The following is a 55,774-nucleotide window of genomic DNA, read 5'->3' on the forward strand; positions in this document are numbered from 1 at the left end:
ACCGACGGCAAGGCCACGGCCTACGCGTACGACTCCTCACGCCGCCTGACCAAGGTGACCACCCCCGAGGGCACCGTCACGCTGTTCACCTACGACGCACACAACCGCGTCAGGTCGATGCAGCGGGCCACCGAGGTGACGAGCACCGGCCACATCGGGCCGACCTGGCGCTACGACTACACGGCCGCCACCCCCTCCGACGCGGGCACCACCACGGTCACCGATCCCGACGGCGACGCCACCACGTACCTGCACAACGCGGACGGCGAGGTCACCAAGGTCACCGACGCGCTGGACCACTCCCGCCACGCCAAGTACACGGGCCACCTGCTGCAGACCGCCACAGACGCGATGGGCACGGGCGCGGACGGCACCGGCGGCAACACCACCACCTACGGCTGGGACGGCCGCAACAACGCCCTCTCCCAGAAGCTCCCGCTCGGCGCCACGGCGTCGGTGACGGCGTACCAGACCGTCGCCGGCACCGACCTGCCCAACGACTTCACCACGGCGGACGGCCGCAAGGACACCTTCAAGTACGACACCAACGGCAACACGATGTCGGTCACCACCTCCGGCACGGCCGGCGGCACCCGCGAGTACACCTACAACAAGGAGACCCCGACCTGCGGCGGCTTCGAGGGCCAGCGCTGCACCGCCAAGGACGCGAACGGCAAGGTCACCTTCTTCGAGTACGACACCAAGGGCAACCTCAAGAAGGTCACCCCGCCCGCCCCGCTCGGCGAGACGACCTACACCTACGACGCGCTCGGCCGGGTGGAGACCGTCACCGACGGACGCGGCATCAAGACCGTCTACGTCTACGACAACCGCGACCGCGTGACGAAGGTGTCCTCCACCAACGCCACGGTCACCTACTCCTACGACGGCGACGGCAACGTCAAGTCCCGCACGGACGCCTCCGGCACCACCGGCTGGACCTACGACAAGCTCAACCGCGAAAGCGTCCGAACCCTGCAGAACGGCGCCCAGACGGCGTTGGCCTACACGCCGGGCGGCGAGATCGACCACTACACCGACCCCACCGGCAAGACCGACTACACCTGGGACAAGGCCGGCCGTCTGGACTACCTGACCGCCCCGGACGGCAAGAAGACCGACTTCGACTACGACAACAACGACAAGCGCACCAAGACCGTCTACCCGGGCGGCACCACGCAGTCGGTGACCATCGACGACAACGGCCGCCCCGAGGCCGTCAAGACCACCTCGGGCACGACCACCCTGATCGACCTGACCTACGACTACAAGAACACCGCGGGCAAGGACACCACCAAGATCCGCACCCGCACCGACAACCTCACCAAGTACAAGACCACCTACGACTACGACTCCCAGGACCGCCTGCGCTACGCCCTGGAAGCCGACTCCGCCGGAGCCCGCAAGGCGTCGTGGCTGTACTGCTGGGACAAGGCAGGCAACCTCACCAGCCAGGACGGCAGCATGAACGCCTGCCCCGGCGGCACCACCTACACCTACGACGACGCCAGCGAACTGACCGGCAGGAACGGCTCCACCACCGGCTGGTCCTACGACAAGCTCGGCAACGAGACGGCAGCCGCGAGCACGACCCCCCGCACGAACGAAACCTGGACGGACTACAGCCAGCTCTCTGGGATCACGGCGGGGGGCAAGAGCTACGACCTGGTCCACGCGGGCACGGACAACTCCGAGCGCACGAAGCTGGGTTCGACCTGGTTCCACCACACCGCGCTCGGCCTGGCCTCCACGACGACGAACGGTGTGGACACCGGATTCATCCGCGAACCGGCGGGCACCTTGAACTCCATGACGACTGGGGGGAAGTCCTACTACTACCTCACCGACGCCACGGGCAACGTCCTCGGCCTCACCGACGACACGGGCAAGCGCACGCACACCTACGCCTACGGCCCCACGGGCCTGCCCCGCGGCACCACGACAGAGGCAGCCCCCCAGCCCCACCGCTACACCGGCGCCTACCTCGACCCGACCGGCCTCTACAAGATGGGCCACCGCTACTACGACCCGTCCCTCGGCCGCTTCACCCAGCCCGACCCGTCGGGGCAGGAGACCAACCCGTACCTCTACGCTGCCGGAGATTGCATCAACCGCACCGACCCCACCGGCATGATCTCGTTGGGGTGTATAGGTTCAGGCCTGCAACTCCTCGGCGGTGCAGTGGCACTTGGCGCGGGAATCGCGTCTGCCATCGGTTCAGGAGGCTTGTCCACGCCTGCGTCCGTGGCAGCGATCGGAGGCGGGATAGGCCTCATCGGTAACGGACTCAGCACTGTGGATGCATGCCAATGACCAAGAAATCAATTCTCACCATTCTCATATGGGCCGGCATCGTACTGGGAGTGATCGGAATCATCCTGACCGTCATCGATTGACCTCCGGCGACAGAAACCAGCCCGTCCTTCTGCTTCGCGCAAGGGGACGGGCACCTCTCGCAAGGATGCGTAAAAGAGCAGCTAGCCATGGGGCGGCGCTGCTGCCGCCACCATCGCGGGCGGAACGCAGGCGTGGCGCTCGTCGGCGGTTGTGCTGCTCTCACCTGCCTTGTGGAAGTGGTTGCCACTGCGGCTGGACTTTCCGACCGGCCGATCTGGCAGTCCGCCGCTCCGTTCGCTGCGGTCGGCCTTGTTGCGGGAAGACTCGCCGTAGCACGGAGAAAGTCAGCCTCCGGAAGCGGCGAGGATACGCGTTGGCATCAGCGGCCAGTGACGGGTTGTACCCCGCTGCGATCGCTGCTGGGGCCCTGTGTGCTGTTGAATGCCCTGGGAGAGACGCATGAGCAGCCAGACGAAGTACTCGGCACCCGCGTTGCTGCTGATCATCTCTGCGGCGGCCCTCGTGGTCTTCTCTCACAATGCCATCGACCAGCCCATTGTTGGGTGGACTGCACTCAGCACCGGCTGTGCTCTGATCATCCGCCTCATAAGCCTGCGGCGCTCAGCAAGGCGTCGGAGGTGAGTCTGCGGCTTCCGGCCCACCAGGGCGGAAGCCGCACGGGGGGGGCGAGCGGACCCGCCTATGCTTCCGCCATGCAGCAGCCTCGATCCATGGCGATGACCGACGGTGACCTGGTTGCGGCGTTCCCACATCAGCTTGCCGATGACGTTCGCGCGGTCCTGGCGGTCATGCCGGAAGCCCGGCTCGCACCTGCGTCGCCGTTCTCGGTGTACGTGGGCGATGAAGCCGTCGCCCTTCCGTATCGGATCTATCAGGATGAGCTGCCTGTCGACGTGGTGTGCTCGCTGACGGTGGCACAGCAGGCGATCCTGCACTGCCTGTACTCACGGCATTGCGACGGGATGGTCCGCCAGCGTCACCTGGAGCACATCGCCACTTTCGACGAGCCGTGGGTGGTGCCGTTCGTGGTGCAGTTGGCCGGCGAGTACGTTGTGGAGATCTCGGAGTCCATCCGACACCGCCTTTCCGACCTGCTCTCCAAGCGGTCCACCCAGCGGCTGGCGTACGGGGACTTCATCGCACGGAATCCGGGGTTCTTCGCGCGGACCGAGCACCGGGTGGTGAGTTACTGGGCTTGCTATCACCGGGGGAAGTTCCCCGATTTCGGCACATACCCGGGTGGGCATCTGCTGGAGCTGCTGCGGGCCGCCGCGATCGACCGCACGGGAAGGCCATGACCCCGGCACACGCCCGCCGGACCAACGGCGCGGACCGGTCCGTGAGATGAACACCGTCGCCGTCACCCGGCGAGTGCGAGGCTGGGCAGTCGGGCGACGCCGAGCACCGCATGGTGGACGCAGCCGCCTTCAGCCGACAGTCGCGAGAGATCTTCCATGTCTTCATGCGGGCGAGGACATGCTCGATACGGGCCCGGACCTGCTCGTGGCACCGTCGACGACGAGCACCGTATCCCTGCGGAACCGCTTGCGGGCTTGCACCGGGCCGTAGCCGGTCGGCTGGGGCTCGGGTCCGCTCGAAGCACCCCTCGCGGTCAGCGCGGCCCCGTCGGGCGGGCGCCTCGCAGGAACTGTGTCACCGCGGTGTCCACGAGTTGTTCGAGCCGTCCGGGCTCGATCATGCCGCTGTTGAGCATGGACGTGATCCCCAGGACGGTGGCGTAGATGATGAGTCCGATGTCCTCCGGATCGCCCTCCTCCAACTCGCCGCGCGCCTGGCCCTCTTCGATCAAGTCGCCGATCTGGCCGAACGCGGCTGCGGCGGCCTCGGCGACCGCGGTCGCCCCCGGGCGGTGCTTGCTGGAGTTCATCAGCCCGGCCAGCGCGGCGTTCTCGGTCGCGAACCGGACGTAGGCCGACGCGAACGCGTGCAGGCGAGCGGACAGGTCGTCCTCGCCATCGATCGCGTCCACGGCGGCCCGCAGCTCCGCGCCCAGGCGGACGAACCCCGACTCGGCGAGGGCGTCGAGCAGCGCGCGGCGGTCCGCGAAGTGCCGGCGGAACGCCGCGTGACTCACGCCGATGTCCCGCGCCAGGTCCCGCACCGAGAGCTGATCGACCCCGTGCGCCCTCAGGCTGCGCTCCGCCGCGTCGAGGAACTCCATGCGGAGATTCCCGTGGTGGTAGGGCCGCTGCTCGGTGGTGTCAGGCATGGGATCAGCCTACTCAGCACAATGTTTCCATTGACAACAATGTTTCCAGTGGATACTCTCGCGGCGTGCCCAGAAGCGCCCCCGCCCCGCGAAAGGCCCGCCCCTGTGCTCCGTCCATGGAATGACCCGCAGAAAGATGCGCGGAATGACCCACCGAAGAACCCTCGGAAGGTGAACGAACTCGTCGTCGTCTCCGGCGCCTCCACGGGCATCGGAGCCGCGACGGCCCAGGCCCTCGCCGCAAGGGGCTACCACGTCCTCGCCGGAGTACGCACCGAAAGCGAGGCGGACGCCGTCCGGGCCGACGGCATCGAACCGGTCACCTTGGACATCACGGCCCCGGAACACATCGAGGCCCTGGCGCGGCGGATCGCCGACGACCCGGAACGGCGCCTGCTGCGAGTCCTGGTCAACAATGCGGGGATCGAGATCAACGCCCCCGTCGAGGTGCTCCCCCTCGCCCTGTGGCGCGAGCAGTTCGAGGTGAACCTCTTCGGGCACATCTCCGTCATCCAGAAGCTCCTGCCCCTCCTGCGGCGGAGCCGGGGCAGGATCGTCAACATCAGTTCCGTGGGCGGGGTGGCCGCGCTGCCCGTCTTCGGGGCGTACGCGGGAACCAAGTTCGCCCTCGAAGCGGCCAGCGACTCCCTGCGCCGCGAGGTCTCGGCGCACGGTGTGCAGGTCGTCGTCGTCCAGCCCGGCGGTGTCCGGACCGAGATGGCCGCCCGCAGCGGTGACATCTCCCTCGAACTCGCCGCTGGGATGAGCGCCGAGCACCAGCGTCTCTACGGCGGCCTGATCAACGCGACGGTGGCGTCCAACACGGCCTTCCTGAAGCGCGCCGTACCGGCGGCGAAGGCGGGGGCCAGGATCGCCAGGGTGGCGACCACGCCCCGCCCGCGCGCCCGCTACACCCTCGGCACGGACGCCGCCTTCGTCATCCCCCTCGCCCGCCACCTGCCGTCCCGGCTGATGGACGGCATCCTCGCGATGAGCCACCGGTCCCGGAACCCGAAACCCGCGCCCGCACCCGAGTCCGCAGGAAGTCCTTCATGACCGCGCTCGCCGACCGCATCGAACTGATCGAGCTGATGGGCCGCTACGCCGACATCGCCGACCTCAAGGACTTCACCCGCCTCCCCTCCCTCGTCCACACGGACTCAGTCACTCTCGACTTCTCCTCGGTCATCGGCCTGCAGCCCATGACCGTGCCGCTCGACGAGTACGTCCAGGTACTGGGCCAAGCCTTCGCCCCCTTCTCCGCCACGCACCACACCATCACCGGCCACGTCATCGAGATCGACGGCGACCGCGCGACCCTCCATGCGCACGTCCGCGCCGAACACTGGGTGCCGGCGGAGCGGGCAGGCGGCGGGCCGGACCGATGGCTGGTCGTCGGCTTCTACGACAACGAGGCCATCCGGACACCGCACGGCTGGCGCCTCAGCAGCGTCAAACTCACCGCCACGCACCAGGAGAACGTCCACCTGCCAGGGTCTGCCCCCGTCATATGGCCTTCGCCTTAGGCGAGGAAAGAACGGCCATGCTCTGCCTGGTGGGGGCAGGTCCTGGCATAGCGGCCTGCATCTACGTTGCTCGTGGGCGCCGGAAGAGTCGCTCCTGACCGCCGAATTTGTCGGCGAACCGGCGGGCACGTTGAACTCCGACACGATCGGGGTCCGCAGCAAGGCCGGCAGAAACAGCTGATGCCCATCAGCCAGGCCAAGAAGCTGACGTTGTTCGTGGTGATCGGCGCCGCATTCGGACTGGTCTGCATCATCCTGGGCGCCAGCAAACAGGTCCCTGTACTCATGGGCGCCGGAGCACTTGCCCTTCTCGGCGGGCTGGCGTTGACCCTTATGGCCATGGCCCGCCGGAGAACGAGGAGGTGAGCGCACTGTCCTGTGCCGCCTCGTTCGCCGTTGCTGCCCTGTGCGCTGTCGCGTGCGTCCTGTGCCTGCTGACGCCAGGATCGGACAGCGGCCCTTTCCCGCTCGTTGCGGTCCTCTCCGGCCTGATGGCCGTCATCTGCCTGGTGCAGGGCCTCCGCACACGCCGGTGACGGGCGACTTGAGGGACGTGACGAAGGACGTCCAGGCCGGGGCCGTGATCGTGAGGACCGGGCCGTGGGGGGCCTTGGAGTCCCGGACGGGAACGACGGCGGTGTGGGCGTCGCACACTTCGAGGCAGTCACCGCCACTCCCGTTGCTGTAGGTGCTCTTGCGCCAGCGGGCTGTGCCGGGGAAGGCCTCGGCTACCTCGACGCAGTTGCCGCCGGTCCCGTTGCTGTAGCTGCTCTTGCGCCAGACAGCGTCAGTCAAGTCAATCCCGCTGCTTGCCATTTCTGCCATCCTCAGCCGCCTGCTCGATTAGGGCAAGGGACGCCTCCGGAGGCAGCGCGGCGGCCCTGAGCAGATCGTACGACCTGCGGTACTCCTCAACGAGGGCTGGATCATCGATGGTGTCCCCGCTGTGCTGCGACTCCAAGTAGACCAGTGGCGGGGCGTCGGGGAAAGCAATAATTGTCGCCGCTCCCATCATGAGCGGATGCGGCCCACAGTTCCACGGCAGGATCTGTGGAACGATGCGGCGACGCCGTGCCATCTCGGCGATGCGCTCCCACTGGTCGGCTGACTCTTCTGGCGGGAGCATCGGCTGCCGCAGCAAGACTTCTGGCAGGATCGCCCAGTACATCGGCGTCTTGTGGTCGTCCTCGAAGAGACGAGCCCGTGCCAGTCGGGCGCTGACCTTCTCCTCCACTTCCTCGTCTTGCGCCAGCGGCATCGCCGCGCGAACCACCGCCCGGGCATAGGCTGCCGTCTGAAGCAAACCGGGAATCAGCGTCGGACACCACTCCTCAATGGACTTGGCGTGCTGCTCCGCCTCCAGCACCCGCTCGAAGTAGCTCGCATGCCCCCGCCGCTTCGCCCGCCGCACGTCCTCGCACCGCCGGCGGAAAAAGCCGTCCGTGCCCAGCACCCGGTCCACGTGCTCGGCGAGTTCCGCCGGCATCCGGCGCGTGCCCCGCTCGATCTCGCTGAGGTGGCTCGGGCCGTAGAAGCTGCCCTCGACGAGTTGCTGGAGGGTCAGGCCCGCCTCCTCCCGCTTCCAGCGCAACTCACTGCCGTAGAAGGTCGGGACGCCCGTCGAACCGTCGATGTCCTTGCGCTGACCCATCGTTCACCGTCCTTGGTGTGCCGTTACCACGCGCTACCAGCCCCTTCACCACGCAGCCGCAGTTCGGGAGCGGGAGGCGGAAGGACTGTCACGGTACGGCGACCGGCGTCACAGTGTGAGGAGTTCGTCACTCAGCGCACTGGAAGGTGTGAACCCCCCATGCACAGCCCCGCCGAAGCCGACGCCTGCGTCGAGGAGTTGCGACAGGCCCTCGCCGCGCACGGCATCACCCTGCCGTCCCTCGGAGTCGACCTTCCGTCCTTCGCCTCCCGCTGCCCCACCCGGCCGCTGATCGCGCTCGGCCACTGCAATGTCCTCAGCGCCAAGGCCCTGGCCGCCGTCCTGCGCAAGGGTGCGGCGTGATGCGGCCGGTGCTGACGCTCGAACTGCTCGCGACCCCCGCCGAGGTGTCCGCCGTGCGGCGGGCCCTGCGACCGCTCGGCATCGACGTGCAGCTCTGCGCGAGCGAGCTGGTCACGAACGTCATCCGGCACGTCGGGGAGGGTGCGCCCGTGACGGTAGGGGTGTGGGAGGAGGAGGGCGGACGCGTCCGGGTCGGGGTGACCGATCCCGATCCCCGGGCCCTGCCCGTCCTGGTCGCGGCGGCCGGGGCCGAGGCGGAGTCCGGCCGCGGGCTGGCGCTGCTCGACGCGCTGGCCCTGCGGTGGGGCGTGGAGCAGGAGGCCGGCCGCAAGACGGTGTGGTGCGAGCTGCTCGTCCCCGTTCCGGAAACGCCCGAGCGCCCCGGCCGACGCAGGGCGTCGGCCGGGGCGCTCGGTCCTTCATCGGCACGTTCGTGAGCCCGCGGAGCGGGCCGCGCCGAAGCGGGCGGGAGTGGGCCTTTCGCCGCCGGGTTCCGTCGGGGCGGACGGAGAGCGGTGACGGGCCCGGTGACCCCGCACGCCGTTGTGCGGGCCCCGCCAGTCGGTCCCGCGGCCGGCCGTGACGATGTTGCTGGTCAGGGCACTGTCGGTTCCAGCCGGCCGCGGAGTTCAGGGGGTGGGGTTCAGCCCAGGCGCTCCACCAGGGCGCGGTACTCGTCCCACAGCTCCTTCGGCGTGTGGTCGCCGAAGGTGTTGAGGTGCTCGGGGACCAGGGCGGCCTCCTCGCGCCAGACCTCCTTGTCGACCGTGAGCAGGAACTCCAGGTCGGACTCGGCCAGGTCCAGGCCGTTCGTGTCGAGGGCCTCCTTGGTCGGCAGGATGCCGATGGGGGTCTCGACGCCCTCGGCCTTGCCCTCCAGGCGCTCCACGATCCACTTCAGGACGCGGGAGTTCTCGCCGAAGCCGGGCCAGACGAACTTGCCCTCGTCGTCCTTGCGGAACCAGTTGACGTAGTAGATCTTCGGCAGCTTGGACTGGTCCTTGTCCTTGGCCACGTCGACCCAGTGGGCCATGTAGTCGCCCATGTTGTAGCCGCAGAAGGGCAGCATCGCGAACGGGTCGCGGCGCAGCTCGCCGACCTTGCCCTCGGCGGCGGCGGTCTTCTCGGATGCCACGTTGGCGCCGAGGAAGACGCCGTGGTTCCAGTCGAAGGACTCCGTCACCAGGGGGACGGCGGTGGCGCGGCGGCCGCCGAAGAGGATCGCCGAGATCGGCACGCCCTTGGGGTCCTCCCACTCGGGCGCGATGATCGGGCACTGCGAGGCCGGGACGGTGAAGCGGGCGTTGGGGTGGGCGGCCGGGGTGCCGGACTCGGGGGTCCAGTCGTTGCCCTTCCAGTCCGTGAGGTGGGCCGGGGGCTCCTCGGTCATGCCCTCCCACCAGACGTCGTTGTCGTCGGTGAGGGCGACGTTGGTGAAGACGGCGTTGCCCCACAGCGTCTTCATCGCGTTGGCGTTGGTGTGCTCGCCGGTGCCGGGCGCGACGCCGAAGAAGCCGGCCTCGGGGTTGATGGCGTACAGGCGGCCGTCCTCGCCGAAGCGCATCCAGGCGATGTCGTCGCCGATGGTCTCGACCGTCCAGCCGGGGATGGTCGGCTCCAGCATGGCGAGGTTGGTCTTGCCGCAGGCGCTCGGGAAGGCCGCGGCGACGTACTTGGCCTCGCCGCGCGGCGGGGTCAGCTTCAGCACGAGCATGTGCTCGGCGAGCCAGCCCTCGTCCCGGGCCATGACGGAGGCGATGCGCAGGGCGTAGCACTTCTTGCCGAGCAGGGCGTTGCCGCCGTAGCCCGAGCCGTAGGACCAGATCTCACGGTCCTCGGGGAAGTGGGAGATGTACTTGGTCTGATTGCAGGGCCAGGGGACGTCCTCCTGGCCGGCCTCCAGCGGGGCGCCCAGGGTGTGCACGGCCTTGACGAAGAACCCGTCGGAGCCGAGCTCGTCGAGGACGGCCTGGCCCATGCGGGTCATGGTGCGCATGGAGACGGCGACGTAGGCGGAGTCGGTGATCTCCACGCCGAGCGCGGACAGCGGCGAGCCGAGCGGGCCCATGCAGAAGGGCACGACGTACATGGTCCGGCCGCGCATGGAGCCGCGGAACAGGCCGCCCTGGCCTCCGGAGCCCTGGAAGATCTCCCGCATCTCGGCGGGGGCCTTCCAGTGGTTGGTCGGGCCCGCGTCCTCCTCCTTCTCGGAGCAGATGAAGGTCCGGTCCTCGACGCGCGCGACGTCGGTCGGGTCGGAGGCCGCGTAGTAGGAGTGGGGGCGCTTGATCGGGTCGAGTTTGCGGAAGGTGCCCTTCTGGACGAGCTCCTCGCACAGTCGCTCGTACTCGGCCTCGGATCCGTCACACCAGACCACGTTGTCCGGCTGCGTCAGTTCGGCGATCTCGTTGACCCACGAGATCAGTCCCTGATGGGTGGTGGGGACGGTGGGAGCCGCGATATCGCGCGCCACGATTGCTCCTAAATGAGGGATTTTTTGTGATGTGGAGGCCCCGTGGGGGCTGCGACCCGGATGCTTGACGGTGGATCTTGGCGCTCATCCGGTGCCGACCGCACTCATTTGATCATCCGACGGAAGCGCCCATCTGTCCAGAGGAGCGCACAGGTGAGCAACGTGAGGATCGCCACGGTTTCTCGCGGGCGCTTTGCGTGCACGTTGCGTTCACCTGACCGTCCGTTTGCGTGACCATGGTTCGGCCGGAGTGAGAGGAAGGCCACTCTTGGTCACCCAAGCAGGGCGACTGATACGTCACTTACGGTTGCGTAGCTACCATCGAGTCATGACTGCGTTCGTCCCCGACGCGCCCTCGGACTCGCCGGCCGGCGGCAGCGGTCCGCAGGCGCTTTCCCTGCCGCACCCCGTGAAGCCCAGGCTCCGCGGGTGGCTGCACCTCGGCATGTTCCCGGCCGCCCTCGTCGCGGGTCTGGTGCTGACCGCCCTCGCGGACACGTCCAGAGGACGGATCGCCTGCGGCATCTTCGCGCTGACGGCCTGCCTGCTGTTCGGCGTGAGCGCGCTCTACCACCGGGGCGACTGGAGCCCCCGCATGGACGGCGTGCTGCGCCGCCTGGACCACGCCAACATCTTCCTGATCATCGCGGGCACCTACACCCCGCTGGCCATGCTGCTCCTGCCCGGCGCCAAGGGTCAGTGGCTCTTGTGGGGCATCTGGGCCGCCGCGGCGGCCGGCATCCTCTTCCGCGTGTTCTGGGTCGGCGCCCCGCGCTGGCTGTACACGCCCTGCTACATCGCGATGGGCTGGGCTGCCGTCTTCTACCTGCCGGACTTCATGCGGGCCGGCGGCGTGGCCGTCCTCGTCCTGATCGTCGTCGGCGGTGTGCTCTACAGCGTGGGCGGTGTCATCTACGGGCTCAAGCGGCCGAACCCGTCACCGCGCTGGTTCGGCTTCCACGAGGTGTTCCACTCCTTCACCCTGGCCGCCTTCATCGCGCACTACGTGGGCATCTCCCTGGTGGCGTACCAGCACGGATAGGGCGCGTGAAGTGACAGCGGCTCGCGTCCGGGAGCTACTGTCACTTCATGGTCACTGTCACCACCCCCGCCGACCAGCCGCGGCCGGGCCTGCGGGAACGCAAGAAGATCAAGACCCGCCGGGCGATCCGCTCCGCGACCTACGCCCTGGTCGCGGAGCAGGGCTACGACGCCACCACGGTCGAGCAGATCGCCGAGCGCGCCGAGGTGTCCCCCTCGACCGTCTTCCGGTACTTCCCGACCAAGGAGGACATCGTCGTCACCGACGAATGGGGCCCGGTGATGGCGCAGGAGCTGCGGTCGCGGCCGCCCGGCGAGGCGTGGGCCGACACCCTCCGGCACGTGGTGCACACGGCCCTCGACCTGAGCCTCACCGAGGAGCCCGAGGTGACGCGGCTGCGGACCCGGCTCGGCGTCGAGGTCCCCGCCGTGCGCGCCCGCATGACGCAGAGCACGGCCGCGACCGGCCGGCTGCTGTGCGAGGTCCTCGCCGAGCGCTTCGGGCTCGACCCGGACGGGCTGGAGCTCCGGGTCTTCGCCATGTCCGTGCTGGGCGGTCTGCTGGAGGTCTCCCACTACTGGGCCGAGACCGGCCACCGCGACGACGTCCGGGACCTCGCCGACCGCGCCCTCAGCGTCCTGGAGCGGGGCCTGCCGGGCGGAAAAGCCTGAGGCCGGAGCCCTTCGCCGTGGCATCCTGACCGGGTGAACGGTCCCGAGATCCACGTCGAGTTCGCACCCGAGCTGCACGTCTTCGTCCCCCGGGCCCGCCGCGACGGCGCCGTACGGGCGGCCACCGACGGCGTCTCCAGCCTCGGCCACGTCATCGAGTCGCTGGGCGTGCCGCTCACCGAGGTGGGCGCACTGGTCGTGGGCGGCCGGGAGGTGCCGGTCTCGCACGTCCCGGTGGCCGGGGAGGCGGTGACGGTACGGACCGTCGCCCGCCCGCAGCAGGTGCCCGGGGCTCCCCTCCGCTTCCTCCTCGACGTCCACCTCGGCACACTGGCCCGCCGGCTGCGCCTGCTCGGCGTGGACACGGCGTACGAGTCCACCGACATCGGCGACCCCGCCCTCGCGGCGCGTTCGGCGGCCGAGCAGCGGGTCATGCTGAGCCGCGACCGGGGCCTGCTGCGGCGCCGGGAGCTGTGGGCCGGGGCGTTCGTCTACAGCACCCGCCCCGAGGAGCAGCTGCGGGACGTGCTGGACCGGTTCCGGCCCGAGCTGCGGCCCTGGACGCGCTGCACTGCCTGCAACGGACTGCTGCGCGAGGCGACCAAGGACGAGGTCGCCGACCAGCTCAAGCACGGCACGCACGCCACGTACGACGTGTTCGCGCAGTGCGGGGAGTGCGGGCGGGCGTACTGGAGGGGCGCGCATCACGAGCAGCTGGAGGCCATCGTGCGGGAGGCCGTCGCGCTGTGCTCCGAGCGCCGCTGAGGGCGCTCCCGGTGGGGAACTGCGGGACCGTCGTGGCCGGCCGCGCAGTTCCCCGCGCCCCTGGCGGGGCGCCTCCCTAGCGCCTGGTCGCGTCTCCCTTGCCGCAGGCGATTCCGTCCCTGTTCCTGTCCAGGCCCAGGGGGTCGTCCTTGCCGTTGACCTTGAGGCGGCCGTAGTCGTTGGTCTTGAGCCACTCGCAGCGGGCCGCCGTCGTCTTCTTCACCTCCGCCGGGAAGTCGGTCGGCACGCAGACGTTGATCGAGCCGTAGTGCCGGTCGCAGCCGGAGATCGTCGGGCTGACCTTCTGCGACGTGCGCTTCTTGCCCGGCTTCACCACCTTGCCCTCGGGCGCGTCCGCGAAGTCGTGGACGTGAGCCGAGGCGTCCGTCGCCTTGAGGGCCTGCGGGCCCTGGAGGTGCACCCACTTCGCCACCGACGGCACCCCGTTGGCGTCGACCGCGAAGAGCATGTACCAGCCGGGCGGCGCCAGGTTGGGGTTGCTCGTCACGTTCAGGTCGACGTTGCCGCCGTCGACCGACAGCGGCAGGTCCACGAACCGCTGGTTCGGGTCGGAGGAGTGCGTGACGGCGGCCGGGCGGATCAGCTCGGCCTTGGCGATGGGCCGGTCGACGGTGATCCGCTGGGTGTCGCCGTAGTTCCACTCGGTGTCGATGACCGACGTGATCTGCGGACGCGGGCCCTTGAACAGGTAGGGCGGGCTGTAGACCGACACGTCGTGGTTCCAGGAGCCGTTGCCCGGGTTGTCGCCCGTGGTCATCACCCGGCCGTCGGGCAGCAGGAACGCCGAGGAGTGGTAGCCGCGTGCCTCGGGGTCCACGGCCACCGGGTCGAAGGTCTCCGACGCGGGGTCGAAGATCGACGTCTCGTAGACCGGGTTGGCGCGGTTGTGCAGGGCGCCGCCCGTCTCCAGCACCTTGCCGTCGGGCAGGAGCACGGCGGAGACGTACATCTTGCCCTGGTCGCCGGTCTGCGGGACGGGCCCGTTGCCGAGGTCGACCGTGCCCTGCGGGATCGGCGGCCCGGCCACGTAGGAGGGGTTCGGCTGCTTGAGGTCGATGATGTCGGTCAGGCGGTTCGCCTCCGGGTTGGAGTCGATGTTGCCGCCGCCGAGGGTGAGGACCTTCTGGTCCTGCGCCGGGGGCAGCAGCACGCTGGCCGACTGGTCGCGCTCGTCCTTGCTCTGCAGGCCCGGGACCTGGGTGATGGTGTTGGCGCCGTAGTCGTAGATCGCCGAGCCGGTGCCGGGGATGTTGTTGCCGAAGACGTGGCTGCCCGAGTAGAAGAGCCGGCCGTCCTGCATGAGGATCATCGACGGGTACAGGCCCCAGTACGACCAGGTCTGGTTGACCTTCCACAGCGGCTGCCACTGCTGCTCGGCCTCGGAGAACAGCTCGGCGGCGACCGAACCGGTGGAGTCCTCGCGCAGACCGCCGAAGGAGATGACGTCACCGTTGCCGAGGATCGTGGCCGACGGGTACCAGTGGCCGTCGTTCATGTCGTTGGTCTTGGTGTAGGTCTCGGTCTCCGGGTCGAAGACGTACGAGTCCTTGTAGCCCTGGTAGCCGACCCGGCCGTCCGCCGTCGGGTAGCCCTTGTTGCCCGACATGACCAGCACGCGGCCGTCCTGGAGCTGGACGTGCCCGGCGCAGAACATGTCCTTCGGCGTGGGGACGATCTTGTAGGAGCCGTTCGCCGGGTCGTAGACGGCCGAGGTGAAGGTGCCCGCCTCGAACATCGACTCGTCGTTGCCGGAGCCCGCGATCAGCAGCACCTTGCCGTTGTGCAGGACGACGGAGTGCATGGAGCGGACCGGGTTCTGCGTGGGCAGCACGTCCCATCTGCCGTTCGCGCACTGCTCGGCCGTGCCCGTGCACTCCGGCGGCAGGACCGGGTCGGGGACCTGGTCCATGGTGTAGTCGTCGGTGGTGGCGGAGCCGGTGCCGTAGACCGAGACGCCCCAGGAGATGCGGTCGGTGCCCGCCGGGACCTCGGGGGTGCGGACCGTCGCCTCGGTCCAGTCGCCCGCCGGGTCCAGCGTCTTCAGGTCGGTCCAGTACTGCCAGCCGGCCGTGGTGTCGTGCCGGAAGAGGGTGATCGCTGCGTCGGGTGTCGTCGTCTTGTACCAGAGGCCGAGGTCGTACTGCTTGCCCGGCGTCACGACCGGCGCGCAGGCGGCGGACTCGGTGATCAGCGCCTTGCGGTCGCCGTCGACGCGGCGGGTCAGCTCGACCTTCATGGCCTTGGATCCGGAGTGCGCGTCGGCGGTGGTGGTGAAGGTGAAGTCGTTGTCGCCCCAGCCGGACTTCTCCCAGCAGTAGGGCATGTCGCCGGCTCCGGCGGTCTCGAAGCCGGGGTTCTTGATGAGGTTGGCGGCGGAGGCGGACTGGGGCGCGGTCAGCAGCAGGCCCGAGGTGAGGCCCGCCACGGACAGCAGTGCGGTCGTTCTGCGACGAAGGTTCACACGGCTCTCCTTGCGGTGCGGCCGCCGCGCACGGACTCCTCACGGGCCCGGCGCGGCAGGTAGACCAGCGCTTCGGTCGCCACGAAGCGCAGGACGAAGGTCGTCACCAGCGCGAGCGCGGTGGCGGACAGCACGCCCAGGTGCAGCTGGTGCACGAACAGGGCGATCAGCGGGATGCGCAAGCCCAGGTCGGCGTTGGCGAGCAGCGCGAACCGCCCGGCCCGGTCCCACCAGCGCCGGTGCCGGCGCCGCTCGCGGAACAGCAGGTGCTCGATGAGCACGAAGTTCCAGGCGACGCCCAGCTGGTTGGCGAGGATCTCCGCCGGCACGTAGTGCATGCCGGCGGCGGTCAGCGCCCACAGGCCGAGCAGGTTCGGCAGGAAGCCGGTCAGCCCGATCAGGCCGAAGCCGACCATCCGCGCGACCGGCGAGGCGGCCCGCAGCCCGGCCAGGTGGCGCAGGAAGCGCAGCCCCTCCTGCGCGGTGGACTTGGACTCCCCCGCGAAGCGGTCCTGGAAGACGAACGGCACCTCGGTGACCGTGCGCGGGCGGCTGCGGACGGCCAGTTCGAGGAGGATCTTGTAGCCGAGCGGCTGGAGGGCCTCGGCGGTGACCGCGCTGCGCCGGATCGCGAAGAAGCCGCTCATCGGGTCGCTGATGCCGTGCAGCCGGCGCGGGAAGAGCGCCTTGGCCAGCCAGGTCGCCCCGCGCGAGACGGCCACCCGGTAGCTGCCGGCGAGCCCGGCCCGGCTGCCGCCCTTGATGTACCGGGAGGCGACGACCAGCCCGGCGCCCGCGCGTTCGCCGGTCGCGACCAGGTCGGGCACCAGGGACGGCGGGTGCTGGCAGTCGCCGTCCATGACGACGATCCAGTCGGAGGTGGCCGCCTTCAGCCCCTCGACGACCGCTCCGCCGAGGCCGCCGACCGGCTCCTCGCGGTGCAGCACGGTCACCGGGAAGGGGCAGTCCTGCGCCGCCGCCTCGATGACCTGGGGCGTGTCGTCGGTGGAGTCGTCGACGAAGAGGACCTCGCAGGGCAGCCGGGCCGGCACGGCCTCGGTGATCTGGCGCAGCAACTGCCGTACGTTCGCCGACTCGTTGAACGTCGGGACGACGATGGTGACGGCGCCCGGTTCGGGGATCTCGGCGGTCTCGACCACCTCGCCGGGGACGGTGTACTCCTGGCTCATCGCACGCCTCCGGCGGTGGTCTGGATCTGGCGGATCTCGATGCGGTCGGGCCCGGTGCCGAAGGTGGCGACCGGTTCCGAGTGCTCCATGGCGGCCTTGACGTTGGGCAGGTCGGCCGCGTCACGCCGTACGGTCGGCGAGGCGACGACGTAGTCCAGGTCCTTCCAGCCGCGCGGCATCGTCTTCGTCACCGCCGGGTCCAGGTCGGCCTTGTAGAACCAGATGACGCCCAGCCCGGGCCGGTAGCCCTGGTGCACCAGGTCGAGCCAGAGGGCGTCGTCCACCAGCACCCGGGTGCGCTCCGGGTCCTCGACCTCGGTGGCCAGCCACTTCGAGGCGGCCTTGTAGGGGGCGTTGGCGTCGGTGGTGACGGCCGTGCGGGCGCCGTCGTACCAGTGCGGGACGACGTACGCGCCCGCGGCCAGGGCGAGGACCCCGGCGAGGGTGTACCGGCCCGCGCCGACGTAACGGTTCTCCGCCTCGGAGCGCCGGCGGCGCAGCACCGCGTGGGCGACGGAGGCGGTGCCCCCGGCGAGGACCAGCGCGAGGAACGGCAGGGCCTGGATGACGTACATCGCGGGCAGGTAGCCGTTCGGGCGCAGCGCAAGGGCGGCGAAGATCGCGACGGCCAGGGCGGGTCCGGCCAGGGCCCGGGCGGTGACCGACCAGCGCCAGGTGACCAGCAGCAGCAGGGCGCCGGCGAGGCCGCCGAGGGGCAGGATCTTGTCGTAGTACAGCCACGACTGGAGGACACCCCAGGAGCCGGAGCCCTGGTCCAGGATGAAACCGGAACCGGGTCTGGTCATCTGGTACGTGACGCCGTCCCAGAGGGAGACGTGCCCGCTGCCCGGCAGCAGCTCGCCCTTGAGCAGGGCGAACAGGGGGTAGGAGAAGCCGATCAGGGCGCAGGCCGTCACCGCGCCGGTGAGGGCGAACTTGCGGGTGTCGCGGTGGCTGTGGCGCCACATGGTGAGGAACAGGGCGGGCAGGACGACGAGCATCGTCTCCTTGGTGAGGACGGCCGTGGCGGCCGCGATGCCCGCACCGAAGTGGTGCCACAGGTGGCGGCTCGGGGAGGCGGCCAGCGTGAAGGCCAGCAGCGTCCACATCACCGCGAGGTTGTCGAGGAAGATCTCCCGCTGCAGGACGATCGACAGCGGCGAGAGGCCGAAGAGCACCATGCCGAGCGCGGCCGCCCAGCGGGGCAGCGCCAGGCGCCGGCCCAGCACGTAGACCAGGACCGCGCTGATGCCGCTGATCACCAGCATCGCGGCGCGCATGGTGCCCACCGTCATCGACTCGGGGCTGATCAGCGCGGGGATCCAGGTCAGCACGGCGATCTGGATCCAGCCCAGTGGCGGGTGGTCGTACCAGTAGGTGTAGTGGGCCAGGCCGTTGCCCTGCTGCACCGACCAGGCCTGGGCGAGGTAGGTGCCCTCGTCGTCGCTGAGGGCCGGGTAGTCGGCGATGTTCCAGCCCTGCACGACGAGGATCGCCAGGAGCAGGACACCGCACAGGAGCAGGTCGGGGCGCGAGGAGCGCAGCCGGCGCGGCGGCTGCGGACGCCGGTGCGTACCGGTGCCGGGCACGGGTGTGCGCTGCGCGGGGACCTTCGGGGCGGTCACCGCGGGAAGGGTGGAGGTCACGCGGGAACGTCCTCTCGGGTCACGGGAGCGTTCTGCCGGTGCACGGCCGTCTCGCCGAGATGCGCGCCGACGTGGGTCGTCAGCTCCCAGTCGTTGCGGCCGCGCTGCTCGCGCCAGACGGCGCGCACGGCCGCCCCGGCGAGCAGGACCTGGTAGAAGGGGCCGCCCACGATCAGCTTCAGGTAGTGCACCGCCCGCACGCGCAGCCCGTACTGCTTGCCGAAGTCGTGCAGTCCGACGACCTCGAAGACGAAGGTGACCAGGGCCGTGACGGCCGGCAGGAAGGTGATGAAGGCGATGCCCACGGGCACGTCGAGGAAGAGCGCGATCGCCACGTTGAGCGGGATGATCAGGCCGGTGAAGGCCTGCATGAACGGTGTCATCAGGGTGTAGCGGGCGAGCAGCCGCTGCCCGAGGGTGGGCAGTTGCTTCCAGTCCTTCTTCCGGTAGACCTGGAGGAAGCCCTGGTTCCAGCGGGTGCGCTGCTTCAGCAGGGACATCAGCGAGCCCGGGGTCTCCTCCCGGGTCACCATGTCGGAGTCGTAGGCGACGACCACCTTCTTGCCGACGCTGGACAGGCGCACGCCCAGGTCGCAGTCCTCGGCGAGGCAGTTCGGGTCCCAGCCGCCGGCTTCCCTGAGCACGCCGGTGCGGACGAAGACCGTGTTGCCGCCAAGCGGAATGAAACCTTTCTGCGCATGCAGGTGGAGCCGCGAGCGGAACCAGAAGAAGTACTCCAGGCAGTTGCGCAGGCTGTACCAGCTGGAGTGGAAGTTGATCAGCTGCACCCCGCCCTGGACGACGTCGGCGCCGGTGGTGCGGAAGGCGTGGTCGACGTGTGCGAGGAGCGCGGGGTGGACCTGGTCCTCCGCGTCGAACACGCCGACGACGTCGCCGCGGCAGTGCGGCAGCGCCGTGTTCATGGCCTTCGGCTTGTTCTTCTTCTCGTGCGTGTCGACGACGACGCGGACCCGGGGATCACGCGCGGCGGCCTGCTCGGCCACGGCGGTGGTCTCCGGGTCGTCGTGCCCGACGATCACGATGATCTCGAAGTCGGTGTGGCTGGACTCCAGCAGCCGCTGGATCGTGTGGTCCAGCACCGCCTGTTCGTGCCGGGCGGGCAGCAGCAGCGAGAAGGAGACGTGCTCGTCCCCGTCCGGGCTGCTGAACCGGGTGGACGCGAGCACTTCCGGCGTACGCCAGGCGTGCATCTGCCACCACAGGGTGAACGCCGCCATCCAGAACAGGGCCAGTGAAATGGCAGCGATGAAGACAGACGTCAGCAAACAGATCCCCCCAGATCCTCAAGCCCCCGGTCGTGACGGTGTGCCGGTGCGGCCCCTTCCGTCACGTCACTGTGCAGAGATTAGGGGGGAACTGTGAAGCCTGGGGGCTGTTCAGATAAAGAGCGTGTTTCCGTTGATTCCCGACTTCAGTCGCTCAGCACCGCACGCAACCGTTCAACCTCCGTTGTCGGTGCGTCACATGTGAAGTTACGGCAGACATAGGCCGCCGGTTCACCGCCGACCAGCGGACGGTCGCCGAGCAGGGGGAACTCGTCGCTCTCCGGGGCCCCGACGGCGACGACGGCGCCCGGCGCGGTGCCCAGCAGCGCCGTGCGGTGCAGGGCCCTGGTGGACCGGTCGTCGAGCGACGGCCCCACGACCGCGACCTCGCGCGGACCGTCCAGCACGGCCTCGGCGACGGCCAGCCCCCAGCCGATGAAGCGGGGCACGCGCGGCCCGAGCGCCTTGACGACACCGAGAGCCTGCTCGGCGGCCGTACGGTGCGGCGCGGATCCGGTGTGCGCGGCGTAGCCGAGCAGGGCACCGGCCGCCGCGGTCCAGCCGGACGGGGCGGCGTTGTCGGTCGGGTCCTGCGGGCGGCGGATGAGCCGCTCGGCGTCCGAGGCGGTGTCGAACATCGCACCCGACTCGGAGTCGGTGAACCGGGCCAGGACGTGGTCGAGCAGGAACCCGGCGAACTCCAGCCAGACGCCCTCCCCGGTGACGGACGCCAGCGCGAGGAAGCCCTCCGCCACGTCGGCGTAGTCCTCCAGGACACCGGCGTTGGCGCCCGCGTGGCCGTCCTTGCTGGTGCGGGTCAGACGGGCCTGCTCGTCCAGATGCAGCCGGACCAGGAGGTCGGCCGCCGCCTGGGCGGCCTCGACGAGGTCGGGCCGGTCGAAGTAGGCGCCCGTCTCGGCCAGCGCCGCGATCGCGAGGCCGTTCCAGGCGGCGACGACCTTGTCGTCCCGGCCGGGAACGGGCCGCTGCGAGCGCGCCGCCAGCAGGCGCTCCCGGATCGAGCCGATCTTCTCCGCGTCGAACAGGCCGTCCTGCACGGGCAGTTGGAGAACGGACCGGCCGTGCTCGAAGGTGCCCTCCTCGGTCACGCCGAAGTACTGGGCGGCGAGTTCGGCGTCCTGCTCCCCGAGCACCTCCCGCAGCTGCGCGGGCGTCCACACGTAGTAGGCGCCCTCGACGTGCCTCCCGGTGCCGTCGTCGCTGTCGGCGTCCAGCGCGGAGGCGAACCCGCCTTCGTCCGTGCGCAGTTCGCGCACCATGAAGTCGGCGGTCTCCAGGGCCACCCGGCGGGCGAGCTCCGAGCCGGTGGCCCGCCAGAGGTGCGCGTAGACCCGGCACAGCAGGGCGTTGTCGTACAGCATCTTCTCGAAGTGCGGCACGACCCAGTCGCGGTCCACGGAGTAGCGGGCGAAGCCGCCGCCGAGCTGGTCGTAGATGCCGCCGCGCGCCATGCGCTCGCAGGTGTCCTGCGCCATCTGCAGGGCGCCCTCGGCACCGGTGCGGGCGTGGTGGCGCAGCAGGAACTCCAGCACCATCGACGGCGGGAACTTCGGTGCCCCGCCGAACCCGCCGCGCTGCGGGTCGTACTCGCGGGTCAGCGCGAGCAGGGCCTGCGCGATCTCCTGCTCGCCGGGGGTCTGCGCGTCGCCGTAGGAGATCTCCCGGCCGGCCAGGTCGCGGACGATCTTCCCGGCGACCTCGGTGACCTCGTCCCGCCGCTCCTCCCACGCCTGCCGCACACCCTGGAGGACCTGGCGGAAGGAGGGCATGCCCTGCCGGGGCGCGGGCGGGAAGTAGGTGCCGAAGTAGAACGGCTCGGCGTCGGGGGTGAGGAACACGGTCATGGGCCAGCCGCCGTGCCCGGTCGCCGCCTGCACGGCCTCCATGTACACCGCGTCGACGTCCGGCCGCTCCTCGCGGTCGACCTTCACGCTGACGTAGTGCGCGTTGAGGTACTCGGCGGTCTCCCGGTCCTCGAAGGACTCGTGGGCCATCACGTGACACCAGTGACAGCTGCTGTAGCCGATGCTGAGCAGCACGGGCACGTTCCGCTTGCGGGCCTCCTCGAAGGCCTCGGCCGACCAGGGCCACCAGTCGACGGGGTTGTCGGCGTGCTGAAGGAGGTAGGGGGACGTCTCGTGCGCCAGTCGGTTCGGCATGGTTCCCATCCTGCCGCAGTACCCCGCCCCGCACGCGTCAGGCGTCGCACGGGCGCCGCGCCCGCCGCACGTCCGCCGGGCGCGCCCCACCCCGACGGGCCCGGCTCTTCACACCATCGGGCCGGGCACGCCCCCTCGCCCCGGTGCGCCGTCCGCCGCACACTTGACCGAGGAAACGACCGAGACAGCGCGCGGGGACGGCCGGGCACGGCCGGGACCGCCGTCGCCGCCGGAGGGGGACGTGACATGCGGGACGGTCATCGGGCGGAGGCCGAGCGGCTGTTGACGCGGGCCGTGGAGGAGGAGGTGCGCCGCTCGGGCGGGCGCAGCGACGGGAAGGTGCTGCTCGCGCGGGCGCGCGGCTCGCTCGACGCGATGGCGCAGAGCACGGCCGAGGAGTACGAGGCCTACACCCGCGCCCTGGACGAGGCGGCGGCCGGGCGGCTGACCTTCGGCCAGCGCTACGCCCGGGAGGGCGCCGGGACGCCGTTGCTGGTGGCCGGGGTCGCCGCGGTCGCGGCCGTCGTCGCCGACATGGCCCTCGGCACCGGCACCGGCACGGCCCTGGGCGCGGGTGCGACGGTCGGGGTGGTGGGCGCCGCCGCCACGGTCGTGAAGGTGGCCGGCTCGCACCTGCCGGCCGCGCACCACCGCGCCGGGGCCGCGAGCCAGCCCGGTGGGGCCGAACAGCTGCGGCTGCAGTGGCTGACGGCACTGGAGGTGCGGGGCATCCGCCCCTTCCTCGACCAGCAGCGCGTCCTGGCCGCCTCCACGGGCCCGAAGAAGACCGGACCGCGCCTGCGGGGCGCCGACAAGAGCGCGGCGGCGCGCGGACGCAACGTGCTGGAGCAGTCCTTCGCCCAGCTCCCGCAACCCGTGCAGCCGTTCGCGGGGCGCCGCCAGGAGCTGGCGCAGATCCGGCAGTGGGTCCAGGCCGCCCGCGCGAGCACGGAGACCCGGCCCACGGTGGTCGTCCTGCACGGCACGCCCGGCAGCGGCCGCACGGCCCTCGCGGTGCACGCCACGCACGATCTGCGGGACCACTTCCGCGGCGCCTGCGTCGTCGACCTGCGCGCCGACAGCCCGGGCGAGTCCCCGCTGTCCGCCCGCGACGCCCTGCTGCACCTGCTCAACCGGCTGGGCGCGCCCCGCGAGCAACTGCTGTTCCGCGAGCGCTCCTCCCCCGACCAGCAGGTCAAGCGGCTGAGCGAGCTGTACCACCAGCATCTGACCGGCCTGCCGGTCACGGTCGTCCTCGACGACGCCTCGGACGCCGAGCAGATCCGCCCCCTGATCCCGGAGCGGTCCGACAGCCTGGTGCTGGTCACCGCCCGCGGCCCGCTGGAGCCGGCCGGACTGGCCGCGCGGGTGCACCAGCTCGCGGTGGAGCCGCTGGACGCGGCCGGGGCGGAGGAGCTGCTGGGCGCGACGGCGCAGGACCGCTCCGGTCCGTACGACGCCGAGTCGGCCGACCGGGTCCGCGGGCTGTGCGGCGGGCTGCCGCTGGCACTGCGCATCGCCGGGTCGTGCCTCGGCCCGCGCTCGCCGCGCGCCCTGGCCACCGACCTGGGCGCGTACGGCCCGGTCGAGCCGGTGGAGCGCGCCCTGTGGCTGCGCTACACCGACCAGCCGGAGACCGTACGGCGGCTGCTGCGCCGGCTGGCGCTGGCCGGCCGGGCCTCGCTCGGCGCCGCGGCCGCGGCCGCCCTGCTGGCCACGGACGAGGCGGAGGCCAAGCGCCATCTGCAGGCCCTGACCCGCGCCGGTCTCATCGACCACGTCCGCGGCGACCGCTACCGCCTGCACGACCTGGTCCGCTCCTTCGCGCAGGCCCGCCTCCTCGACGAGGAGGACCCGGCGGAGCGCACGGCGGCGCAGGAACGGCTGATCGTGAACTACGCCGAGCTGGCCGACTCGGTGCTGCGCATGGTCGACGGCAACATGTCGACGCGCACCAACCGCTTCAGCCCCTACGGCTTCACCTCCCTCGACGAGGCGCTGCGCTGGCTGGACGACGAGTCGAGCTTCATCACGGCCGCCCTGCGGCACGCCGAGGGCGTGAACCAGGCGGCGGTGCTGAACCTGCTGGGCGCCCTGTGCGACTACTGCCTGCTGCGCGGCGACCTGTACCGCCTGGGCGAGATCAGCGAACTCGCCCAGGCCGTGGACGAGGGCCTGCTGGTCCGCTCGGTGCAGTGGCGCACCGGCATCGCCGCCCGGCAGCTGGGCGAACTGGACAAGGCCCGCACGACCCTCGCCTCGGTCGTCGACCTCTACCGGGAGGCCCATCACGACGCCGGGGCCGCCCGCGCCCTGTGCTCCCTCGGCATCACCCTGCACCACCAGGGCAACCTGACCGAGGCGTCGGCGAAGCTCCGCGAGGCCCTCGCGCTGCAGTCCTCCCCGGAGCTGGCGACGGACCGGGCGTGGACGATGCACGCCCTGGCGGCCGTGGAGCGGGACCGGGCCCGGCTCGGCGAGGCACTGCGGCTGCTGACCGAGTCCCTGGTCCTGCACCGCGCGGGCGAGTCCGTGCACGGCCAGGCCTGGGCGCACTTCCAGCTCGGCCAGCTGGCCCTGCGCATGGGGGACGTCCCGCGTGCCGAGTCCGAGCTGCGCGCCGCCCTGGAGCTGTACGGCCGCACCCGCGACGCCCGCGGCGAGGCCTGGGCGCTGACCCAGCTGGCCCGGGCCCTGCTGGTGGCCGGGGAGGCCTCGCCGGCCGTGGAGGAGCTGCGCGGCGCGGCGGCCCGGCACCGCGACAACGAGGACGCGCGCGGCGAGGCCTGGACCCTCTACTACCTGGGCCAGGCCCTGGAGGAGACGGGCGACCTGGACCAGGCGGTCCGCGAACTGGAACGGGCCCGCACGATGTTCTCCCGCATGCGGGACGTCTACGGCCTGGCCTGCGCCCGCCACCACTCGGCCCGGGTCACCCGCGACCAGCGCGCGGCCCAGACGGGCTCCCTGCGCAACTCCGGCTTCGCCCGCCAGCTGCTGGTCGACGCCCGCGCCGACTTCCAGCGCATCGGCCTCGCCCACGGCGAGGCGTGGACCTGTCTGGAACTGGCTGTCGTGGACGCGGGCAACGCCCGCACCCCGCAGGCCCTGGCCCTGTGCGACGAGGCGGTGGACCTCTTCACGTCCTACGGCGACCGCCGGGGCGAGGACTGGGCCCGCTTCCTGCGCTGCACCCTCCTGCCCTACGCGGCGCCCGGCGGCGTGGAGGTCGGCACGGCGGTGGCCCAGCAGGAACTCGCCGAGCTGTCCCGCGCCACCCACCCCCTGCGCGACGAGAAGCTCGACGACTACGCCGGCGCCTGGGAGCTGCTCCTGGAGCGGGGCGTCAGCCTGGAGTCGGGCTGGCAGGCCTGGGGACTGGGGATGACCCCCAGCAGGCATGCGCGGGAGGTGATGGGCGTCCCGGTGGAGACCACGGGGTAGCCCCGGTCCGGGGACGCCAGGACACCCGTCGGTGGCGTGGACCACCGACGGGTGGGTGCCGCCCCTCGGGGCGGGGGCGTCAGCCCTGCTTCTTCGCCTGCCCGGAAGGGGCGGAGGAGGCGGACGGGCCGGAGGAGGCCCCGGCGTCCTCGGCCGTCGTCCCGGCGTCCGTGCCGCCCTGCTCGCCGTCGTCGGCCCGCGGGTCCGGGACCTGCGTGAAGTCGACCCTGCTCATGTGCTTGTTCATCGACTTCATCAGGGCCCACACCGCCGCCGCCATCACCGCGAAGACGATGAAGCCGAGGACGCCGGGGGTGACCTTGTCCTCGTCGACCTCCTTGGCGAAGGAGACGAGGTGCGTCATTGCCAGGCTTGCGCTTGCGCTCATGTCAGGCATTGTCGCGGATGCCCGCAAAGAGGTCGTCCTCGGGGAGGGAGGTATCGACGAGGGACTTCGCCAGCTCGTACTCCTCCGTCGGCCACACCTCCTTCTGGATCTCCATCGGCACCTTGAACCAGCCGCCGTCGGGGTCGATCTGCGTGGCGTGCGCGATCAGGGCCTTGTCGCGGATCTCGAAGAAGTCGGCGCACGGGATGTGCGTGGTCAGCGTGCGCTGCTTCATCCCGAACTCCTCCCAGCGCTTGAGCCAGTCCCCGTAGGGGGACTCCAGGCCGCGGTCGAGCATCGCCTGGTGCAGGGCCTCGGTGCGCGGGCGGTTGAAACCCTGGTTGTAGTAGAGCTTCTGCGGCTGGTACGCGGGGCCGTACTCGGCCTCCGGGTACTTCTCGGTGTCCGCCGCCCCCTCGAACGCCACCATCGAGATCTTGTGGGTCATGATGTGGTCGGGGTGCGGGTAGCCGCCGTTCTCGTCGTAGGTGGTGATCACCTGCGGACGGAAGGAGCGGATCTTGCGCACCAGCTCACCGGCGGCGTGATCGACGTCCTCCAGGGCGAAGCAGCCCTCCGGCAGCGGCGGCAGCGGGTCGCCCTCGGGCAGGCCCGAGTCGACGAAGCCGAGCCACTCCTGCTTGACGCCGAGGATCTCCCGGGCCTCGTCCATCTCCTTCTTGCGTACCTCGTGGATGTGCTCCTCGATGTACGTGTCGCCCTGCAGCTTCGGATTGAGGATGGAGCCGCGCTCCCCGCCCGTGCAGGTCACGACCAGCACGTCCACCCCCTCGGACACGTACTTCGCCATGGTCGCCGCGCCCTTGCTCGACTCGTCGTCGGGGTGTGCGTGAACGGCCATCAGTCGCAACTGGTCAGTCAAGACTCAATCCTCAGTAAGTCGGCGCCCTGTGTGCGTCGGCGCAATCAGCGGCTTCTATAGTGACCGAATCGGGGGGCGAATAATTCCGGGACCGGGTCCCGGGGCCCCTTTCGGGACGTTCGTCCCGGCCCTGTCTGGAGGACGATCATGACGACGGCGAGCACGCGACCGCCCGAGGGCCGTTACGGCCGCTCCTCGGACGAGCGCGCCGACCGCAAGCTCAAGGTCGTCGGTGCCGTCCTCGCGGTGCTGCTGCTGGGTGTCGTCGGCTGGTTCGGCTACCACTACGTCGCGCAGAACGAGATCAGCGCCGAGGTGATCAGCTTCGAGCCGGGCAAGGAGTCCGTGCAGGTGCACCTGGAGGTCCGCAAGGACGCCGGCACCGACGGCTACTGCACCGTGCGCTCACAGGCCGAGAACGGGGCCGAGGTGGGCCGGGCCGACTTCCGCTTCGACGGGGACGACACGCGCATCGACAAGGTCGTCACGCTCCGTACGACCTCCCCGGGGACCACCGCCCAGCTGCTGGGCTGCCACGCCGACTGACGGCCGCCGCGCATCACCTGCAATACGTACACCCTGAGCTGGGTTGACGTGATTCTGGTGGCTTATGTCCTCCCCCTTGGGCCCCTCAATTGTTAGGCTCGTGGTTTCGCCCTTCCGTGAAGGAACATTCTTCTGGGTAGGGCGATGCTTTGTCTTCCCAGTACCTACGAGGAGCACCTGTGACCCAGACCAGCGAGAACGTCACCTGGCTGACCCAGGAGGCGTACAACAAGCTCAAGGCTGAGCTTGAGTACCTTACTGGTCCCGCGCGTGCGGAGATCTCCGCGAAGATCGCCGCTGCGCGCGAGGAGGGCGACCTGCGTGAGAACGGCGGGTACCACGCGGCCAAGGAGGAGCAGGGCAAGCAGGAACTGCGCGTGCGCCAGCTCACCCAGCTCCTCGAGAGCGCCAAGGTCGGCGAGGCGCCCGCGGCGGACGGCGTCGTGGCGCCCGGCATGGTCGTCACGATCGCGTTCGACGGCGACGAGGACGACACGCTGACGTTCCTGCTCGCCTCGCGCGAGTACGCGAGCTCCGACATCGAGACCTACTCGCCGCAGTCCCCGCTGGGCACCGGCGTGATCGGCCACAAGGTCGGCGAGGACGCGCAGTACGAGCTGCCGAACGGCAAGAAGGCCTCGGTGAAGATCCTCAAGGCCGAGCCGTACGAGGGCTGAGCCGCCCCCCCCTTCCGGACCTCGACGTGCCCCCGGCGCCGCTGCGTCGCCGGGGGCATCGTCATGCCGTCGCCCATCGGGACGGATCCGCAGCCGTCAGCCGGTCGCCCGGCGGTACTTGCGGACCGCGAGCGTCCGGAAGAGCGCGATGATCGCGACCGACCAGATCAGCGAGGCCCACACCGGGTGCTGCATCGGCCAGGCGTCGGGCGTCTTGAAGCCCGGCGGCAGGTTGCCGAACAGCTCGCGGCAGGCCTGCACGACCGCGCTGAACGGGTTCCACTCGGCGATGTGCCGCAGGAAGGTCGGCATCTGGTTCGCGTCGACGAACGCGTTCGAGATGAAGGTCAGCGGAAAGAGCCAGATCAGACCGCCCGAGGTGGCCGCCTCGGGCGTGCGCACGGACAGGCCGATGAGCGCGCCGATCCACGAGAACGCGTACCCGAAGAGCAGGAGCAGGCCGAAGCCGGCGAGCACCTTGCCGACGTTCTCGTGCGTGCGCCAGCCGACGATCAGCGCCACGACGGCCAGGACGACGAGGGTGAGCGCCGTCTGCACCAGGTCGGCGATCGTACGGCCGGTGAGCACCGCGCCCCGCGCCATCGGCAGCGAGCGAAACCGGTCGATGAGGCCCTTGTGCATGTCGTCGGCGATGCCCGCACCCGCGCCCGCGGTGGCGAACGTGACGGTCTGGGCGAAGATGCCGGCCATCAGGAACTCGCGATAGGCCTGTGTCGAGCTGGACGAGCCGACCTGGATCGAGCCGCCGAACACGTAGGTGAACAGCACCACGAACATGATCGGCTGGAACAGCCCGAAGATGATCATCTCGGGGATCCGGCCCATGCGGATCAGGTTCCTGCGGGCGATGACGGCGGAATCGCTGATGGCGCTCACTGGGCGGCCTCCTTGTCGCTCTCGTCGTCCGCGGCCTCGGCGACGTGTCCCGTCAGGGACAGGAAGACGTCGTCGAGGGTCGGCCGGCGCAGGCCGATGTCGTCGATCTCGATGCCGCGCGTGTCCAGCTCGCGGATGACCTCGGCCAGGAGCTTGGCGCCGCCGGTCACGGGTGCGGTGAGCTTGCGCATGTGGTCCTCGACCGTGACCTCGCCCTTGGCGAAGCCGGTGAGGACCTCGGCGGCGGTCGGGATGTGCTCGCGCTCGTGCACCACGACCTCGACGCGCTCGCCGCCGGTGCGGGCCTTGAGCTGGTCGGAGGTGCCCTGGGCGATGACCTTGCCCTGGTCGACCACCGCGATGTCGTGCGCCAGGTGGTCGGCCTCCTCCAGGTACTGCGTGGTCAGCAGCAGCGTCGTGCCGCCGGAGACGAGCTGCTTGATGACCTCCCACAGCTGCTGGCGGTTGCGCGGGTCGAGGCCGGTCGTCGGCTCGTCCATGAACATCACGGGCGGCGAGACGACCAGGGCCGCGGCGAGGTCGAGGCGGCGGCGCATGCCACCGGAGTAGGTCTTGGTGGGGCGGTCGGCGGCGTCCGTGAGGTGGAACTGCTCCAGCAGCTCGGCCGCGCGCTCCTTCGCCGCCTTGGCCCTCATCTGGTAGAGCCGGCCGACCATCTGCAGGTTCTCCCGGCCGGTCAGGTATTCGTCGACCGCCGCGAACTGGCCGGACAGGCCGATGGAGCGGCGGACCGCGTCGGGCTCCTTCAGCACGTCGATGCCCGCGACGACGGCCCGCCCGCTGTCGGGCCGCAGCAGGGTGGTCAGACAGCGGACGGTGGTCGTCTTGCCCGCGCCGTTCGGCCCGAGCAGGCCGAGGACCGTGCCCTCGGGCACGTCGAGGCCGACACCGTCCAAGGCCCTGACGTCACCGAAGGTCTTGACCAGACCCTCGGCGTAAATGGCGCCTGGCATAAAGACCTCCACGTCTTCGGGGATGGCCGGACAGATGCCCGGTGAGGCTTCTCGTGAACACACCATAACGCGATGTATCGTGTCTCTCAACGAGTTTGTTCCGCGTGTGGCACGGGGGACGAAGGCGATCTTGGCCGGGCCGCCGGGCGGGCGGGCCCCGGTCAGTCGATGACCGTGTAGCCCGCCTCGCGCAGCGCACGGCCCACCTCGACGCAGTGCGCCGGGCCCTTCGTCTCCAGGTGGAGCTCGACCTCCGCCTCCGTGAGCCCGAGCCGCGGGTCGGTTCGCACATGGCTCACATCCAGGACGTTAGCGTCGACCACCGACAACACGCCCAGAAGTGTGGCGAGAGCGCCGGGCCGGTCCGTCAGCCGCAGCCGGACCGCCAGGTAGCGGCCCTGCGCGGCCATGCCGTGCCGCAGCACGCGCTGCATCAGCACCGGGTCGACGTTGCCGCCGGACAGCACCGCCACGACCGGGCCCTCGAAGGCGCCGGGCTCGCTCAGCAGCGCGGCGACCGGGCTCGCCCCGGCCGGCTCGACGACCAGCTTGGCCCGCTCCAGGCACAGCAGCAGCGCGGCGGACAGCTCGTCCTCGGTGACCGTGCGCACCTCGTCGACCAGCTCACCGATGATCCCGAACGGCACGTCGCCCGGCCGCCCGACCCTGATGCCGTCGGCCATCGTCGCCGGGTTCTCCACCGCCACGGGCCGGCCCGCCGCCAGCGAGGGCGGGTAGGCCGCCGCGCCCGTCGCCTGCACGCCCACGATCCGCACGTCCGGGCGCACGGCCTTGACCGCCACCGCGATCCCGGCGGCCAGCCCGCCGCCGCCGACGCCGACCACGATCGTGCGCACCTCGGGGCACTGCTCCAGGATCTCCAGGCCCACCGTGCCCTGGCCCGCGATGACGTCGGGGTGGTCGAAGGGGTGGATGAACACCGCGCCCGTCCCGGCCGCGTACTCCTGCGCCGCGGCCAGCGTCTCGTCGACCACCTGGCCGTGCAGCCGCACCTCGGCCCCGTACTCGCGGGTGGCGCTGACCTTGGGCAGCGGGGCGCCCTGCGGCATGAACACCGTGGAGCGCACGCCGAGCAGGGAGGAGGCGAGGGCGACGCCCTGCGCGTGGTTGCCCGCGCTGGCGGCGACCACACCGGCGGCGCGCTCCTCGGGCAGCAGCCCGGCGATGCGCACGTACGCGCCGCGCAGCTTGAACGAGCCCGTCCGCTGGAGGTTCTCGCACTTGAGGTGGACCGGCGCGCCCACCGTGCGCGACAGGTGCCTGCTGGTCTCCATCGCGGTCTCCCGCGCCACACCCGAGAGCATCTTCCGCGCGCCGCGCACGTCGTCGGGGGTGACGAGCCGAAAGGAGTCAGCCGTGCTGTAGCTCATGACTCCAGCATCGCAGTTCACGGACGGGCACGGCCGTTGTGACCAACCTCCGAGACCCGCTTTGCGCAGCGCCGGTACGACCCGCCTTCCGGCCGCGTACCCTGTCCCCCAATCTGCCAGCCCTCCACGAAGTGAGCCCCCGGCCATGCCCACAACACCTGAAATGTCGATGGACATGACGACCGTCGGTGACACCGGTCTCCTCGACACGCTGCAGCACGAGGTGGCGTTGTTCGCCCGTCGTGCCGAACAGACCCGGCTCGGCGGGGTGGGGCAGGTGCGCAACTCGATGGATCGCGCCGCGTACCTGCTGCTCAACCGGCTCGACAAGGAAGGGCCGATGGGCGTCAAGGCGCTCGCGGCGAGCATGGGGATCGACTCGTCCACGGTCACCCGGCAGGTGGCCCCCCTCGTCGACACCGGCCTGGTCAAGCGCACGTCCCACCCGGAGGACGGGCGGGCGGTGGTGCTCCAGCTGTCCCCGCGCGGGCAGTCCCGGCTGGAGGAAGTGCGGTCGTCGCGTCGCCAGTTGATGGCCGAGCTCACCCACGACTGGAAGCCGGAGGAGCGCGAGGCGTTCTGCTCCCTCCTGACGCGGTTCAACACGGCTCTGTCGTCGCGGATGTCGGCGCAGGGCGTACCCGGCCCCGAGGCGCAGTCCGGCTCCTGACCGCCTGGACCACCCGGCCGCAGGAGGGCTCCCGCGTGTGACGCGGAGCGCCGCACGGACCGCACACCCCGCACGGAGGCGGACGCCGACACCGCCGCCCGGCAGGCACGGTCACCCTGCACGGCCGCAGCAAGCGACCGGCCCGGCACGCACGCGTGCCGGGCCGCTGTGTTCGGAGGGCTCGGACGTTCGGCGGGCGGGGTGGATGCCGGCGGGCGCGGGCCGGTGGTGAGGATCGGCAGGTGTGCACGGGCACGAGCGCGTATCGGCACCGGTCGTGCCGACATCCCCGGGCCGACCGGCGCGGGCGGGCGCCCGTGTGTGCCGACGGCACGGCCGTTCCGCGCGCCGGGGCGGGTGCCGACGCGCGCAGGCGGGGGGAGCCGACACGCGTGCGTGGCCGGGAGCCGCGCTCGGCGGGCCCCCGCCGCACCGGCCGTGCGTCCCACGCCCGCGTGACGCACGGCCGGTCCGGGCGTGCGCGGCTCTTGACCTCCGGGGCGCCTCTGGCCTGATATGAGACCGGGTCCCCGCCGCGTGCGGCCGGGGGCGCATCCTCAGGTTCGCCGTCGGGCGGGAGGCGAGGTGCGAGAGCGGCATGCGACCCGGGCAGCCCGTCGCGCCCGGGAGTTCGAGGCGTTCGTCGCCGGCGCGGCCGGGCGGCTGCTGCACGCCGCCACCCTGCTCACCGCGGAGGCCCCGGACGACAACCCGCGCGCCCGGCGGCTGCTGACGCTGTCGCTGGCCCACACGTACGCCCGCTGGGACGGGCTGCGCGGCGAGGATCCCTACGACCGCACCCGCCAGGACCTGGCCACCCGCTTCGCGCGCGGCGCCTGGCACCGGCACGGCGGACTCGGCCGCTCCCGTCCGCACCCCGTGGGCCCGCTGGCCGCGCTGACCCCGCAGGAACGGCTGATCCTCGTGCTCAGGCTCCACGAGGGCGTCGCCGAGGAGCAGGCGGCGGCTCTGCTGGGCCTGACCCCGGAGCGCGTACGGGCCGTCTGCCACCGGGCGACGACCGCGCTGCTGCACCGTCCGCGCGGCCCGGCCCCGGCCGTCCCGGCCGCGAAGGCGGTGCCCTCATGACACGACCCGCGCGGGGCGGCGGTCCCGCCGGCGACCGGAGGCGGACATGAGCGGCAACGACCGCGAGGCGGCGGTGCGGCGGATCCTGGAGCAGGCGCCGCGGCCGCTGCCGCCCGACATCCACCCGGAGGCGGTGCGCCGGGGCACCCGCATCCTGCGGCGCCGCACGCTCGCCCGCCGCGCGCTGTGGCTGCTGCTGTTCGCGGCGGCCGTGGCGTTCGCCGTGTGGGCGATGAACGCCCAGCCGTGGGTGGAGCCGCCGTCCGACACGACTCCACCCCTCACCGGCTGGTGAGCCGGCCGGTGCCCGGCTAGCCGAGCGCCTGCTGCAGGTCCTCCAGCAGGTCGTCGGCGTTCTCGATGCCGACGGACAGCCGCACCAGGTCGGCGGGCACCTCCAGGGCCGAACCGGCGGTGGAGGCGTGCGTCATGCGGCCGGGGTGCTCGATCAGCGACTCGACGCCGCCCAGGGACTCGCCCAGCGTGAACACCTTGGCCCGGTTGCAGACCTCGACGGCCGCCTCCTCGCCGCCCGCGACGCGGAAGGAGATCATGCCGCCGAACGCCTTCATCTGCTTGGCGGCGACCTCGTGGCCGGGGTGCTCGGGCAGGCCCGGGTAGAGCACGCTCGTCACGCGCGCGTGGCGGCTGAGCATGTCGGCGACCTTGGTGGCGTTCTCGCTGTGCCGGTCCATCCGTACCGCGAGCGTCTTGGTGCCGCGCAGCACCAGCCAGGAGTCGAAGGGACCCGCGACGGCGCCCATCGCGTTCTGGTGGAAGGCCAGTTCCTCGCCGAGCCCGGGGTCGCTGACGACGAGGGCACCGCCGACGACGTCCGAGTGGCCGCCCATGTACTTGGTCAGGGAGTGCACCACCACGTCCGCGCCGAGGGACAGCGGCTGCTGCAGGTACGGCGTGGCGAAGGTGTTGTCGACGACGAGCCTGGCGCCCGCGTCCCGGGCCACCTGGGCGACGGCGGCGATGTCGGTGATGCCGAGGAGCGGGTTGGAGGGGGTCTCCACCCACACGACCTTGGTCTTCGGGGTGAGGGCGGCCCGTACGGCGGCCGGGTCGCTCGTGTCGGCCACCGACCACTCCACGCCCCAGCGGGCGACGACCTTGGCGAACAGGCGGAACGTGCCGCCGTAGGCGTCGTTGGGGATGACCACGTGGTCGCCGGGGCTGAGCAGGGTGCGCAGCAGGCAGTCCTCGGCCGCCAGCCCGGACGCGAACGCGAGGCCGCGGCGGCCGCCCTCCAGGGCGGCGAGGTTCTCCTCCAGCGCGGTCCTGGTCGGATTGGCGCTGCGGCTGTACTCGTAGCCGCCGCGCAGGCCGCCGACGCCGTCCTGCTTGTACGTGGACACCTGGTAGATCGGCGGGACGACCGCGCCCGTCAGGGGGTCGGCGGTGTTGCCCGCGTGGATCGCGAGCGTCTCGAAGTGCTGACTGATGTGCCTGTCGCTCATGGGCACCGAGGGTAGTGCGCGGAGGCGGTGCGTGCCGGAGTACCAGGTCACACGGGCCCCGGCCCGGGTTCCTCCCACCGGCGGCGAGGGCGGTCCGGCCGGGTTTTCCACAGGTTCGCCGACCGGGTTGGCCAATTGTCGGGGCGGTCTGGTTCGCTTGTCGCATGGAGATTCTCTGGGTCCTGATCGCGCTGGTCATGCTGGGCTTCGTGCTGCTTCCCTTCCTGCGGCGCGGGCGCGGTGCGATCGGGCTGGTCTCCCCCGACCACCCGGACGCCGCGGACCCGGCGAACTACGGCTTCGTCCGCGAGGAGGAGCTCGACATCCGCATGCCCGGCCCCGACCAGGACCTGATGGACGTCCTGGACGTGGTGCAGCGCACGCAGGACCATCGCGCGGCCCAGCAGCTCCTGGCGGGCACGGAGACCGAGGGCGAGCGCCGCTGGCAGCGCGTGCAGGCCTTCGCGGGCGCGGCCTCGCTGGAACTCGCGCAGCGGCCCGGCGGGGTGAGCGAGTCGCCGGGCGGTCAGTGGCTGCGGGTGTGGCGGGCCGAGGCGCCCAAGGACGCGGGCGGTGCCGCGGTGCACGCCGAGTTCCTGGTGCAGCAGGCGTGGCGGACGGCGTCGCCCGGCACGGACGAGTTCCGGATCATCATGGAGGAGGCGAAGGCGGCGTGCGGCGATGCGGCGCTGCTGGCCCCCGGCGATCCGATCCCGTACATCGTGGAACTGTCGGTGGCCCGCGGTCTCGGCTACTCGCAGAAGGAGTTCGAGCAGCTCTGGCTGAAGATCCTGGACCGCGCGCCGAACCACATGGGGGCGCATCTGGCCGCGCTGCACTACTGGTGCGAGAAGTGGCACGGCTCGCGTGAGCTGGCGTACTCGTTCGCGGAGGCCGCGGCGGCAAGGGCGCCGCAGGGCTCGCTGCTGGCGGCGATGCCGCTGTTCGCGGTGTTCGAGCACCTGCCCGAGGTGACGCTGGTCAGCGGCTTCTGGCAGACCGAGGTGGTCACGAAGGCGGTGCACGGCGCGCTGCACGCGGTCCACTCGGCCCGCGCGGACGACCCGATGCTGGCGCACGTGCGGCACCTGCTGGTCTTCTTCCTGGTCCGCGGCGAGCGCTGGTCCGAGGCGATGAGCCAGCTGGTCCACGTCGACGGGCACGTGGGCGCCCTGCCCTGGACGCTGTCCGCCGACCCGGCCGGGGAGTTCGCGGTGTACCGGGCCCTGGCGGTGGCGGGCTACGAGGCGAACGGCGGCAGCCCGGCGAACCTGCCGCACTGAGGCCCACCGCGGGCAGGCACCGGGGCTCGGCTCCGGGGCGGACACCGGTGACCCGCTCCCGGCGGGCACCGGCCAGACTCCGTCAGGCGCCGACGGGTTCCGGGCGGGCGCCGGATACGCCCCCGGCAGGCACCGCACAGACCCCGGCGGGCGCCGCACACGCTCCGGGCGGACGCCCGACAGACCCCGGCGGACACCGGACAGACTCCCGGCAGGGACCGGACCGATTCCCGGCGGGCGCCGCACACGCTCCGGGCGGACGCCCGACAGACCCCGGCGGGCACCGCACGAACTCCCGCCGGGCGCCGCACACACTCCCACCGGGCGCCCGGCAGTCTCCCGGCCGGCACCGGACAGACTCCCAGCGGGCGCCCGACCGATACAGGGCGGGCGCCGCACACGCTCCGGGCGGACGCCCGACAGACCCCGGCGGGTATCGCACGGACTCCCGCCGGGCGCCGGACGCACTCCCACCAGGCGCCGAACACGCTCCCACCGGGCGCCCGGCAGACTCCCGGCCGGCACCGGACAGACTCCCAGCGGGCGCCCGACCGATACAGGGCGGGCACCGCACGCGCTCCCGGCGGGCGTCGGGCCGGAATGCCCGAAGGTCGGGGCCGGTTGCAGCGGACGTCGCCCGCAGCAGGGCGGCGCACCTTCACCGGCCACCGCCGGGGAAGGCGGCCCCGAAGACCGCTGGAGACCGCATGTTCCCGTTCAGCCGCACGCCCGGGCTGCCGACCCGCGAGCAGGCCCTGACCGGCCGCCCCGAGCCGCTGTTCACGGTCCCCGACCGCCACACCGTCCTCGGCAACCCGCTGCTCGGCCCCTACCCCGAGGGCCTGGAGACCGCCGACTTCGGCATGGGCTGCTTCTGGGGCGCCGAGCGGGTGTTCTGGCAGCTCCCGGCCGGTGTCTGGACGACCCTGGTCGGCTACCAGGGCGGCCACACCGAGCACCCCACCTACGAGGAGGTCTGCTCGGGCCTGACCGGCCACACGGAGGTCGTGCGGGTGGTGTACGACCCGGCGGTGCTGTCGTACGAGCGCCTGCTGAGGACGTTCTGGGAAGCCCACGACCCCACGCAGGGGTTCCGCCAGGGCAACGACGTGGGCACGCAGTACCGCTCCGCGATCTACACCCACTCCCCCGGCCAGGAGGCCACCGCCAAGGCGTCCCGCGCCGCCTACCAGCGGGTGCTGACCGCCTCCGGCCACGGGACCGTCACCACGGAGATCGTCCCCGCCGATGGCCGCCCTTTCTACCCGGCCGAGGCCTACCACCAGCAGTACCTCGACAAGAACCCGGCCGGTTACTGCGGCATCGGCGGCACGGGCGTGTCCTGCCCGATCGGGGTGGCCCCGGCCGACGGGTGAGCCGGCGGCCCCGTCGAGAACCCGGCGGCGGCGCACCCCTCCGGCGCGCACAAGGTCGTGTGACGCGGCGGACGGATGTGTCCACAGGGGCGCGTGCACCCCATAGGGTGCCTTCGTGACTGCACCCCTGAGTTCCTCCAGATCCCGTGCCGCGCTGCGGATATCCGCGCGGACGTCCGGTGAGTTGCTGCTGGTGTTGGCCGGACTGGCCGTCTCTCTGTGGTTGCTGGGCCGCATGTGGTCGGTGGTGTGGCCGCTGGTGTGCGCCCTGCTGATGACCACGCTGACCTGGCCCGCCGCCCGGTTCCTGCGGCGCCGCGGCTGGGCGCCCGCGCTCGCGGCCTCGGTGGTGACCGTGCTGTTCCTGCTGCTCCTGGCGGGTGTGGTGGCGTTGATCGCCGTGCCGGTGGCGTCCCAGTCCGGGGAGCTGTCCGACGGCGTGGTCGAGGGCATCCAGCGGCTGCGCGAGTGGGCCGCCGGGCCGCCGCTGAACATCGGGGACGCCCAGATCGACAAGGCCTTCGACTCCGCGGTCTCCCGTGCCCAGGACGGCCTCGGCAGCATGGTCGGTGCCGTCGTCACCGGGGTGAGCACCGTGGTCAACGGGGTCGTCACCGCCGTGCTCGCCCTGTTCCTGATGTTCTTCTTCCTGAAGGACGGCCCGCGGTTCCTGCCCTGGCTCTCCCGTCAGCTGCCCGGCCGGCTCGGCACCGACGTCCCGGTCGTGTTCGGCCGCGGCTGGGAGACCCTCGGCTCGTTCGTGCGGTCCCAGGCGGCCGTCGGTCTGCTCGACGCCGTCCTGATCGGCCTGGGCCTGTGGATCCTGGGCGTCCCGCTGGTGCTTCCCCTGGCGGTGCTGACCTTCGTCTCCGCGTTCGTGCCGATCATCGGCGCCCTGTTCGCGGGCTTCGTCGCGGTCCTCATCGCGCTGGTCTACAACGGCCTGATGGACGCGCTGATCGTGCTGGCCATCATCATCGTGGTGCAGCAACTGGAGGGCAACGTCTTCCAGCCCATGATCCAGAGCCGCGGCCTCGGCCTGCACGCGGCCGTCGTGCTGCTGGCGGTGACGCTCGGCGGCAACCTCGCCGGGATCGTGGGCAGCCTGCTCGCCGTGCCGGTCGCCGCGCTGATCGCGGTGGTGTGGAACTACCTCCGCGAGCAGCTCGCCGACCCGCCGCCGCCCGGGCCGGGCGAGACCGAACCGGACCTCGCCTGACCCGTCCCGTCGAGGCCGCGCGCCCGCGGGCGGCCGGGCACGCCGCGCCGGGCGGACGGCGGCCCGCGGGTTACGGTCGGCGGCATGAACGGTGATCGCCCCGGGTGGCACCGGTGCCTGCTCGGCGGCGCGGTGTTCGCCGTGTGCATGGCCGGCACCACGCTGCCCACCCCGCTCTACCCCCTCTACCAGGCCGGATTCGGCTTCTCCGAGCTGACCGTCACGGTCGTCTACGCCGTGTACGCCTTCGCCGTCATCGGCGTGCTGCTGCTGGCGGGCAACGCCTCGGACACCGTGGGCCGCCGGCCGGTGCTGCTGTGGGGCCTCGGGTGCGCGGCGGCCGCCGCCGTCTGCTTCCTGTGCGCGACGGGCCTGGGCTGGCTCTACGCGGGCCGGCTGCTGTCGGGCCTGTCCGCCGGCCTGTTCACCGGGGCCGCCACGGCGTACGTGATGGAGCTGGCCCCGGCCGGCGGTGCCTCCCGGGCCACCTTCGTGGCGACGGCCGCCAACATGGGCGGACTGGGCTGCGGTCCCCTGCTGGCCGGGCTGCTCGCGCAGTACGCCCCCTGGCCGCTGTACCTGCCGTTCGCCGTCCACCTCGCCCTGGTGGCCGCCTCGGCCGCCGTGGTGCTGCGGCTTCCGGAGACCGTGCGGGAGCTGCGGCCGGTGCGCGCGGTACGGCCGCGGCGGCCCGCCCTGCCCGCCGAGGTGCGTCCGGTGTTCGGGCCGGCGGCGACCGCCTCGTTCGTGGGGTTCGCGCTGTTCGGGGTGTTCACGGCCGTCAGCCCGGCCTTCCTGGCCGAGTCGCTGGACCTGCGCGACCACGCCGTGAGCGGGCTGGTCGTCGCCCTGGCCTTCTTCTCCCCGCCGGGCAGCTGGTGGCCGGGCGGGTGGGGGTGGCGCGGTCGTTGCCGCTGGGCTGCGCGGGGCTGCTCACCGGGCTCCTGCTGCTGGCCGGCGCGCTGCATCGGGACCTGCTCGCGCTGGTGGTGCTGAGCGCGCTCGTCGGCGGGGTCGGTCAGGGACTGGCCTTCCGCGGGGCGCTGTCGGCGGTGGCCGGTGCGTCGCCCGGGGACCGGCGCGCGGCGGTGATCTCGACGCTGTTCGTGGTGGCGTACGCGGGGATCTCGCTGCCGGTGATCGGGGTGGGGCTGCTGACGGGCCCGATGGGTCTGGAGGGGGCGGCGCTGGTGTTCATCGCGTGCATGGGGGTGCTGGTCTCGGCCGCCGCCGGCTATCTGCTCCGGCGGCCGGTGCGGGTTGAGGCCTGAGCGGATGGGGCTTGCTCCGGCGGCCGGTGCGGGTGGAGGCCTGAGCGGACGGGGCCGCGGCCCCCCGAACGGCCGAACCGGGCTCGCGGCGCACCTCCCGGCAGTGTGAGCCTGAACGGGCGTGGGGTGAGGGGGTCGCGAGAGGAGTTTCTCCGGATGCCGCCTGTCACCGCGTCGCCGGTGCGCCTGGAGGCGCACGTCGATCCCCGGCTGTCCCGATGGATGTGGCTGGTGAAGTGGCTGCTCGCCGTCCCGCACTACATCGTGCTGTTCTTCCTCTTCATCGCGTTCGGCGTGGTGACCGTGATCGCCTTCTTCGCCATCCTGTTCACCGCCCGGTACCCCAGGGCGCTGTTCGACTTCAACGTCGGCGTGCTGCGGTGGAACTGGCGCGTCGGCTACTACGCCCACACCGCGCTCGGCACCGACCGCTACCCGCCCTTCACCCTCGCCGACGTGCCGGACTACCCGGCGCGGCTCGACGTCGCCCACCCCGCGCGGCTGTCGCGCGGTCTGGTCCTGGTGAAGTGGTGGCTGCTGGTGATCCCGCAGTACATCGTCGTCGGGATCCTCGTCGGGGGCTGGGGCTGGGGCGGCGAGGAGAACGACGGCTGGGGCGGGGGCGGGCTGCTGCCCTTCCTGTCGCTCGTCGCGGTGGTCGTCCTGCTGTTCACCGGCCGCTACCCCCGGCACCTCTTCGACTTCCTGATCGGTCTCGCCCGCTGGATCGCGCGGGTCACCGCCTACGCCGCGCTGATGACCGACCAGTACCCGCCGTTCCGGCTGGACCAGGGCGGCCGGGAGCCGGCGCAGGGCATCCCGCCGCCGGCTCCCGGCCCGGGTCCGTCGCTGTCCAAGGAGTGACCCGGGCTCCGTAATCCACAGCGGAAGCCTCTCCTCCCCGCCTACGCTCCCCGCATGGTTCTCAGACGAGCGTTACAGGTGATCATGGTCATGGCCCTGGCCCTCGCGGGGGCGGTCCAGGGCGCCGCGCACGCCGCGGACGGCGGCGGGGGCGGACGGCAGCTGCTCTTCTACAACCACGCCTACGGCGTGCTCGACCGGGAGACCGCCGACGCGATCGAGCACTCCGCGTACCTGCGCGACTTCGCGAACTTCCAGGTCCGCACCACGACCGGATCCGGCGGGCGGACCTGGACCGGCCGCTACCTCCTGGGCCGCGAGACCTACCTCGAACTGTTCGGCGTCGGCGACCTGCCCGGCAAGGACGGCACCCTCGGCGCCGGCGGCATGGGCGTCTCGGCGGACCGCGCCGGCGACCTCGCGACGGTCACCGCCCGGCTGCGCGAGCGGGGCGGCGACCCGGTGGAGTTCCCGCAGACCCGCGACTTCGGCGACGGCGTGCCCGTGCCGTGGTTCGACGCGGTGTTCACCACCGACCGGTACGACCTGTTCGGGGCGTGGGGCATGGAGTACCGGCCGGAGTACTTCGCCGACCCGCGCGGCGCCACGGAACCCGCGGCGCACCCCGGTGACGTGGGCCGGGAGCGCTACCTGTCCGACGGCTACCGCGACCGGCTGATGCGGGACGTGACCGGCGTCCGGATCGCGGTGACCCCGGGGGACCTCGCGGCCACCGTGCCGCTGCTGGAGGCCGGCGGGTTCGCGGTGCGGTCCGTGCCGGGCGGCGTCGTCGCGAAGGGCGGCGGCACCACGCTCCGGTTCGACGCCGTGCCCCTGGACCAGGTCGGTCTGAGGCAGGTGGAGATGTCGCTGAACAGGCCCGTCCCGGACCGCCACGTCGAGCGGCTCGGCCACTCGCGGCTCACCGTCGGCCCCGGCGCCCGCGCCGTGTGGACCTTCGGCGTGCCCTCCGGCGCGTAGCGCCCGGTTCCGGCCGGCCCTCGCCCGTCAGCAGGTCACCGGTCGCGTACGGGAACGGGGACGGGCGGCGCGGGGGACGGGCGGCTCCGGTGCGGTTCAGCCGCCGCTGCCGTACGGCCGGGTGATGATCTCCAGGCGGTGGCCGTTCGGGTCGTCGAAGTACACGCCGCGGCCGCCGTCGTTGTGGTTGATCTCGCCGGGGCGGCTGTGGAACGGGTCCGCCCAGTACGTCAGACCCGCCTCCTTGATCCGGGCGAAGATCTCGTCGAACTCCTCCTCCGAGACCAGGAAGGCGTAGTGCTGCGAGGTGATGGCGCCGGGGCAGTCCATGTAGTCGAGCGTGACGCCGTTGGAGATCTCGACCGGCAGGAACGGGCCGTAGGGCGCGCTCACCTCCAGTCCCAGGATGTCGGCGAGGAACCGGGCCGAGGCGCGCTTGTCGCGCGCGGCGACGATCGTGTGGTTCAGCTGCACGGTCATGGCGGGCCTCCCCTGACGTACCGGCGAATCCCCTGCGGAGCACTTTCCCCTGTGTACCCCGCGAGCGGGCCCTCGCGCATCCCTGACACGCGCCGAGGGCCCCGGCGCGGGTGCGCCGGGGCCCTCGGTCCGCCTGACGGCGCGGGCTCAGATCGTGGCCGTGTCGATCACGAACCGGTACCGCACGTCGCTGGCGAGGACCCGCTGGTACGCCTCGTTGATCTGGTCGCCGCGGATCAGTTCGATCTCGGCGCCCAGGCCGTGCTCGGCGCAGAAGTCCAGCATCTCCTGGGTCTCCGCGATGCCGCCGATCATGGAACCGGCGAGGGACTTGCCGCCGCCGATCACCGAGAAGAGGTTCAGGGAGATGGGCTCCTCGGGGGCGCCGACGTTGGCCAGCGTGCCCTCGGTCTTCAGCAGCGACAGGTACGCGCCGAAGTCCAGCGGGGCCGAGACCGTGGAGACGATCAGGTCGAAGGTGCCGGCCAGCTCCTCGAAGGTCTTCGGGTCGCTGGTGGCGTAGTAGTGGTCCGCGCCCAGCTTCAGGCCGTCCTCGCGCTTGCGCAGGGACTGCGACAGCACGGTCACCTCGGCGCCGAGCGCGTGCGCGATCTTCACACCCATGTGGCCGAGGCCGCCGAGGCCGACGATCGCGACCTTCTTGCCGGGGCCCGCGCCGAAGCGCTTGAGCGGCGAGTACAGGGTGATGCCGGCGCACAGCAGCGGCGCGGCGACGTCCAGGGAGAGGCCGTCGGGGATGCGGACGACGAAGTTCTCGTCGACGACGACCTTCTCGGAGTAGCCGCCGTAGGTGGGCTCGCCGTCCTTGCCGATGCCGTTGTACGTCGGGATGTTGCCCTTGACGCAGTACTGCTCACGGCCGGCCTTGCAGTTCTCGCACTCGCGGCAGGAGTCGACCATGCAGCCGACGCCCACGCGGTCGCCGACGGCGAACCTGGTGACGCCCGCTCCGACCTCGGAGACGACACCGGCGATCTCGTGGCCGGGGACCATCGGGAAGATGCCCTCGCCCCAGCCCTCGTTGGCCTGGTGGATGTCGGAGTGGCAGATGCCGGCGAACTTGATGTCGATCAGGACGTCGTGCTCGCCGACCTGGCGGCGTTCGATGGTGGTGCGCTCCAGCGGTGCCTTGGGGGCGGGAGCGGCGTACGCAGCAACAGTGGTCATGCCGGGGTTCTCCTAGCGGGGGTCGTGCGCCCGGCTGCCTTCTGGATCTTCCTGCCGGGCACGCTCTCCACCGTGCCCGAATCCCGGGGTGCCACCCAGACCACGGTTCTGCGTACGCACAGCGTGCGTACCACTGGCGGGGTCAGGCTGGTGTGCGTACGACCGGTGATACTGGACAGCATGGTGGACGAACAGCCCGAACCCGCACAGACGGCCGGAGGCGGCCTGGACCGGCGCGCCGAGCTCAGCGAGTTCCTGCGCACCCGGCGGGCCCGGCTGAAGCCGGAGGACGTCGGGCTGCCCGACTTCGGGCGGCGGCGGGTGCCCGGGCTGCGCCGGGAGGAGCTGGCGCAGCTGGCCGGGGTGTCAGTGGCCTACTACACACGGCTCGAGCAGGGCAACGGCCACAACGTCTCGGCGGAGGTGCTGGACGCGATCGCGCGGGCCCTGCGGCTGAACGACGCCGAGCACGCGCACCTGACGCACCTGGCGAAGCCGAAGCAGCACAAGAAGAAGCAGACGGCGCGCAGCCGGCAGGTGCGGCCGGCGCTGCGGCACCTGCTGGACTCGATCGACAGCGTCCCGGCATACGTCGTCGGGCGCCGCTCGGACGTGCTGGCCTGGAACCGGATGGCCGCGGCCCTCTTCGGCGACTGGGCGGAGCTGCCGGCCCAGGACCGGAACTGGGCGCGGCTCGTGTTCCTGCGGCCCGAGTACCGCGAGCTGTTCGTCGAGTGGGACCAGAAGGCGTCCGACATCGTCGGCTACCTGCGCATGGACGCGGGCTGCCACCCGGATGACCCGCAGCTGTCCGCCCTGGTGGGCGAGCTGTCGGTGAAGAGCGAGGAGTTCCGCCGCCTGTGGGCCGCCCACGACGTCAAGGAGAAGAGCTACGGCGTCAAGCGCATGCGCCACCCCCTGGTCGGCGACCTGACCCTGTCCTTCGAGACGTTCCGCCTGGTCGACGACGCCGAGCAGTCCCTGATCACGTACCACGCGGAGCCGGGCAGCCCCTCGGCGGAGGCCCTGCGCCTGCTGGCGAGCTGGGGGGCGGACGCGACGCGGGCGGGCGCCGGGAGCCAGGCCCCGTAGACGCGCGACGGCCCGCCGGAAGCCGAGGCTCCCGGCGGGCCGCTCACGAACGGGCCCTACGGCCTACTTGCCGTAGTACGCGTTGTAGATCGAGATCGTCGACTTGTTGCCCTTCTTGTCGGCGATCTTGGCGTGGAAGGAGATGGCCTTGCCCTTCGCCGGGTTCTTGAAGGAGACCTTGCCCTTCTTGACGGCGAGCTTCTTCCAGGTCTTGCCGTAGTCGTACGAGACGTACACCGACAGCGACTTCAGGTTGCCGCCCTTGGCGGCGCCCTCGACGGTGACCGGGACGGTCACCTGCTTGCCGGCCGGGACCTTGCTGTCCAGGCCGGTGGCCGCGTTGAAGCGGACCGAGGAGGCGGGCAGCTGCTTCAGGTCAGTGGTCTTCTTCGAGCGGAACGTCCAGGCGGCGTCGATGCGGGTGGAGGCCGCCGCGACCTTGACGCTGCGCTTGACCGACGTCGTGAGCTTGTACTCGGCGTCACCGGCCGGGACCTTGAACGACTTCTCACCGAACAGCGGGTCGTCGTTGGTGCCGACCTTCTTGCCGTTGCGGTACAGCGTCGTGGCCGCCGACGTGAACTGCGAGTAGCCCACGTTGCCCTTGCCGTCGGCGAACAGCGGCAGGGAACCGAAGATCTCGTTGCCCTCGCGGAAGAGGCCGAAGTCGGCGGTGAGACGCGGTCCGAAGACGGCCGTGTTGACGGTCTCGGAGTAGCTCTTGCCGGCCGCGTACTTCTGCTGGCCCATCGCGTAGACGGCTTCGTCGATCGGGAAGCCGTCCGGGTCCACCCCGCCGTACTGGGAGAACTCCAGCTGCCACTCCACGCCGCCCTGGGCGGACAGGTGCAGCGTCCGGGTGCCGGGCAGGGCCTGCTGGATGCCGATCGAGGTGGCGCCGGAGCTCCACGGCATCCAGCCCACCGCGCTGATCGCGCCCTTCTTGCCGCTCGTCGGGGCGCCGAGGCCGGCCTTCACCGTGGCCAGCTCACCGGCCTTGTAGTGCTTGGTGAACCCGGTGGCCAGCTGCTTGACCGGGCCGCCGGCGATGGTGTTGTACTCCTCCTTGGGGCCCTTGCTCCAGTGGCCGTCCCACTGCTGGGTCACCGAACCGTCGGTGATCTGCGGGCCGACGTGGGCGCTGCGGATGTCGGCGAAGGAGTCCAGCCACCAGCCGTAGCCGTAGCTGGAGTCACCGGTCGTCACCGTGTAGTCCGCCGAGGCGAACTCCGACTTGGTGCCCGAGGCCGGAACGGTGATGTCCACCTTCTTGGCCTTGCGGGCGTCCAGCGTGACCGTCGTGTTCTTGGTGACGTTCAGCTTGGGCTGCGCGAGCCAGTCGACACCGGCGAACGTTTCCGGGTCGTCGCCCACGTAGACGTTGCCGTTGAGGACGTAGGTGCCCTTGGGCAGCCGCGTGGTGACCGTGCCGTCCGCGTCGTACGGCATGGCGCCCTTGCCCTTGCCCAGGCCCGCGATGCCGGTCAGGTCGGCGCTGTAGTTCTTCGCCGGCTGCCCGTCGCGGTTCAGGACCTTCAGCGTGACGTCGTACGACTCGACCTCGCGCTGCACCGCCGCCGCCGTGCGCACCGTCTGGCCGCCGCCCGTCGCCGTCACGTACGAGGAGTACGCGCCGTCGAGCGTGCCGCCCAGCCTGGTGTCGACCGTGAACGGGACGGAGGCCTTGCCGCCGGCCGGGACGGTCACCGAGGTGGCGCCGAGCTTGAAGAAGCCGGCCGGGGCGGCCTGGCCCTTCGGGTTGGTGGCGGTCGACGCCAGCTGCAGCGTGACGTCCTTCGTACCGAGGTTGCGGTACGTCAGCTCCTTGGTGACCGGCTTGTCGTCGGTGTGCGGCCACTGCTGGATGCCGAAGCTCACCGACACCGGCTCGGCGACGACGGTCTGCTTGATGGCCTTGTCGACCTGGATGCGGCCCGAACCCTGCTGGAACGGCGTGTACTTGCCGCCCTTGGTGGAGCCGGTGAGGGCGCCCTTGAGCTCGGAGTACTTCCACTCCGGGTGCTGCTGCTTCAGGATCGCCGCCGCGCCCGCCACGTGCGGGGTCGCCATCGACGTCCCGGAGATGGTCATGTAGCCGGCCGGCTTCTCGCCGACGTCCTGGGCTATCAGGTTGCCCGGGGCGGAGGCCGCGGTGATGTCCACGCCGGGCGCGGTCACGTCGGGCTTGAGGGCGCCGTCCGTGCCGGGGCCGCGGCTGGAGAAGTCCGCCAGCACGTCCTTGTCGTCGACCGCGCCGACGGTCAGGGCCGCCGCGGCGCTGCCCGGAGAGCCGACGGTCTGCTCGCCGAAGTCGCCCTCGTTGCCGGCGGCGATGGCGAACAGGACGCCCTTCTCCTCGGAGAGCTTGTTCACCACCGCTTCCATCGGGTCGATCTCCGGTGTGTCCAGGCCGCCCAGGCTCATGTTGATGACGTCGGCGCCCTGCGCGGCGGCCCACTCCATGCCGGCGACGATCTCGGAGTCGCTGCCGAATCCGGCGTCGTCGAGGACCTTGCCGTTGAGGATCTTCGCGCCGGGCGCGACACCCTTGTACGTGCCGCCGGACTTCGCGCCGGTGCCGGCCGCGATGGCGGCGACGTGCGTGCCGTGGCCGACCTTGTCGGAGGTGTCGGGCGCGGCGGAGAAGTTCTTGGCGTCGACGACCTGGCCCTTGAGGTCGGCGTGCGTGCCGTCGACACCGGTGTCCAGGACGGCGATCTTGACGCCCTTGCCGTCGTAGCCGGCCGACCACGCCTTGGGGGCGCCGATCTGTGCGACGGACTTGTCGAGGCTGGCCTTGCGGACGCCGTCGAGCCAGACGTGCGCGATGCCGGCTGCGGTCTTGTCGCCGTTGGTGACGGCGTCCCAGAGCTCGGGGGTCTCCCCCTGCGGCGTCTGGACCGCGTCGGCGTTGAGGGTCTTCAGGGTGCGGCTCAGGGTGCCCGCGTCCCGCACGTCGGCCTTGGTGGCCGCGGCGCTGCCCTGGTAGCCGACGATGACCTTCAGGCCCTTCTTCTGGGCCTTGCGGGTCGCGGACTTGTTGAGCTCGGTGACGTCGAAGAGACGCTGGTCGAGCTTGCCCGTGGCGACGAGACGGGCGGCGTCGGCCGGGATCACGAGGGTGTGGCCGTCGATCCTGCGGACCTGGACGGGTACGTCCTCACGGCCCTTGGCCCGCTGCAGGCCGACGACGCGGCCCTTGGCGTCCAGGGCGACCCGGTCGCCGGTGATCAGCGTGATGTGGTGCTTGGCGGTGAGCGCGGCCCGCTTGGAGGCCGCGGCCGTCCGCTCGCCGTCGGCTGACGCCGGGCTGGTCATGCCCGCCGCGAGGGCCACGGCTGCCGCTGTGGCGACCGTGGCCGCGCACGCCCTTTTCACTTGTCTGCGCAAGTTTCCCCCTTGCAGAAGTACCGGGCGAATTCCCCGTTCACCCGGCCGGGGGTGGTCTCGTACGCATGCGCGTGCACCCCCCGGAATACGCAGTATGCCGAGGGGTGATCAGGCACTCAATAGATGAGAAGAAGGTAAGAAATTCGTCGGCTGACTGTTACACGGCCGCCGGAACTCCGTTACAGGGTCGCGGCGTTACGCCCGCGTGTTCTCCTTGACGGTGATTCGGCCCTTGCGGATCGTCGCCAGGCGCGGGGCCTTCTTCGCGAGGGCCGAGTCGTGGGTCACCATGATGAAGGTGAGCCCGAGCTCCTTCCACATGCGTTCGAGCACGTCCATGATCTCGTCGCGCGTCGACTCGTCGAGATTGCCGGTGGGTTCGTCGGCGAGCAGCACCTTCGGCTGTTTCACCAGGGCCCGGGCGATGGCCACGCGCTGCTGCTGACCGCCGGACATCTCGCCGGGCAGATGGCCGAGACGTTCTCCGAGACCGACCGATTCCAGTGCCTGCGCGGCTTGTTCCCGGCGCTGTTTCGGCTTCACTCCGAGAGGGACGAGGGCGGTTTCGACGTTTTCCTGCGCGGTGAGCGTCGGGATCAGGTTGAAGGACTGGAAGACGAAACCGATGTTCTCGCTTCTGACGCGGGTGAGCCGGGCCTCCGGCAGCGCGGCGAGGTCGGTGCCGTCGAGGACGATCCGGCCCGAGGTGGGGCGATCCAGACCGCCGAGCATCTGCAGCAGGGTGGATTTGCCACCGCCGGTGGGGCCCTGGATGACCAGGCGGTCGCCGTCGGGGATGGTGAGGTCGATGCCGTCGAGTGCCCGGACGGTTTCTCTGGACCGGGTGTAGTGCTTGGTGACTGCGCTCAGTTCGTACACGGGTGGCTCCTGGTCGGGTCCGGTGGCGGGAGGGGGACGGGCGTCACTCGACTCGGCGCAGCGCGTCCGCGGGGCGCAGCCGTGCGGCCCGCCAGCCTCCGAACGCACCGGCGATCAGGCCGCCCGTCACCGCCAGGGCCACCGCGAGGGCGATGGTCGTGGGGCTGACGGGTGCGGTGAGGGCGACATCGAGGGTCTGCTGCGCCGCCGGCCCGCCCGGCCCGGCCCGGAAGGCACCGGGGCCGCCGGCGCCGCCGCCCGCGCCCAACTGGGCCTGGAGCGTGGGGCTCACGGCCGTCACCGCGTACGCGCCCGCCAGCCCCAGCGCGATGCCCAGCACCCCGCCGACCAGGCCGTTGACGACCGCCTCGCCGACCACCTGCCGGGTCACCCGGCCCGACTTCCAGCCCAGGGCCTTGAGCGTGCCGAACTCACGGACCCGGCGGGAGACCGCCGAGGACGTCAGCAGGCCCGCCACCAGGAACGCGGCCACGAGCACCACGACCGACAGCCACCTGCCCACGCTCGCGGCCAAGGAGGAGGCCGTGGACAGGGAGCCGGAGACGGTGTCGGCGAGGTCGGCGGAGGTGGTGACCGTCGTGCCGGAGACGTTCTTCCGGATCTCCGACTTGACGGCGTCGATCCGCTGCGAGTCGGTGGCCCTGACGTAGATCGTGGTGACCTTGTCCTCGGCGTCGGCCAGCGTCTGGGCCTGCCGCAGCGGGATGTAGAGGTCGGCGGCAGCGTCCCCGCTGTCGGCCGTGGCGATGCCGACCACCTCGAACTTCGTGCTCCTGATGGTGACCGTGGACCCCGTCCTGAGCTTCTTCTCCTTGGCGTACGACGCGTCGGCCACGGCGACCGCGGCGTTCGTCTCACCCGTGGTGAAGGTCCGGCCGCTCGTGATCCTGGAGGAGGTCAGCGGACCGAGGGCCGGCCTGGTGACGTCGGTGCCGTAGACCGAGTAGCTGTTGACGTCGAAGTCGGCGCCGCCGCCCTCGACGCGGCCCTGCGGCGAGGGCTGGGCGCCCGGGCTGCGGCCCTGTTCACCGCCCTGGCCCTGCTGGAACCGCCCGCGCGTGAACTCGCCGCTGACCTTGAGGACCTGCAGGCTCAGCCCGCCCACCGCGTCCGCGACGCCGCTCTGCCCGGCCACCTCACCCACGGTCGAGCTCGCCAGCGTCTGGAAGCCCTGCACCATGACGCGGTCGCTGCTCTGCTCGCCGCCGGAGTCGTCGTCCTGCGCGTCGAACCGGAAGCGCGGCCGCTCGGAGCCGGCGGCGGCCGGTGCCGCGGCCTTGGTGACGGTCATGTCCGTGCCCAGCCCGTACAGCGACTCGAGGACCTTGTCCTGCGCCCTGCCCATGCCGGCGGAGACGGAGGTGACGACGATGACCAGCGCGATGCCCAGCGCGAGTCCGGAGGCGACGACGAGGGCCGCCTTTCTGCGGCGGCGCAACTCGCGCCTCAGGTAGGTGAAGAACATGGCGGCAAGCTAGGGACGCTCTGTGATGAGCGGTTGAGCCGCGCATAAGAGCCGGATGAGAAGCGGCGGGCGGCGGGAAAAGCGGAAGCCGCCGCCCACCCCTCGCGCGAGGGACGGGCGGCGGCTGTGCGCGTGTCGCCGAAGGACCGTCAGACGGCCGAGCCGGCCTTCCAGTCGGCCCAGTTCATGTTCCAGCCGTTGAGGCCGTTGTCCGGCGCGATGGTCTTGTCGCCGGTGTTCTCGACGACCACCACGTCACCGAGCATCGAGTTCTTGAAGAACCACGCGCCCGGGGTGTTCGGGTCGTCGGCACCCTTGGCGTCCTGCAGGCCCACGCAGCCGTGGCTGGTGTTGACGCTGCCGAAGATGGACTTCGCGCCCCAGTAGTTGCCGTGGATGAACGTGCCGGAGCTGGAGAGGCGGATGGCGTGCGGCACGTCCTTGATGTCGTACTCGCCCTTGCCGTCGTCGTCCGTGAAGCCCACGGTCGCGCCGTTCATGCGCGTCTCCTTGAACTTCTCGGACATCACCATGACGCCCTCGTAGGTCTTGTTCTCCGGCGAGCCCGCGGAGATCGGGATCGTCCGGACGACCTTGCCGTCCTGCGTGACCTTCATCTGCTTGGTCTTCGCGTCGACGTACGAGATCTGGTTGCGGCCGATCTTGAAGGTGACCGTCTTCTGCTGGACGCCGTAGACGCCCTCGGCGCCCTCGACACCGTCGAGAGCGAGCTTCAGCGTGACGGTGGAGCCTTCCTGCCAGTAGTCCTCGGGCCGGCAGTCCATGCGGTTGGCGTTGAACCAGTGGCAGGCGACCTCCTGGCCGCTGGTCGTGCTGACCGTGACGCCCTTCTGGACGGCCGCCTTGTTGGTGATCGCCTTGTCGAAGTTGATCGAGACCGGCATGCCGACGCCGACGGTGGTGCCGTCGTCCGGGGTGAAGTTGCCGATGAAGCTGTTGGCCGGGGAGACCGTGGTGAACGAGGCGTTCTCGTGGGCGACGCGTCCGTCGGAGTCCTTCGCCTCGGCCGCCAGCTTGTAGGTGGTGGACCGCTCCAGCTGCGTGCTGGGCTTCCAGCTGGTCTTGTCGGCGGATATCTGTCCGCTCACCTCGGTGCCGTCGGCCGTCGTCATCTTCACGTTCGTGAGCGTGCCCTTGCTCACGGTGACGGCGGCGGAGTTGTTGATCGAGGCGTTGTTCGAGCCGTCCTTCGGCGTGATCTTGATCTGGGCCTCGGAGGTCTTCTGGGCCGCGGCCTCGTCGACCTTCGACTGGGAGCTGTCACCGCCGTCGCTGCCGGAGGCGCTGTCGTCGCCGCCGGAACAGGCCGAGAGCATCAGCACTCCGCCGAGCAGTGCGGACGCGACCGTCAGGCCCTTGCGCCGCTTACTGACCGTCATCACACGCTTCTCCATCGTTGCCGATTTCCCCAAAACCCCGAGCCCCCGCCACCAACCAAGTGCCCCCGTCGGGACTCGTGAGTCCCCGTCCGGAACTTTCAACGCTACGGCCGGCCGGTCCGGTTCCCCAGGTGGCGGGGGTGTGGGGATCACCACGTCCGTGGCGGACGGTGCAGGACGTCACCGGTGTGGCCGTGCGCCGCTTGAGACGCGAGGACCCCGGGCGGCGGTTGCCGCCCGGGGTCACGAGGTTCCCGCGCGGTCAGCCGTCGCTGTCGTCGTCGCCATCATCCTCGTCGAGGTCCCAGTCCGGCGAATCGGGGTCGTAGTCGATCCGCTCGCTGCTCCACGAGGCCTGCTGGAGCTCGACCCCGGGCATCTCACTGACCAGGTCGAACGGATCGACGAGGTACGCGAGGGCCTCCGCGGTGTCTTCCGTCACAGCGGCCTCGGCGTGGGCCCGCTCCGCCGCCGGCATCCCGTCGTCGCCGGCGATCCGGCCGAGTGCGGACTTGGTGACCGTGCCGGGGTCCTCGATCTCGACGACGAGTTCCACTCGAAGCCGTACAAACCGTGATGTCTCTGGAGTGCTCATGGCGGGAGCGTACGGCCAAGGCCTCCTGTGACTTTCCCGTGACCCGCGCCTTTCACTAACATCGCCCCACACGGCCAATTCGCCGACGTCACAAGGGGATCGATATTCCGTGTCATCCGCTCGCCGTCCGTTGCTGACCGCCACCGCAGCGGCGACCCTGCTGGGCGCCCTGTGGTTCGTCCCGTCCGCCAACGCGACGTCGGACTCACCGGTGAGAGACGCGGTCTCGACGAGCCCGTCGCCGCAGGTCACGGAGCAGGCCCGGATCGCGGCCACGACGGCGGACGCCTCCGTTCCGGGGACCCGCCTCGCGGACACCGGAAGCTTCGACAGCACGCCGTACGTGGTCGGCGGGACCTTCTGCCTCACGCTGGGTGCCGGCTTCGTCGTGTACTCGGTCCGCCGGGAACGCCTCGGTCTCTGACCGCACTTGCGGCCGCCTTCGCCGTCCCCGCGGCGGACGGCGAAGGGGCCCCGCCGCACGGCGGGGCCCCCGGGGGCGCTTTTCCGTCCTACCGGAGCGGGCCGGTGACCGCCTCCACCGCCGCCAGCAGCCGCCCGTCGCGCACGAACGCTTCCGCGGCGGCCAGGTCGGGCGCGAGGTACCGGTCGGGACCGGGGCCCTGCACCCCCGCCTCCCGCACGGCGTCGATGACGGCCTGGCTCGCGGGCGCCGGGCTGAGTCCCTCGCGCAGCTGGATCGCGCGGGTGGCGGCGTACAGCTCGACGGCGAGGACCCGGGTGAGGTTGTCGACGGCCGTGCGCAGCTTGCGCGCCGCCGACCAGCCCATGGAGACGTGGTCCTCCTGCATGGCGGAGGACGGGATCGAATCGGCGGACGCCGGTACGGCGAGCCGCTTCAGCTCGCTCACCAGCGCGGCCTGCGTGTACTGAGCGATCATCAGACCCGAGTCCACACCGGCGTCGTCGGCGAGGAACGGCGGCAGGCCGTGGCTGCGGTTCTTGTCGAGCAGCCGGTCGGTGCGCCGCTCGGCGATGGAGCCGAGGTCGGCGGCGGCGATGGCGAGGAAGTCCAGCACGTAGGCGACCGGCGCCCCGTGGAAGTTGCCGTTGGACTCGACCCGCCCGTCGCGCAGCACCACCGGGTTGTCCACGGCGGACGCCAGCTCCCGGTCGGCGACCAGGCGGGCGTGGGCCAGGGTGTCCCGCCCGGCCCCGGCGACCTGCGGGGCGCAGCGCACCGAGTAGGCGTCCTGGACGCGCGGCGCGTCGTCCTGGTGATGCCCGGTCAGGCCCGAGCCCTTCAGCACGGCCAGCATGTTGGCGGCACTGGCGGCCTGGCCCGGGTGCGGCCGGATGGCGTGCAGCTCGGGGGCGAGGACCTTGTCGGTGCCGAGCAGGGCCTCCAGGGACAGGGCGGCCGTGACGTCGGCGGACCGGTAGAGGGTCTCCAGGTCGGCCAGGGCCATGACCAGCATGCCGAGCATGCCGTCGGTGCCGTTGAGGAGGGCGAGGCCCTCCTTCTCGCGCAGCTCGACCGGCTGGATGCCGTGCGCGGCCAGCAGTTCGGCGGCCGGGCGCACGGTGCCGTCGGGGCCCTCGGCGTCCCCCTCGCCCATGAGCGCCAGCGCGCAGTGGGACAGCGGGGCGAGGTCGCCGGAGCAGCCGAGGGAGCCGTACTCGTGCACGACCGGGGTGATCCCGGCGTTGAGCAGGTCGGCCATGGTCTGCGCGACCTCGGGGCGCACGCCGGTGTGCCCGGAGCAGACGGTCTTCAGCCGCAGGAACATCAGGGCGCGCACGACCTCGCGCTCGACCCGGGGGCCCATGCCGGCGGCGTGCGAGCGGACGATGTTGCGCTGGAGCTGGGCGCGCAGCTCGGGGCTGATGTGCCGGGTCGCCAGGGCGCCGAAGCCGGTGCTCACGCCGTACACGGGGTCCGGCTTGGCCGCCAGCGCGTCCACGATCTCGCGGGCCGCGGCGAGGGCGGCCACGGCCTCCCCGGAGAGCTCGACGCGGGCGCCGCCGCGCGCCACGGCGAGCACGTCGGACGCGGTCACGCCGGACGTCCCCACCACCACAGTGTGCATATCCATATTCAGGAGCGTACGCAGTGAATTCGATGATGTCACCACTGGGGACGGGGTTCGCCCCTTACCGATACGTCACACCGCCCGGGGCCGCCCGTGACCTGCCCGACCATCCGGTTCCGCCCGGGCCCGCCGGCGGATCGCGCCCGTGGTGTCAGGGCGCGTGCCGGCCGCGGAAGCGGCGGCGCTCGCCGCCCGCCTCCCGGGACGGCTCGTCGGCGAGCCGAACCACCGGGTCGTCGGGCCCGGCGCGCCCGGCGACGACCGGGCGGGCGGCACGCTCGGCCTTGGCCCGGTACTGGGCGGCGTCGGCGAGCCGGAAGAGCCGGCGGGCGGAGCGCACGGTCCCGATCGGGTCCGCGGTGGAGGCGACTCCGCAGGCCACCCCGTCCCCCAGCTCCAACTCGGCCGCCCGGCGGCACAGTTCGTCGGCCGCCTTCACGACCTGGTCCGCGGGCGGCCCCACCGCCAGCAGGCAGAACTCGTCCCCGCCGAGCCGTGCCGCGAGCGCCCCCGGGAGCATCGCCCCGCACAGCGACAGCACCGAGCCGAACCGTTCCAGCAGCCGGTCGCCCGCCGCGTGCCCGTGGGTGTCGTTGACCCGCTTGAGCCCGTTCAGGTCGCAGACGACGAGGCTGACCACGGCGCCGTCCCTGCGGTGCCGCTCGATGGCCTGTTCCAGGCGCACGTCGACGGCACGGCGGTTGGCGAGCCCGGTGAGGGAGTCGGTGAAGGCGAGCCGCCTGGCCTCCTCCAGACGCTCGGTCTGGGCGATGCCTGCGGCCACCACGGAGGCCAGCACGGTGGCGAAGTCGGCGTCGGCACGGCCGAAGACGGGCTCCCCGGCCGGCCGGGCGACGTACAGCTCGCCCCAGGCCCTGCCGTGCAGCACGATGGGCGCCACGACGCAGCAGCCGCGGCCGCGCCGCCGCAGGGCGGCGACCCGCTGGTGGCAGTACCCGGGCTGTCCGGCGGCCGGCCCCTGCGCGGTCTCCACCCACGCGTCGGGCTCGCCGCCGCCCGCCCACTGCTCGTGCAGGAACTCGGTGATCTCGGCGAACTGGTGCACGGGGTAGGCCTCGTCCTCCGGGAACTCCTCCTCCCCCTCGGCCAGCTCGCCGACGTTCACGAGGACCTTCAGCCGCCCGAGCTCCCGCTCCCACACCGACAGCGCGGCGAAGCTCCCGCCCAGGGCCCGGCACGCCCCCGCGGCCGCCGCACGCCACGCCTCGCGCAACCCGTGCGCGGCCGCCATCCCCTGAGCCAACGCGACGACGGCCGCCAGCCGTCTGTCCTCACCCATCACCCCAGGCTAGGGAGTTTTCGGCCAATCCGTTCTGTTGACGGGGCGAACGGGGAGGGCGGAGGTTCACACGGAGCGGACGGTGTTCACAGGCGCCGCCGGCCCCCGGCCGCTACTGCCCGGGCCACTCGGGCCTGCGCCGCTCGTTGAACGCTGCGACGCCCTCGGCGCGGTCCCCGGAGAACGCCGTGGCCCGCCACGCGGCGTCCTCGACCTCCAGCCCGGCCCGCAGATCAAGCCCCTGCCCCAGCCGCAGCGCCCGCTTCGCCGCCCGCAGCCCCACCGGCGAGTTCCCGGCGATCCTGGCCGCCAGCGCCAGCGCCTCCTCGCGGTCCCGGCCCTCCTCCACCACCTGGTCCACGAGCCCCAACTCCCCGGCCTCCACGGCCTCCACGCGCCGCGCGGAGAAGATCAGCTCGGCCGCCCGGGCGGCCCCCACCCGGCGCGGCAGCAGCTGCGTGCCGCCACCACCGGGGATGACCCCGACCGAGACCTCCGGCAGGCCCACCACGGCGGTCCGGTCCGCCACGATCACATCGCACGCCAGCGCCAGCTCGAACCCGCCGCCCAGCGCGAACCCGTGCACCGCGGCCACCGTCGGCACCGGCAGCTCCAGCACCCCGGTGTA

At 71.5% G+C, this 55,774-nt stretch carries 51 protein-coding genes and 1 pseudogene (2 of these 52 running past the window's edge); 26 read left to right on the forward strand and 26 right to left on the reverse strand.

What is annotated here, in order from left to right; translation table 11 throughout:
• From ACPXCS_RS12710 to ACPXCS_RS12720, 3 genes are all read left to right on the forward strand, one after another.
• Positions 1–2,313: the 3' portion of an RHS repeat-associated core domain-containing protein gene (locus ACPXCS_RS12710; RefSeq protein WP_425946649.1), read on the forward strand. It extends 972 nt beyond the left edge of the window; 2,313 of the gene's 3,285 nt are visible here — the last part of the coding sequence; its start codon lies off the left edge, out of view; the stop codon is at positions 2,311–2,313.
• A gap of 483 nt (positions 2,314–2,796) precedes the next feature.
• A complete protein-coding gene (locus ACPXCS_RS12715) occupies positions 2,797–2,979 on the forward strand; it encodes a hypothetical protein (RefSeq protein WP_425946650.1) in 183 nt (60 codons plus the stop codon).
• An 89-nt stretch (positions 2,980–3,068) separates the two neighbouring features.
• Positions 3,069–3,656 carry a hypothetical protein gene (locus ACPXCS_RS12720; RefSeq protein ID WP_425946651.1) on the forward strand — a complete coding sequence of 196 codons (588 nt, stop codon included), beginning with the start codon at positions 3,069–3,071 and terminating at the stop codon, positions 3,654–3,656.
• Between the two features lie 62 nt (positions 3,657–3,718).
• Here ACPXCS_RS12720 and ACPXCS_RS12725 read toward each other — a convergent pair.
• Positions 3,719–3,870: pseudogene (locus ACPXCS_RS12725) on the reverse strand (IS5/IS1182 family transposase); the annotation flags it as partial.
• Between the two features lie 100 nt (positions 3,871–3,970).
• Positions 3,971–4,588, reverse strand: a complete 618-nt coding sequence (locus ACPXCS_RS12730) for a TetR/AcrR family transcriptional regulator (RefSeq protein ID WP_383337199.1) — start codon at positions 4,586–4,588, stop codon at positions 3,971–3,973.
• Between the two features lie 171 nt (positions 4,589–4,759).
• Between ACPXCS_RS12730 and ACPXCS_RS12735 the strand changes: the two genes are divergently transcribed.
• From ACPXCS_RS12735 to ACPXCS_RS12745, 3 genes are all read left to right on the forward strand, one after another.
• The gene (locus ACPXCS_RS12735; RefSeq protein WP_425946652.1) at positions 4,760–5,644 is read left to right on the forward strand and encodes an SDR family NAD(P)-dependent oxidoreductase; all 885 of its coding nucleotides are present in this window, start codon (positions 4,760–4,762) and stop codon (positions 5,642–5,644) included.
• Positions 5,641–6,114 carry a nuclear transport factor 2 family protein gene (locus ACPXCS_RS12740; RefSeq protein WP_425946653.1) on the forward strand — a complete coding sequence of 158 codons (474 nt, stop codon included), beginning with the start codon at positions 5,641–5,643 and terminating at the stop codon, positions 6,112–6,114. Before ACPXCS_RS12735 ends, ACPXCS_RS12740 begins: the two co-directional genes overlap by 4 nt.
• A gap of 180 nt (positions 6,115–6,294) precedes the next feature.
• Complete coding sequence (locus ACPXCS_RS12745) at positions 6,295–6,480, forward strand: hypothetical protein (RefSeq protein ID WP_425946654.1); 186 nt, start codon at positions 6,295–6,297, stop codon at positions 6,478–6,480.
• Between the two features lie 132 nt (positions 6,481–6,612).
• Here ACPXCS_RS12745 and ACPXCS_RS12750 read toward each other — a convergent pair whose 3' ends face one another.
• Both ACPXCS_RS12750 and ACPXCS_RS12755 read right to left on the reverse strand, forming a co-directional pair.
• Positions 6,613–6,930, reverse strand: coding sequence for a DUF397 domain-containing protein (locus ACPXCS_RS12750; RefSeq protein ID WP_425946655.1), 318 nt, complete (start codon positions 6,928–6,930; stop codon positions 6,613–6,615).
• Positions 6,911–7,765, reverse strand: a complete 855-nt coding sequence (locus ACPXCS_RS12755) for a helix-turn-helix domain-containing protein (RefSeq protein WP_425946656.1) — start codon at positions 7,763–7,765, stop codon at positions 6,911–6,913. Before ACPXCS_RS12755 ends, ACPXCS_RS12750 begins: the two co-directional genes overlap by 20 nt.
• Positions 7,766–7,924: 159 nt before the next feature.
• Between ACPXCS_RS12755 and ACPXCS_RS12760 the strand changes: the two genes are divergently transcribed.
• On the forward strand, positions 7,925–8,128 hold the full coding sequence (locus tag ACPXCS_RS12760) for a hypothetical protein (RefSeq protein WP_425946657.1): 204 nt from the start codon (positions 7,925–7,927) through the stop codon (positions 8,126–8,128).
• Positions 8,128–8,565: an ATP-binding protein gene (locus tag ACPXCS_RS12765; protein ID WP_425946658.1), complete on the forward strand. Its 438-nt coding sequence runs from the start codon at positions 8,128–8,130 to the stop codon at positions 8,563–8,565. Before ACPXCS_RS12760 ends, ACPXCS_RS12765 begins: the two co-directional genes overlap by 1 nt.
• A 206-nt stretch (positions 8,566–8,771) precedes the next feature.
• Here ACPXCS_RS12765 and ACPXCS_RS12770 read toward each other — a convergent pair whose 3' ends face one another.
• Positions 8,772–10,601 carry a phosphoenolpyruvate carboxykinase (GTP) gene (locus tag ACPXCS_RS12770; protein ID WP_425946659.1) on the reverse strand — a complete coding sequence of 610 codons (1,830 nt, stop codon included), beginning with the start codon at positions 10,599–10,601 and terminating at the stop codon, positions 8,772–8,774.
• 328 nt (positions 10,602–10,929) lie between these two features.
• Between ACPXCS_RS12770 and trhA the strand changes: the two genes are divergently transcribed.
• The 3 genes from trhA to ACPXCS_RS12785 are packed head-to-tail and all read left to right on the forward strand — an operon-like array spanning position 10,930 to position 13,079.
• Complete coding sequence (gene trhA / locus ACPXCS_RS12775; protein WP_425946660.1) at positions 10,930–11,643, forward strand: PAQR family membrane homeostasis protein TrhA; 714 nt, start codon at positions 10,930–10,932, stop codon at positions 11,641–11,643.
• A gap of 47 nt (positions 11,644–11,690) precedes the next feature.
• Positions 11,691–12,314, forward strand: coding sequence for a TetR/AcrR family transcriptional regulator (locus ACPXCS_RS12780; protein WP_425946661.1), 624 nt, complete (start codon positions 11,691–11,693; stop codon positions 12,312–12,314).
• 33 nt (positions 12,315–12,347) lie between these two features.
• Positions 12,348–13,079, forward strand: a complete 732-nt coding sequence (locus ACPXCS_RS12785) for a Mut7-C RNAse domain-containing protein (RefSeq protein WP_425946662.1) — start codon at positions 12,348–12,350, stop codon at positions 13,077–13,079.
• A gap of 76 nt (positions 13,080–13,155) precedes the next feature.
• Here the strand turns inward: ACPXCS_RS12785 and ACPXCS_RS12790 are convergent, their stop codons facing one another.
• The 5 genes from ACPXCS_RS12790 to ACPXCS_RS12810 form a co-directional block, all read right to left on the reverse strand.
• The gene (locus ACPXCS_RS12790; protein ID WP_425946663.1) at positions 13,156–15,561 is read right to left on the reverse strand and encodes a galactose oxidase-like domain-containing protein; all 2,406 of its coding nucleotides are present in this window, start codon (positions 15,559–15,561) and stop codon (positions 13,156–13,158) included.
• Positions 15,558–16,751 (reverse strand): glycosyltransferase, encoded by a 1,194-nt coding sequence (locus ACPXCS_RS12795; RefSeq protein WP_425946664.1) that lies wholly within the window; start codon positions 16,749–16,751, stop codon positions 15,558–15,560. The genes ACPXCS_RS12790 and ACPXCS_RS12795 overlap by 4 nt, the downstream gene beginning before the upstream one ends.
• Positions 16,748–18,397, reverse strand: a complete 1,650-nt coding sequence (locus tag ACPXCS_RS12800) for an ArnT family glycosyltransferase (RefSeq protein WP_425946665.1) — start codon at positions 18,395–18,397, stop codon at positions 16,748–16,750. Before ACPXCS_RS12800 ends, ACPXCS_RS12795 begins: the two co-directional genes overlap by 4 nt.
• Complete coding sequence (locus ACPXCS_RS12805; protein ID WP_425946666.1) at positions 18,394–19,683, reverse strand: glycosyltransferase; 1,290 nt, start codon at positions 19,681–19,683, stop codon at positions 18,394–18,396. Before ACPXCS_RS12805 ends, ACPXCS_RS12800 begins: the two co-directional genes overlap by 4 nt.
• A 146-nt stretch (positions 19,684–19,829) precedes the next feature.
• Positions 19,830–21,863: a thioredoxin domain-containing protein gene (locus tag ACPXCS_RS12810; protein WP_425946667.1), complete on the reverse strand. Its 2,034-nt coding sequence runs from the start codon at positions 21,861–21,863 to the stop codon at positions 19,830–19,832.
• Between the two features lie 246 nt (positions 21,864–22,109).
• Between ACPXCS_RS12810 and ACPXCS_RS12815 the strand changes: the two genes are divergently transcribed.
• A complete protein-coding gene (locus ACPXCS_RS12815) occupies positions 22,110–25,307 on the forward strand; it encodes a tetratricopeptide repeat protein (protein ID WP_425946668.1) in 3,198 nt (1,065 codons plus the stop codon).
• A 79-nt stretch (positions 25,308–25,386) separates the two neighbouring features.
• Here ACPXCS_RS12815 and ACPXCS_RS12820 read toward each other — a convergent pair whose 3' ends face one another.
• Entirely contained in the window at positions 25,387–25,704 is a 318-nt protein-coding gene (locus ACPXCS_RS12820) for a hypothetical protein (RefSeq protein ID WP_425946669.1), read from the reverse strand.
• Positions 25,697–26,578, reverse strand: coding sequence for a mycothiol conjugate amidase Mca (mca, locus tag ACPXCS_RS12825; RefSeq protein WP_425946670.1), 882 nt, complete (start codon positions 26,576–26,578; stop codon positions 25,697–25,699). Before mca ends, ACPXCS_RS12820 begins: the two co-directional genes overlap by 8 nt.
• Before the next feature lie 147 nt (positions 26,579–26,725).
• Between mca and ACPXCS_RS12830 the strand changes: the two genes are divergently transcribed.
• Together ACPXCS_RS12830 and greA are read left to right on the forward strand one after the other, a co-directional pair.
• A complete protein-coding gene (locus ACPXCS_RS12830) occupies positions 26,726–27,124 on the forward strand; it encodes a DUF4307 domain-containing protein (protein ID WP_425946671.1) in 399 nt (132 codons plus the stop codon).
• A gap of 179 nt (positions 27,125–27,303) precedes the next feature.
• On the forward strand, positions 27,304–27,801 hold the full coding sequence (greA, locus tag ACPXCS_RS12835) for a transcription elongation factor GreA (protein WP_425946672.1): 498 nt from the start codon (positions 27,304–27,306) through the stop codon (positions 27,799–27,801).
• Positions 27,802–27,897: 96 nt separating this feature from the next.
• Here the strand turns inward: greA and ACPXCS_RS12840 are convergent, their stop codons facing one another.
• From ACPXCS_RS12840 to ilvA, 3 genes are all read right to left on the reverse strand, one after another.
• The gene (locus ACPXCS_RS12840) at positions 27,898–28,698 is read right to left on the reverse strand and encodes an ABC transporter permease (protein ID WP_425946673.1); all 801 of its coding nucleotides are present in this window, start codon (positions 28,696–28,698) and stop codon (positions 27,898–27,900) included.
• Positions 28,695–29,672 (reverse strand): ATP-binding cassette domain-containing protein, encoded by a 978-nt coding sequence (locus tag ACPXCS_RS12845; RefSeq protein WP_425946674.1) that lies wholly within the window; start codon positions 29,670–29,672, stop codon positions 28,695–28,697. Before ACPXCS_RS12845 ends, ACPXCS_RS12840 begins: the two co-directional genes overlap by 4 nt.
• Before the next feature lie 161 nt (positions 29,673–29,833).
• Positions 29,834–31,063, reverse strand: coding sequence for a threonine ammonia-lyase (ilvA, locus tag ACPXCS_RS12850; RefSeq protein WP_425946675.1), 1,230 nt, complete (start codon positions 31,061–31,063; stop codon positions 29,834–29,836).
• A gap of 163 nt (positions 31,064–31,226) precedes the next feature.
• Here ilvA and ACPXCS_RS12855 point away from each other — a divergent pair, with 163 nt between their 5' ends.
• The 3 genes from ACPXCS_RS12855 (at position 31,227) to ACPXCS_RS12865 (ending at position 33,117) form a co-directional block, all read left to right on the forward strand.
• The gene (locus tag ACPXCS_RS12855) at positions 31,227–31,733 is read left to right on the forward strand and encodes a MarR family winged helix-turn-helix transcriptional regulator (RefSeq protein WP_425946720.1); all 507 of its coding nucleotides are present in this window, start codon (positions 31,227–31,229) and stop codon (positions 31,731–31,733) included.
• A gap of 585 nt (positions 31,734–32,318) precedes the next feature.
• Positions 32,319–32,822, forward strand: coding sequence for a sigma factor-like helix-turn-helix DNA-binding protein (locus ACPXCS_RS12860; protein WP_425946676.1), 504 nt, complete (start codon positions 32,319–32,321; stop codon positions 32,820–32,822).
• Positions 32,823–32,868: 46 nt separating this feature from the next.
• Positions 32,869–33,117, forward strand: coding sequence for a hypothetical protein (locus ACPXCS_RS12865; protein ID WP_425946677.1), 249 nt, complete (start codon positions 32,869–32,871; stop codon positions 33,115–33,117).
• 16 nt (positions 33,118–33,133) lie between these two features.
• On the opposite strand, the gene ACPXCS_RS12870 is transcribed toward ACPXCS_RS12865, so the two are convergent.
• Positions 33,134–34,288 (reverse strand): cystathionine gamma-synthase, encoded by a 1,155-nt coding sequence (locus tag ACPXCS_RS12870; RefSeq protein WP_425946678.1) that lies wholly within the window; start codon positions 34,286–34,288, stop codon positions 33,134–33,136.
• 164 nt (positions 34,289–34,452) lie between these two features.
• Here ACPXCS_RS12870 and ACPXCS_RS12875 point away from each other — a divergent pair, with 164 nt between their 5' ends.
• The 7 genes from ACPXCS_RS12875 (at position 34,453) to ACPXCS_RS12905 (ending at position 41,282) form a co-directional block, all read left to right on the forward strand.
• Positions 34,453–35,571, forward strand: a complete 1,119-nt coding sequence (locus ACPXCS_RS12875; RefSeq protein ID WP_425946679.1) for a hypothetical protein — start codon at positions 34,453–34,455, stop codon at positions 35,569–35,571.
• Positions 35,572–36,278: 707 nt separating this feature from the next.
• Positions 36,279–36,947 (forward strand): peptide-methionine (S)-S-oxide reductase MsrA, encoded by a 669-nt coding sequence (gene msrA / locus ACPXCS_RS12880; RefSeq protein WP_425946680.1) that lies wholly within the window; start codon positions 36,279–36,281, stop codon positions 36,945–36,947.
• Positions 36,948–37,062: 115 nt separating this feature from the next.
• Entirely contained in the window at positions 37,063–38,166 is a 1,104-nt protein-coding gene (locus tag ACPXCS_RS12885) for an AI-2E family transporter (protein WP_425946681.1), read from the forward strand.
• 84 nt (positions 38,167–38,250) lie between these two features.
• Entirely contained in the window at positions 38,251–39,162 is a 912-nt protein-coding gene (locus ACPXCS_RS12890; protein WP_425946682.1) for an MFS transporter, read from the forward strand.
• Entirely contained in the window at positions 39,153–39,437 is a 285-nt protein-coding gene (locus ACPXCS_RS12895; RefSeq protein ID WP_425946683.1) for a hypothetical protein, read from the forward strand. The genes ACPXCS_RS12890 and ACPXCS_RS12895 overlap by 10 nt, the downstream gene beginning before the upstream one ends.
• 156 nt (positions 39,438–39,593) lie before the next feature.
• On the forward strand, positions 39,594–40,301 hold the full coding sequence (locus ACPXCS_RS12900) for a DUF4389 domain-containing protein (protein ID WP_425946684.1): 708 nt from the start codon (positions 39,594–39,596) through the stop codon (positions 40,299–40,301).
• A gap of 78 nt (positions 40,302–40,379) precedes the next feature.
• Complete coding sequence (locus ACPXCS_RS12905; protein WP_425946721.1) at positions 40,380–41,282, forward strand: DUF5829 family protein; 903 nt, start codon at positions 40,380–40,382, stop codon at positions 41,280–41,282.
• 96 nt (positions 41,283–41,378) lie between these two features.
• Here ACPXCS_RS12905 and ACPXCS_RS12910 read toward each other — a convergent pair whose 3' ends face one another.
• Both ACPXCS_RS12910 and ACPXCS_RS12915 read right to left on the reverse strand, forming a co-directional pair.
• Positions 41,379–41,762: a VOC family protein gene (locus ACPXCS_RS12910; RefSeq protein WP_425946685.1), complete on the reverse strand. Its 384-nt coding sequence runs from the start codon at positions 41,760–41,762 to the stop codon at positions 41,379–41,381.
• 147 nt (positions 41,763–41,909) lie between these two features.
• Complete coding sequence (locus tag ACPXCS_RS12915) at positions 41,910–42,950, reverse strand: NAD(P)-dependent alcohol dehydrogenase (protein ID WP_425946686.1); 1,041 nt, start codon at positions 42,948–42,950, stop codon at positions 41,910–41,912.
• A gap of 183 nt (positions 42,951–43,133) precedes the next feature.
• On the opposite strand from ACPXCS_RS12915, the gene ACPXCS_RS12920 reads away from it, so the two are divergent.
• Positions 43,134–44,042, forward strand: coding sequence for a helix-turn-helix domain-containing protein (locus tag ACPXCS_RS12920; RefSeq protein ID WP_425946722.1), 909 nt, complete (start codon positions 43,134–43,136; stop codon positions 44,040–44,042).
• Between the two features lie 63 nt (positions 44,043–44,105).
• Here the strand turns inward: ACPXCS_RS12920 and ACPXCS_RS12925 are convergent, their stop codons facing one another.
• The 5 genes from ACPXCS_RS12925 to ACPXCS_RS12945 form a co-directional block, all read right to left on the reverse strand.
• Positions 44,106–47,360, reverse strand: a complete 3,255-nt coding sequence (locus tag ACPXCS_RS12925; RefSeq protein WP_425946723.1) for a S8 family serine peptidase — start codon at positions 47,358–47,360, stop codon at positions 44,106–44,108.
• 267 nt (positions 47,361–47,627) lie between these two features.
• Positions 47,628–48,311: an ABC transporter ATP-binding protein gene (locus tag ACPXCS_RS12930; protein ID WP_425946687.1), complete on the reverse strand. Its 684-nt coding sequence runs from the start codon at positions 48,309–48,311 to the stop codon at positions 47,628–47,630.
• A gap of 43 nt (positions 48,312–48,354) precedes the next feature.
• Positions 48,355–49,797 carry an ABC transporter permease gene (locus tag ACPXCS_RS12935; RefSeq protein ID WP_425946688.1) on the reverse strand — a complete coding sequence of 481 codons (1,443 nt, stop codon included), beginning with the start codon at positions 49,795–49,797 and terminating at the stop codon, positions 48,355–48,357.
• 149 nt (positions 49,798–49,946) lie between these two features.
• Positions 49,947–51,197: a L,D-transpeptidase gene (locus tag ACPXCS_RS12940; protein WP_425946689.1), complete on the reverse strand. Its 1,251-nt coding sequence runs from the start codon at positions 51,195–51,197 to the stop codon at positions 49,947–49,949.
• Between the two features lie 262 nt (positions 51,198–51,459).
• On the reverse strand, positions 51,460–51,792 hold the full coding sequence (locus ACPXCS_RS12945) for a hypothetical protein (protein ID WP_425946690.1): 333 nt from the start codon (positions 51,790–51,792) through the stop codon (positions 51,460–51,462).
• 109 nt (positions 51,793–51,901) lie between these two features.
• Here ACPXCS_RS12945 and ACPXCS_RS12950 point away from each other — a divergent pair, with 109 nt between their 5' ends.
• On the forward strand, positions 51,902–52,216 hold the full coding sequence (locus ACPXCS_RS12950; RefSeq protein WP_425946691.1) for a hypothetical protein: 315 nt from the start codon (positions 51,902–51,904) through the stop codon (positions 52,214–52,216).
• An 88-nt stretch (positions 52,217–52,304) separates the two neighbouring features.
• On the opposite strand, the gene hutH is transcribed toward ACPXCS_RS12950, so the two are convergent.
• The 3 genes from hutH to ACPXCS_RS12965 form a co-directional block, all read right to left on the reverse strand.
• Complete coding sequence (gene hutH, locus ACPXCS_RS12955; RefSeq protein WP_425946724.1) at positions 52,305–53,843, reverse strand: histidine ammonia-lyase; 1,539 nt, start codon at positions 53,841–53,843, stop codon at positions 52,305–52,307.
• Positions 53,844–53,997: 154 nt separating this feature from the next.
• Positions 53,998–55,146, reverse strand: a complete 1,149-nt coding sequence (locus ACPXCS_RS12960) for a diguanylate cyclase domain-containing protein (RefSeq protein WP_425946692.1) — start codon at positions 55,144–55,146, stop codon at positions 53,998–54,000.
• A 112-nt stretch (positions 55,147–55,258) separates the two neighbouring features.
• Positions 55,259–55,774 carry the 3' portion of an enoyl-CoA hydratase/isomerase family protein gene (locus ACPXCS_RS12965; RefSeq protein ID WP_425946693.1) on the reverse strand. It continues 285 nt past the right edge of the window, so the window shows 516 of its 801 coding nt (coding positions 286–801); the start codon falls outside the window, past its right edge — the gene reads right to left on this strand; its stop codon occupies positions 55,259–55,261.

Source organism: Streptomyces sp. DT190, from assembly GCF_049846985.1.
GTDB lineage: Bacteria > Actinomycetota > Actinomycetes > Streptomycetales > Streptomycetaceae > Streptomyces.

Excerpts from the sequence above, each read along its gene's own strand:
- ACPXCS_RS12795 (WP_425946664.1), bottom strand. The coding sequence starts at position 16,751 with ATGAGCCAGGAGTACACCGTCCCCGGCGAGGTGGTCGAGACCGCCGAG.
- ACPXCS_RS12820 (WP_425946669.1), bottom strand. The coding sequence starts at position 25,704 with ATGCCTGACATGAGCGCAAGCGCAAGCCTGGCAATGACGCACCTCGTC.
- ACPXCS_RS12780 (WP_425946661.1), top strand. The coding sequence starts at position 11,691 with ATGGTCACTGTCACCACCCCCGCCGACCAGCCGCGGCCGGGCCTGCGG.
- ACPXCS_RS12845 (WP_425946674.1), bottom strand. The coding sequence starts at position 29,672 with ATGCCAGGCGCCATTTACGCCGAGGGTCTGGTCAAGACCTTCGGTGAC.
- ACPXCS_RS12730 (WP_383337199.1), bottom strand. The coding sequence starts at position 4,588 with ATGCCTGACACCACCGAGCAGCGGCCCTACCACCACGGGAATCTCCGC.
- ACPXCS_RS12810 (WP_425946667.1), bottom strand. The coding sequence starts at position 21,863 with ATGCCGAACCGACTGGCGCACGAGACGTCCCCCTACCTCCTTCAGCAC.
- ACPXCS_RS12890 (WP_425946682.1), top strand. The coding sequence starts at position 38,251 with ATGAACGGTGATCGCCCCGGGTGGCACCGGTGCCTGCTCGGCGGCGCG.
- ACPXCS_RS12910 (WP_425946685.1), bottom strand. The coding sequence starts at position 41,762 with ATGACCGTGCAGCTGAACCACACGATCGTCGCCGCGCGCGACAAGCGC.
- hutH (WP_425946724.1), bottom strand. The coding sequence starts at position 53,843 with ATGCACACTGTGGTGGTGGGGACGTCCGGCGTGACCGCGTCCGACGTG.
- ACPXCS_RS12815 (WP_425946668.1), top strand. The coding sequence starts at position 22,110 with ATGCGGGACGGTCATCGGGCGGAGGCCGAGCGGCTGTTGACGCGGGCC.
- ACPXCS_RS12960 (WP_425946692.1), bottom strand. The coding sequence starts at position 55,146 with ATGGGTGAGGACAGACGGCTGGCGGCCGTCGTCGCGTTGGCTCAGGGG.
- ACPXCS_RS12750 (WP_425946655.1), bottom strand. The coding sequence starts at position 6,930 with ATGGCAAGCAGCGGGATTGACTTGACTGACGCTGTCTGGCGCAAGAGC.
- ACPXCS_RS12865 (WP_425946677.1), top strand. The coding sequence starts at position 32,869 with ATGAGCGGCAACGACCGCGAGGCGGCGGTGCGGCGGATCCTGGAGCAG.
- ACPXCS_RS12765 (WP_425946658.1), top strand. The coding sequence starts at position 8,128 with ATGCGGCCGGTGCTGACGCTCGAACTGCTCGCGACCCCCGCCGAGGTG.
- ACPXCS_RS12855 (WP_425946720.1), top strand. The coding sequence starts at position 31,227 with ATGTCGATGGACATGACGACCGTCGGTGACACCGGTCTCCTCGACACG.
- ACPXCS_RS12925 (WP_425946723.1), bottom strand. The coding sequence starts at position 47,360 with ATGACCAGCCCGGCGTCAGCCGACGGCGAGCGGACGGCCGCGGCCTCC.
- ACPXCS_RS12715 (WP_425946650.1), top strand. The coding sequence starts at position 2,797 with ATGAGCAGCCAGACGAAGTACTCGGCACCCGCGTTGCTGCTGATCATC.
- ACPXCS_RS12745 (WP_425946654.1), top strand. The coding sequence starts at position 6,295 with ATGCCCATCAGCCAGGCCAAGAAGCTGACGTTGTTCGTGGTGATCGGC.
- trhA (WP_425946660.1), top strand. The coding sequence starts at position 10,930 with ATGACTGCGTTCGTCCCCGACGCGCCCTCGGACTCGCCGGCCGGCGGC.
- ACPXCS_RS12755 (WP_425946656.1), bottom strand. The coding sequence starts at position 7,765 with ATGGGTCAGCGCAAGGACATCGACGGTTCGACGGGCGTCCCGACCTTC.
- ilvA (WP_425946675.1), bottom strand. The coding sequence starts at position 31,063 with ATGAGCTACAGCACGGCTGACTCCTTTCGGCTCGTCACCCCCGACGAC.
- ACPXCS_RS12760 (WP_425946657.1), top strand. The coding sequence starts at position 7,925 with ATGCACAGCCCCGCCGAAGCCGACGCCTGCGTCGAGGAGTTGCGACAG.
- ACPXCS_RS12875 (WP_425946679.1), top strand. The coding sequence starts at position 34,453 with ATGGAGATTCTCTGGGTCCTGATCGCGCTGGTCATGCTGGGCTTCGTG.
- ACPXCS_RS12945 (WP_425946690.1), bottom strand. The coding sequence starts at position 51,792 with ATGAGCACTCCAGAGACATCACGGTTTGTACGGCTTCGAGTGGAACTC.
- ACPXCS_RS12935 (WP_425946688.1), bottom strand. The coding sequence starts at position 49,797 with ATGTTCTTCACCTACCTGAGGCGCGAGTTGCGCCGCCGCAGAAAGGCG.
- ACPXCS_RS12740 (WP_425946653.1), top strand. The coding sequence starts at position 5,641 with ATGACCGCGCTCGCCGACCGCATCGAACTGATCGAGCTGATGGGCCGC.
- ACPXCS_RS12870 (WP_425946678.1), bottom strand. The coding sequence starts at position 34,288 with ATGAGCGACAGGCACATCAGTCAGCACTTCGAGACGCTCGCGATCCAC.
- ACPXCS_RS12900 (WP_425946684.1), top strand. The coding sequence starts at position 39,594 with ATGCCGCCTGTCACCGCGTCGCCGGTGCGCCTGGAGGCGCACGTCGAT.
- ACPXCS_RS12830 (WP_425946671.1), top strand. The coding sequence starts at position 26,726 with ATGACGACGGCGAGCACGCGACCGCCCGAGGGCCGTTACGGCCGCTCC.
- ACPXCS_RS12915 (WP_425946686.1), bottom strand. The coding sequence starts at position 42,950 with ATGACCACTGTTGCTGCGTACGCCGCTCCCGCCCCCAAGGCACCGCTG.
- msrA (WP_425946680.1), top strand. The coding sequence starts at position 36,279 with ATGTTCCCGTTCAGCCGCACGCCCGGGCTGCCGACCCGCGAGCAGGCC.
- ACPXCS_RS12940 (WP_425946689.1), bottom strand. The coding sequence starts at position 51,197 with ATGACGGTCAGTAAGCGGCGCAAGGGCCTGACGGTCGCGTCCGCACTG.
- ACPXCS_RS12720 (WP_425946651.1), top strand. The coding sequence starts at position 3,069 with ATGGCGATGACCGACGGTGACCTGGTTGCGGCGTTCCCACATCAGCTT.